General features: G+C 63.3%; 54 protein-coding genes (2 of these 54 cut by a window edge). 25 read left to right on the top strand and 29 right to left on the bottom strand.

Annotated features, from left to right (window positions below):
* On the bottom strand, window positions 1-506 hold the beginning of the coding sequence (locus ACQ4WY_RS00500; RefSeq protein ID WP_436502344.1) for a lipopolysaccharide biosynthesis protein. Its footprint begins 973 nt before the window's first position; the window shows 506 of its 1479 coding nt (coding positions 1-506); its start codon is at window positions 504-506; its stop codon lies off the left edge, out of view.
* Window positions 507-521: 15 nt separating this feature from the next.
* On the bottom strand, window positions 522-2606 hold the full coding sequence (locus tag ACQ4WY_RS00495; RefSeq protein ID WP_436502343.1) for a glycosyltransferase: 2085 nt from the start codon (window positions 2604-2606) through the stop codon (window positions 522-524).
* Window positions 2607-2759: 153 nt separating this feature from the next.
* On the opposite strand from ACQ4WY_RS00495, the gene ACQ4WY_RS00490 reads away from it, so the two are divergent.
* Window positions 2760-4058 carry a putative O-glycosylation ligase, exosortase A system-associated gene (locus ACQ4WY_RS00490; protein ID WP_436502342.1) on the top strand — a complete coding sequence of 433 codons (1299 nt, stop codon included), beginning with the start codon at window positions 2760-2762 and terminating at the stop codon, window positions 4056-4058.
* Complete coding sequence (locus ACQ4WY_RS00485; protein ID WP_436502341.1) at window positions 4055-4990, top strand: polysaccharide deacetylase family protein; 936 nt, start codon at window positions 4055-4057, stop codon at window positions 4988-4990. The genes ACQ4WY_RS00490 and ACQ4WY_RS00485 overlap by 4 nt, the downstream gene beginning before the upstream one ends.
* Here ACQ4WY_RS00485 and ACQ4WY_RS00480 read toward each other — a convergent pair.
* The 3 genes from ACQ4WY_RS00480 to ACQ4WY_RS00470 are packed head-to-tail and all read right to left on the bottom strand — an operon-like array spanning window position 4899 to window position 9717.
* Window positions 4899-6869, bottom strand: a complete 1971-nt coding sequence (locus tag ACQ4WY_RS00480; RefSeq protein ID WP_436502340.1) for an asparagine synthetase B family protein — start codon at window positions 6867-6869, stop codon at window positions 4899-4901. The genes ACQ4WY_RS00485 and ACQ4WY_RS00480 overlap by 92 nt on opposite strands.
* Entirely contained in the window at window positions 6866-8122 is a 1257-nt protein-coding gene (locus ACQ4WY_RS00475; RefSeq protein WP_436502339.1) for a pyridoxal-dependent decarboxylase, exosortase A system-associated, read from the bottom strand. The genes ACQ4WY_RS00480 and ACQ4WY_RS00475 overlap by 4 nt, the downstream gene beginning before the upstream one ends.
* Window positions 8119-9717 carry an acyl-CoA ligase (AMP-forming), exosortase A system-associated gene (locus ACQ4WY_RS00470; RefSeq protein WP_436502338.1) on the bottom strand — a complete coding sequence of 533 codons (1599 nt, stop codon included), beginning with the start codon at window positions 9715-9717 and terminating at the stop codon, window positions 8119-8121. The genes ACQ4WY_RS00475 and ACQ4WY_RS00470 overlap by 4 nt, the downstream gene beginning before the upstream one ends.
* 186 nt (window positions 9718-9903) lie before the next feature.
* Here ACQ4WY_RS00470 and ACQ4WY_RS00465 point away from each other — a divergent pair, with 186 nt between their 5' ends.
* Genes ACQ4WY_RS00465 through ACQ4WY_RS00440 form a run of 6 tightly spaced genes read left to right on the top strand, consistent with a single transcriptional unit; the run spans window position 9904 to window position 14668 of the window.
* The gene (locus ACQ4WY_RS00465; protein ID WP_436502337.1) at window positions 9904-10695 is read left to right on the top strand and encodes a hypothetical protein; all 792 of its coding nucleotides are present in this window, start codon (window positions 9904-9906) and stop codon (window positions 10693-10695) included.
* Window positions 10674-10919, top strand: a complete 246-nt coding sequence (locus tag ACQ4WY_RS00460; RefSeq protein ID WP_436502336.1) for an acyl carrier protein — start codon at window positions 10674-10676, stop codon at window positions 10917-10919. The genes ACQ4WY_RS00465 and ACQ4WY_RS00460 overlap by 22 nt, the downstream gene beginning before the upstream one ends.
* Window positions 10916-11773 carry a hydrolase 2, exosortase A system-associated gene (locus ACQ4WY_RS00455; RefSeq protein ID WP_436502335.1) on the top strand — a complete coding sequence of 286 codons (858 nt, stop codon included), beginning with the start codon at window positions 10916-10918 and terminating at the stop codon, window positions 11771-11773. Before ACQ4WY_RS00460 ends, ACQ4WY_RS00455 begins: the two co-directional genes overlap by 4 nt.
* Window positions 11770-12663, top strand: a complete 894-nt coding sequence (locus ACQ4WY_RS00450; RefSeq protein ID WP_436502334.1) for a hydrolase 1, exosortase A system-associated — start codon at window positions 11770-11772, stop codon at window positions 12661-12663. The genes ACQ4WY_RS00455 and ACQ4WY_RS00450 overlap by 4 nt, the downstream gene beginning before the upstream one ends.
* Window positions 12657-13961: a glycosyltransferase gene (locus tag ACQ4WY_RS00445; protein WP_436502333.1), complete on the top strand. Its 1305-nt coding sequence runs from the start codon at window positions 12657-12659 to the stop codon at window positions 13959-13961. The genes ACQ4WY_RS00450 and ACQ4WY_RS00445 overlap by 7 nt, the downstream gene beginning before the upstream one ends.
* Complete coding sequence (locus ACQ4WY_RS00440) at window positions 13958-14668, top strand: ABC transporter permease (RefSeq protein ID WP_436502332.1); 711 nt, start codon at window positions 13958-13960, stop codon at window positions 14666-14668. The genes ACQ4WY_RS00445 and ACQ4WY_RS00440 overlap by 4 nt, the downstream gene beginning before the upstream one ends.
* Here ACQ4WY_RS00440 and ACQ4WY_RS00435 read toward each other — a convergent pair.
* The 6 genes from ACQ4WY_RS00435 to ACQ4WY_RS00410 form a co-directional block, all read right to left on the bottom strand.
* The gene (locus ACQ4WY_RS00435) at window positions 14655-15392 is read right to left on the bottom strand and encodes a hypothetical protein (RefSeq protein WP_436502331.1); all 738 of its coding nucleotides are present in this window, start codon (window positions 15390-15392) and stop codon (window positions 14655-14657) included. The two genes, ACQ4WY_RS00440 and ACQ4WY_RS00435, sit on opposite strands and share 14 nt — an antisense overlap.
* A 16-nt stretch (window positions 15393-15408) precedes the next feature.
* A complete protein-coding gene (locus ACQ4WY_RS00430; RefSeq protein WP_436502330.1) occupies window positions 15409-15846 on the bottom strand; it encodes a DUF6678 family protein in 438 nt (145 codons plus the stop codon).
* A complete protein-coding gene (purT, locus tag ACQ4WY_RS00425) occupies window positions 15846-17075 on the bottom strand; it encodes a formate-dependent phosphoribosylglycinamide formyltransferase (protein ID WP_436502329.1) in 1230 nt (409 codons plus the stop codon). Before purT ends, ACQ4WY_RS00430 begins: the two co-directional genes overlap by 1 nt.
* Before the next feature lie 112 nt (window positions 17076-17187).
* Entirely contained in the window at window positions 17188-17685 is a 498-nt protein-coding gene (locus tag ACQ4WY_RS00420; RefSeq protein ID WP_436502328.1) for a VOC family protein, read from the bottom strand.
* Between the two features lie 63 nt (window positions 17686-17748).
* Window positions 17749-18384 (bottom strand): DUF6000 family protein, encoded by a 636-nt coding sequence (locus ACQ4WY_RS00415; RefSeq protein WP_436502327.1) that lies wholly within the window; start codon window positions 18382-18384, stop codon window positions 17749-17751.
* Window positions 18381-19274 (bottom strand): LysR family transcriptional regulator, encoded by an 894-nt coding sequence (locus tag ACQ4WY_RS00410; protein WP_436502326.1) that lies wholly within the window; start codon window positions 19272-19274, stop codon window positions 18381-18383. Before ACQ4WY_RS00410 ends, ACQ4WY_RS00415 begins: the two co-directional genes overlap by 4 nt.
* A 109-nt stretch (window positions 19275-19383) precedes the next feature.
* Between ACQ4WY_RS00410 and ACQ4WY_RS00405 the strand changes: the two genes are divergently transcribed.
* Entirely contained in the window at window positions 19384-20883 is a 1500-nt protein-coding gene (locus ACQ4WY_RS00405; RefSeq protein ID WP_436502325.1) for an MFS transporter, read from the top strand.
* Here ACQ4WY_RS00405 and ACQ4WY_RS00400 read toward each other — a convergent pair.
* From ACQ4WY_RS00400 to ACQ4WY_RS00390, 3 genes are all read right to left on the bottom strand, one after another.
* A complete protein-coding gene (locus ACQ4WY_RS00400) occupies window positions 20865-21401 on the bottom strand; it encodes a hypothetical protein (protein ID WP_353657308.1) in 537 nt (178 codons plus the stop codon). The two genes, ACQ4WY_RS00405 and ACQ4WY_RS00400, sit on opposite strands and share 19 nt — an antisense overlap.
* Window positions 21402-21500: 99 nt before the next feature.
* Entirely contained in the window at window positions 21501-23081 is a 1581-nt protein-coding gene (locus tag ACQ4WY_RS00395; RefSeq protein ID WP_436502324.1) for a methyl-accepting chemotaxis protein, read from the bottom strand.
* Between the two features lie 267 nt (window positions 23082-23348).
* Window positions 23349-23783 carry a hotdog fold thioesterase gene (locus ACQ4WY_RS00390; RefSeq protein WP_436502323.1) on the bottom strand — a complete coding sequence of 145 codons (435 nt, stop codon included), beginning with the start codon at window positions 23781-23783 and terminating at the stop codon, window positions 23349-23351.
* A gap of 143 nt (window positions 23784-23926) precedes the next feature.
* On the opposite strand from ACQ4WY_RS00390, the gene lpxO reads away from it, so the two are divergent.
* The 6 genes from lpxO (at window position 23927) to fdx (ending at window position 29587) form a co-directional block, all read left to right on the top strand.
* Window positions 23927-24826: a lipid A hydroxylase LpxO gene (gene lpxO / locus ACQ4WY_RS00385; RefSeq protein WP_219137087.1), complete on the top strand. Its 900-nt coding sequence runs from the start codon at window positions 23927-23929 to the stop codon at window positions 24824-24826.
* Window positions 24827-25000: 174 nt separating this feature from the next.
* Window positions 25001-25420, top strand: coding sequence for a MarR family winged helix-turn-helix transcriptional regulator (locus ACQ4WY_RS00380; protein WP_353657311.1), 420 nt, complete (start codon window positions 25001-25003; stop codon window positions 25418-25420).
* A gap of 186 nt (window positions 25421-25606) precedes the next feature.
* A complete protein-coding gene (locus ACQ4WY_RS00375) occupies window positions 25607-27937 on the top strand; it encodes a glucose/quinate/shikimate family membrane-bound PQQ-dependent dehydrogenase (RefSeq protein WP_436504368.1) in 2331 nt (776 codons plus the stop codon).
* Between the two features lie 138 nt (window positions 27938-28075).
* Window positions 28076-28459, top strand: coding sequence for a DUF6331 family protein (locus tag ACQ4WY_RS00370; RefSeq protein WP_436502322.1), 384 nt, complete (start codon window positions 28076-28078; stop codon window positions 28457-28459).
* A gap of 73 nt (window positions 28460-28532) precedes the next feature.
* Window positions 28533-29165: a carbonic anhydrase gene (locus ACQ4WY_RS00365; RefSeq protein WP_436502321.1), complete on the top strand. Its 633-nt coding sequence runs from the start codon at window positions 28533-28535 to the stop codon at window positions 29163-29165.
* Between the two features lie 89 nt (window positions 29166-29254).
* A complete protein-coding gene (gene fdx, locus ACQ4WY_RS00360; RefSeq protein ID WP_436502320.1) occupies window positions 29255-29587 on the top strand; it encodes an ISC system 2Fe-2S type ferredoxin in 333 nt (110 codons plus the stop codon).
* Between the two features lie 18 nt (window positions 29588-29605).
* Here the strand turns inward: fdx and ACQ4WY_RS00355 are convergent, their stop codons facing one another.
* On the bottom strand, window positions 29606-31654 hold the full coding sequence (locus tag ACQ4WY_RS00355; protein ID WP_436502319.1) for a M13 family metallopeptidase: 2049 nt from the start codon (window positions 31652-31654) through the stop codon (window positions 29606-29608).
* 243 nt (window positions 31655-31897) lie between these two features.
* On the opposite strand from ACQ4WY_RS00355, the gene ACQ4WY_RS00350 reads away from it, so the two are divergent.
* Window positions 31898-32134: a DUF7661 family protein gene (locus ACQ4WY_RS00350; protein ID WP_436502318.1), complete on the top strand. Its 237-nt coding sequence runs from the start codon at window positions 31898-31900 to the stop codon at window positions 32132-32134.
* 1 nt (window position 32135) lies between these two features.
* Here the strand turns inward: ACQ4WY_RS00350 and ACQ4WY_RS00345 are convergent, their stop codons facing one another.
* The 6 genes from ACQ4WY_RS00345 to ACQ4WY_RS00320 all read right to left on the bottom strand — a co-directional run bounded on the left by ACQ4WY_RS00345 (window position 32136) and on the right by ACQ4WY_RS00320 (window position 39213).
* Window positions 32136-32705, bottom strand: coding sequence for a DUF1439 domain-containing protein (locus tag ACQ4WY_RS00345; protein ID WP_436502317.1), 570 nt, complete (start codon window positions 32703-32705; stop codon window positions 32136-32138).
* 207 nt (window positions 32706-32912) lie between these two features.
* Window positions 32913-33827: a hypothetical protein gene (locus ACQ4WY_RS00340; protein ID WP_436502316.1), complete on the bottom strand. Its 915-nt coding sequence runs from the start codon at window positions 33825-33827 to the stop codon at window positions 32913-32915.
* A 35-nt stretch (window positions 33828-33862) separates the two neighbouring features.
* On the bottom strand, window positions 33863-34306 hold the full coding sequence (locus ACQ4WY_RS00335) for a hemerythrin domain-containing protein (RefSeq protein ID WP_436502315.1): 444 nt from the start codon (window positions 34304-34306) through the stop codon (window positions 33863-33865).
* 105 nt (window positions 34307-34411) lie between these two features.
* On the bottom strand, window positions 34412-35764 hold the full coding sequence (gene prsR, locus ACQ4WY_RS00330; RefSeq protein ID WP_436502314.1) for a PEP-CTERM-box response regulator transcription factor: 1353 nt from the start codon (window positions 35762-35764) through the stop codon (window positions 34412-34414).
* Window positions 35765-35776: 12 nt separating this feature from the next.
* Window positions 35777-37828, bottom strand: a complete 2052-nt coding sequence (prsK, locus tag ACQ4WY_RS00325) for an XrtA/PEP-CTERM system histidine kinase PrsK (RefSeq protein WP_436502313.1) — start codon at window positions 37826-37828, stop codon at window positions 35777-35779.
* On the bottom strand, window positions 37825-39213 hold the full coding sequence (locus ACQ4WY_RS00320; RefSeq protein ID WP_436502312.1) for a TIGR03013 family XrtA/PEP-CTERM system glycosyltransferase: 1389 nt from the start codon (window positions 39211-39213) through the stop codon (window positions 37825-37827). The genes prsK and ACQ4WY_RS00320 overlap by 4 nt, the downstream gene beginning before the upstream one ends.
* Window positions 39214-39416: 203 nt before the next feature.
* Between ACQ4WY_RS00320 and nadB the strand changes: the two genes are divergently transcribed.
* The gene (gene nadB / locus ACQ4WY_RS00315; protein ID WP_436502311.1) at window positions 39417-41030 is read left to right on the top strand and encodes an L-aspartate oxidase; all 1614 of its coding nucleotides are present in this window, start codon (window positions 39417-39419) and stop codon (window positions 41028-41030) included.
* A gap of 120 nt (window positions 41031-41150) precedes the next feature.
* On the top strand, window positions 41151-41564 hold the full coding sequence (locus ACQ4WY_RS00310; RefSeq protein WP_436502310.1) for a hypothetical protein: 414 nt from the start codon (window positions 41151-41153) through the stop codon (window positions 41562-41564).
* Window positions 41565-41742: 178 nt separating this feature from the next.
* On the opposite strand, the gene ACQ4WY_RS00305 is transcribed toward ACQ4WY_RS00310, so the two are convergent.
* The 7 genes from ACQ4WY_RS00305 to ACQ4WY_RS00275 form a co-directional block, all read right to left on the bottom strand.
* Window positions 41743-43104, bottom strand: coding sequence for a toxin-antitoxin system YwqK family antitoxin (locus ACQ4WY_RS00305; RefSeq protein ID WP_436502309.1), 1362 nt, complete (start codon window positions 43102-43104; stop codon window positions 41743-41745).
* Window positions 43089-44435: a toxin-antitoxin system YwqK family antitoxin gene (locus tag ACQ4WY_RS00300; RefSeq protein WP_436502308.1), complete on the bottom strand. Its 1347-nt coding sequence runs from the start codon at window positions 44433-44435 to the stop codon at window positions 43089-43091. Before ACQ4WY_RS00300 ends, ACQ4WY_RS00305 begins: the two co-directional genes overlap by 16 nt.
* 9 nt (window positions 44436-44444) lie before the next feature.
* Window positions 44445-46790 carry a hypothetical protein gene (locus ACQ4WY_RS00295; protein ID WP_436502307.1) on the bottom strand — a complete coding sequence of 782 codons (2346 nt, stop codon included), beginning with the start codon at window positions 46788-46790 and terminating at the stop codon, window positions 44445-44447.
* Window positions 46787-47545: a PP2C family serine/threonine-protein phosphatase gene (locus ACQ4WY_RS00290; RefSeq protein ID WP_436502306.1), complete on the bottom strand. Its 759-nt coding sequence runs from the start codon at window positions 47543-47545 to the stop codon at window positions 46787-46789. Before ACQ4WY_RS00290 ends, ACQ4WY_RS00295 begins: the two co-directional genes overlap by 4 nt.
* A gap of 14 nt (window positions 47546-47559) precedes the next feature.
* Window positions 47560-48243, bottom strand: coding sequence for a vWA domain-containing protein (locus tag ACQ4WY_RS00285; RefSeq protein ID WP_436502305.1), 684 nt, complete (start codon window positions 48241-48243; stop codon window positions 47560-47562).
* A gap of 334 nt (window positions 48244-48577) precedes the next feature.
* Window positions 48578-48748 carry a hypothetical protein gene (locus ACQ4WY_RS00280; RefSeq protein ID WP_436502304.1) on the bottom strand — a complete coding sequence of 57 codons (171 nt, stop codon included), beginning with the start codon at window positions 48746-48748 and terminating at the stop codon, window positions 48578-48580.
* Between the two features lie 48 nt (window positions 48749-48796).
* Entirely contained in the window at window positions 48797-49027 is a 231-nt protein-coding gene (locus tag ACQ4WY_RS00275) for a hypothetical protein (RefSeq protein WP_436502303.1), read from the bottom strand.
* A 316-nt stretch (window positions 49028-49343) separates the two neighbouring features.
* Between ACQ4WY_RS00275 and ACQ4WY_RS00270 the strand changes: the two genes are divergently transcribed.
* The 5 genes from ACQ4WY_RS00270 (at window position 49344) to ACQ4WY_RS00250 (ending at window position 52458) form a co-directional block, all read left to right on the top strand.
* Window positions 49344-50069 (top strand): helix-turn-helix transcriptional regulator, encoded by a 726-nt coding sequence (locus ACQ4WY_RS00270; protein WP_436502302.1) that lies wholly within the window; start codon window positions 49344-49346, stop codon window positions 50067-50069.
* Between the two features lie 185 nt (window positions 50070-50254).
* Window positions 50255-50704, top strand: a complete 450-nt coding sequence (locus ACQ4WY_RS00265; protein WP_436502301.1) for a hypothetical protein — start codon at window positions 50255-50257, stop codon at window positions 50702-50704.
* 33 nt (window positions 50705-50737) lie between these two features.
* Window positions 50738-51130: a hypothetical protein gene (locus ACQ4WY_RS00260; RefSeq protein WP_436502300.1), complete on the top strand. Its 393-nt coding sequence runs from the start codon at window positions 50738-50740 to the stop codon at window positions 51128-51130.
* Window positions 51131-51314: 184 nt separating this feature from the next.
* Entirely contained in the window at window positions 51315-51758 is a 444-nt protein-coding gene (locus ACQ4WY_RS00255) for a hypothetical protein (RefSeq protein WP_436502299.1), read from the top strand.
* A 175-nt stretch (window positions 51759-51933) separates the two neighbouring features.
* Window positions 51934-52458 carry a hypothetical protein gene (locus ACQ4WY_RS00250; protein WP_436502298.1) on the top strand — a complete coding sequence of 175 codons (525 nt, stop codon included), beginning with the start codon at window positions 51934-51936 and terminating at the stop codon, window positions 52456-52458.
* 31 nt (window positions 52459-52489) lie between these two features.
* Here the strand turns inward: ACQ4WY_RS00250 and ACQ4WY_RS00245 are convergent, their stop codons facing one another.
* Window positions 52490-52945, bottom strand: coding sequence for a tellurite resistance TerB family protein (locus tag ACQ4WY_RS00245; protein WP_211549426.1), 456 nt, complete (start codon window positions 52943-52945; stop codon window positions 52490-52492).
* Window positions 52946-53212: 267 nt separating this feature from the next.
* Between ACQ4WY_RS00245 and ACQ4WY_RS00240 the strand changes: the two genes are divergently transcribed.
* Together ACQ4WY_RS00240 and ACQ4WY_RS00235 are read left to right on the top strand one after the other, a co-directional pair.
* A complete protein-coding gene (locus ACQ4WY_RS00240) occupies window positions 53213-54019 on the top strand; it encodes a lipid II flippase Amj family protein (RefSeq protein WP_436502297.1) in 807 nt (268 codons plus the stop codon).
* 154 nt (window positions 54020-54173) lie between these two features.
* On the top strand, window positions 54174-55634 hold the 5' portion of the coding sequence (locus ACQ4WY_RS00235) for an AIPR family protein (protein WP_436502296.1). Its footprint extends 255 nt past the window's final position; only the first 1461 of its 1716 coding nucleotides appear in the window; the start codon lies at window positions 54174-54176; its stop codon lies beyond the right edge, outside the window.

Genomic DNA, 55634 nt, shown 5'->3' with positions numbered 1-55634 from the left:
ATGCTCATATAACTGTAGCCATACAGCGCCAGCAGCACTGCCACCAGCAGGTTGACCACGCTATTGGCCGCGTTGATGGCGTAGATGGCGCGAAAGCGCAGCTGCCGGCGCAGCATCGGCAAGGTCAAGGCGCTGAACGGGATCAGAAGGAAATTGATCGCCAGCAAACGCAGCACCAGGGTCAGCCTTGGCTCGCCATAGAAATGCGCGAGCGGCGCGCTGGCCAGCAGCACCAGGCCGGCCAGCAACCAGGCGACGAGCAGGCTGGTAGCCAGCGCGGCGCGCAATTTCACGGCATCGAGCTGCTTTTCCTGGATCAGATATTGCCCCACGCCAAAATCGCGCACCACTTGCGCCAGCGCCACCAGCACGGCGCCCAGCGAATACACGCCTACTTCAGCCGGCGTAAGCAGGCGCGACAGCACCATGGTGGCGATGATGCCCAGCAGCAGCACCGTGTATTTTTCGGCAAACGAAAAGAAAAACGAATGGCGGGTGGCGCTCATGCGGGCCGCCCGCGCCTACACGAGGCCGGCATAGAATTGGCGCAACTGGCGCTCCAGGCGCGGCATCGAATAGCGCTGCACGGTTTCCTCGCGGGCCAGCCGTCCCATGCGCGCGCGCCGGGGCGCATCGGCCAAGAGCTGCGCCACGGCCGCGCAGGCGGCGTGCTCGTCGTCGAGCGGCAGCAGCATGCCGCCTGCGCTATCGTGCAGGATATCGTGGGTGCCCGGCACATCCGTGCCCACGGCCGGCACGCCGCAAGCCATGGCTTCGATGGTGGCGATGCCGAAGCCTTCGTTTTTACTCAGCAGCACATGCAGGTCGAAGGCCGGCATCAGCAGTTCGACGCGCTGCTGGAAGCCGGCAAACACTACGCGATCCTGCAAACCCGATTGTTGCGCCTGCAACCGCAGCGCGGCTTCCAGCGGCCCCGTGCCCACGAGCACTAAATATAAGTTGGGAAACTGCGCGGCCAGGCAGGCAAACAGGGCCAGCAGCGCTTGCGGACGCTTTTGCGCGGAGAGTCGCGCCACGGCCCCCAGTACCAGCGCGTCCGGCGGCAGCCCGAGTTGCCGCCGTGCCTGCACTTTCCGTTCGGGCGAGATGATAAACGTGTCCGTATCGACGCCGTTGGGAATGACGGCCAGCCGCGTTTCCGGCGCCAGCATGTCGCGGTACAGGTCGAGAAAATGCCGCATGGACGAGGCCGACACGGCATACACGCCTTTGACGCTGAGAAACGCTTCCTGCAAGCGGGGCCGCTGCCAGTCGCTGAACGGCTCCAGAGGAAACGCATTGTGCACGCTGATCACGGCCGGCAAACGGCATTGCCGGGCCAGCCACAGGATGGAAGCGCCATAACTGGTCCAGCAAAACGCCACGTGGACGAGGTCAGGCCGCAGCCGCCGCAGCCGCCAAGCGCCCGTCAGCCTGGCGCGCAGCCAATTCCAGCGGCGCCAGGCCCAGTGTTCGAGAAACAAGGGCGGTTCATAGACGCGCACTTGCAGCTGCTGCGCGCGCAAGCCTTGCACCCATAGCCTAAAACCGGGAAAGCGCCGCAGCGCCAGCACGCTGTCATAGCCGTTCGCGCCCAGCATTTTGGCCTCTTGCGCCATGCGCAGCTCCATGCCCCCCAGCTCGCCCGAATAACTGCTGATGACGATGCGCGGCAAGCGTTTGCGCCGTCCCCGCCAGGCTTCATGGAAGAAACCGCGCAGCCAGGCCCGTTCCCACTGGCGCAGGAACAAGTCGGCGTGGTCGCGCCGCAGCCAGGCCCGCACGGCGCCGAGGGAATCGCGCACATATCTGCCCAGCATCCAGCGGGGCACGCCGAGAAACTCCACGCTGGGCGCAAAGGTCGCCAGCCGGCACTGGCCCCGCCCAAACAGCATGGCGCGGCGCAGTATCCAGGCGCGCTGCACTTGCGGGACGCGGATGATGTGCGCCACTCTGGCTTGCGGACAGAACCAGGACGGATTGCCGGCCGCATGCATCTCCAGGTTGAGCCGGGTTTCGCTGCCCATGGCGTAATTGGCCCCCTGCGGGCCGATGCTTTCGTCATAGCGGGCGCCCGCCTCGAAGATGCGTCGGCGAATCGCCATGTTGGCGCCCCACACGAGGCCAGGATAGATGGGGGCTTCGCGCAAATCGGGGCTGGTGATGCCCCACGTCAAGCCAACGGGGGTCAGGCGCAGCAGCCAGTGGGCCGGTTGTTCGCGCCAGGCGGGCACGATGGCGCCGCCGAACAGGGCGTAACCGGGGTGGCTGCGCGCGCTGTCCTGCAAGCGGCACAGCCAGTCGGAAGCCGGCATGGCGTCGTCGTCGCCAAACACGAACAGTTCGCTGCCGTCGCCTCCCTGGCGCAAGGCATGCTCGACGGCCCCGTTCAGAGCGGGGCTGCGGCCGCGCCGCGCCACGTAGACGGAACTCAAGGGCAAGCGGCCGCGGAAGGCGGCGATCACCTGGGCGGTGGCGTCCGTGCTGCCATTGTCGGCGATGAGCAGGCGCCAGCCGCCCACGGGCGCACGCAGTCCCATGTAGGCGCGCAATACCTGGGGCAAAGTGCCGGCGCCATTGTAGGTCGCCATGAGAACGGTCAACAAGGACATGCCTCCTTGGTCTTACCATGACAAAACGATGTAAAGACTCAACAACGTGCTGGACAGTGTTGAACCAGTGTACTGAGCCTGCCCGCCAGCCCGTTGACAGGCATCAAGACCTTGCCAAGCCGGGCAAAAACCAGGAGCGTCCCCTTCATGCGCGACATACTGATTACCATCATCATCCTGGGTTCACTGCCCTTCATCCTGAAGTCGCCAGCCATCGGCGGCCTGATGTGGGTCTGGGTCAGCGTGATGAATCCGCACACGCAAGCCTGGGGCTTTGCCACCCACTTGCCGTTCGCCTTCATCATCGCCATCGCCACCATGCTCAGCCTGCTCATGACGCGCGAGCCGAAAAGCTTGCCGCTCACGCCCGTCAGCTTGCTGCTGCTGCTGTTTGTCGTGTGGATGAATGTCACGGCCCCGTTCGCCCTGCTGCCGGAATCGTCGTGGGTGCAGTGGAACAAGGTCATGAAGATCATGCTGATGAGCTTTGTCATCATGATGGTGATACGCACGCGGCGCGACATCGTGCGCCTCGTGTGGGTGCTGGTGGGCTCGATCGGCTATTACGGCGTGAAAGGCGGCATCTTCACCATCCGCAGCGGCGGCACGGAGCGGGTCTGGGGACCGGAAGATACGTTTATTGGGGATAACAATTCCTTGGCCCTGGCCCTGATCATTACCATCCCCCTCATGTATTATTTGCAGCAAAACACGGACAAGCGCTGGGTGCGCCATGGCTTGTCCGCGGCGATGCTGCTGTCAGCCCTGGCCGCGCTGGGTTCGTATTCGCGCGGCGGGCTGCTGGCCATTGCCGCCATGGGCCTGTTCATGTGGCTGAAAAGCGACCGCAAGCTGGTGCTGGGCGCGCTGCTCGGTGCGGTCGCGCCGCTGCTGCTGGCCTTTATGCCCGAGCGCTGGGCCGAGCGCATGGACACCATCAACACGTATCAGGACGATGTTTCCGCCATGGGCCGCGTGAATGCCTGGCGCATGGCGTGGAACCTGGCGCGCGACCGTTTTCCTGGCGGCGGCTTCGACGTTTCCGACGCCGCCATCTTTGCCCGCTATGCGCCGAACCCGATGGATGTGCATGCGGCGCACAGCATTTATTTCCAGGCGCTGGGCGAACACGGCTTTGTCGGCTTGCTGATTTACCTGGCGCTCGGCATCGCCACCTGGCGCTCGGCGGCCGCCATCATCCGCCGCACGCGGGGCAAGCCGGAACTGCGCTGGGCGCACGGCCTGGCCACCATGAGCCAGGCCAGCTTGATCGGCTTTGCCGTGGGCGGCGCCTTCCTCAGCCTGCTATACTTCGACATGCCGTATTACCTGATGGCCGCCCTGATCGCCACGCGCATCGTTGTCGAGCAGCAGGCGCCCACCCTCACCCCCACCTCTACATCGCGTCAGGCCAGACCCCGGGCCGCCATCGCGGAGCAGCCATGACGGCCACCTTGTCCATCTTGATCTACCACCGCGTGCTGGCGCGGCCAGACCCCCTGTTTCCCGGCGAAGTCGATGCGGCCCTGTTCGAGCGACAGTTGCGCCTTTTGAAACGTTTCTATACGCCGCTGCCGCTGAATGATGCCGTGCAGCGGCTGCAGGATGGCAGCCTGCCGCCGCGCGCCGCCTGCATCACCTTTGACGACGGCTACGCAGACAATGCGCAAGTGGCCCTGCCGCTGCTGCAGCGCCACGGCTTGCACGCCACGTTTTTTATCGCCACGGGCTACCTGGATGGCGGACAGATGTGGAACGACACGGTGATCGACGCCGTGCGCCAGGCGTCCGATCCCGTGCTGGACTTGCGCGAACACGAGCTGGGGACCTTCCCCGTCGCCAGCCTGGCGCAGCGGCAGGCGGCCATCGCCACCTTGCTGGGCCAGCTCAAATACCTGCCGTTCGCCCGGCGCCAGCAGCTGGCCATGCAGATCCGCCGCCATGCGGGCGCCACGGCGGGCCCGCCAGCCATGCTGAGCACGGCGCAACTGCGCCAGTTACATGCGGCCGGCATGGCCCTAGGCGCACACACGGCCAGCCATCCGATTTTGTCCACCTTGCCGGACCACGCCGCGCGGCTGGACATCGCCAATGGCAAGCGCCAGCTGGAAGCGCTGGTACAGACACCCGTCACCCTGTTTGCTTACCCCAACGGCAAGGCCGGACGCGACTATGGCGCGCCGCACGTGGCAATGGTCAACAGCCTGGGATTCAAGGCGGCCGTGGCGACGGACTGGGGCGTGGCGCGCCCCGGCGCGGGACTCGACCTGCTGCAACTGCCCCGCTTTACGCCGTGGGATCGAGGACGCCTGGCGTTTCTGTGGCGCATGCGGCAAAACCGCCGGCAAGCGCACCCAGCGCGCCCGGATGCTGGCTGAGCCACTGTTCCAGCATCAGCAGCAGCCACACCATGGTGCCGTGATAGGCCGGATGTTCCGCCAGCAAGCGCCCTTGCAGATCGTCGATGAAGGCAGGCCGCACGATGCCGCGCCCGCGCAGTTGCGTCAGATTGTCAAACGCAAATTCGCGCAGCGGCGCGTGGCTGTGCAACCACTGGCCGAAGGGCAAGCCGAAGCCATGCTTTTTCTTGCGCACGATGGCCGGTGGCAGGATTTCCGCCAGCGCCCGCTTGAAGAAGGGCCGCAATTGCCTGCCGTCGAGCTTGTCCCGCGGCGCCAGGCGCGCAGCAAACGCCACCATCGCGTCGTGCAGGAAGGGAAACGCCGCTTCCACGCCAGCCAGCTCGCAGGCCTTGCGCACCTTGAACAGGTCGTTGTCGGCCAGGGTAAAGCGCATGTCCAGCGCCAGCAGCTCATTGATCTGGCTCAAGCCCTGGCCTTGCCGTTCCCAATAGGCGCCATTCACGCAGCCGGGCGCCATGCCGGGGGCTATGGTATCGATGAAACCCGCTTCCAGCACCGTGCTGTGGCCATGGCGCAGCAGCAGATTGTAGCTGTCGAGGCGGGCCGGCAGCGGCAAGCTCGCTTGCTCGATGTAGCGGCGCGCCTTGTCGCCCAGCCGCCACGGCTTGCCCCTTTGCTGGCGGAAGAGCAGCGGCTCGATGATGGCCTGGCGCAACATGACGGGCAAGCGCTCGTACTGCGACAGCAAGGCCTGGTGCGCATAGCGCTCATTGCCACCAAATAATTCATCGCCGCCGTCGCCGCCCAGGAGGCGCTTCACGCCATCCTCGCGCGCCATCTGCGCGCAATAAAAGGCGGGAATGGCCGAGGCATTGCCGAAAGGCTGGTCGAAAATGGCCGCCATGGCGGGAATCGCGGCCAGCACGTCATTTGGTGTCACGTAGCGCTCGTGGTGGATGCTGCCCGCATGGCTGGCGGCCAGGCGCGCATACGCCATTTCGTCATAACCAGGCGCATCAAAGCCGATGGAATACGTGCGCGCGGGCCGGCCCGTCACCTGCCCCATGATGGCGGCCAGGGTGGAACTGTCCGTGCCGCCGCTGAGAAACGCGCCCGTGTCCGCGCCATCCGCCCCCAGGCTGCTTTCCACGGCCTGGCGCAGCAAACGCAGGAATTCCTGCTTGTTGCTGGCAAAGCTGGCCCGCGTGCGCGCCGCTGCCGGCTCCTGGAAGGTCAGCTGCCAGTAGCGGCCCTTGCATTGCTTGCCGCCCCGCACATGCAGGTATTCGCCGGGCAGCAAGCGCTGCTGGCCCAGGTAAGCCGTGGCCGGGCCAGGCACCATGTGGAAGAACAGGTAGTGATACAGTGCTTGCGGATCGAGCGCGCCCCGCACGGACGGATGGGCCAGCATGGCATCCATCGAGGAGGCAAAGAACAGGCCTTGCGCATTGCTCGCATAGCTGAGCGGATGCATGCCGGTGCGGTCCACGGCCAGCAGGGCCGAGCCGGAAAAGGCGTCGAGGATGGCCAAAGAGAATGGCCCGGACAGGCTGGCGCAGGCGGCCACGCCCCGGCTCAGCCACAGGGAAGCGAGGCGGCACGCCACATCGTCGGCCGAACCGTCGAGCATGGGCCGGCCCCAGATGGCCACTTGCAAGCCATCCTGCTGATACACATGGCGGCTGCCGTCGATGGCGGCCACAGCCACGCCGCCCACGTCGCTCAAGCTGGCGGCCAGGGGCGCGCTATCGAAACGCGACAAGGGCGCGGCCATGCTTGCCAGCGCGGTCTGCGCGGCGCTATCGGCTGCAGGGCCACTGTGCGCGGCGGCAAGGCCGGAAGCCCCGCCCGCCGCCCCGCCAGGCGCCGCCAGCCAACCGCACAGGCCGCTCATACGAGCACCTCGGCCGGCAGCGGATGGCCAAGAAAGGCCGTCGGGCTGGCCGTCAAGCCATACGCGCCCGACTGGAACACCGCCACCAGGTCGCCCTCCTCGGCGCGCGCCATTTCCATCTGGTCGGCCAACAAGTCCAGCGGCGTGCACAACGGCCCCACGACGGACGCCACTTCGCGCGCCCCGCCGTTCAGCCGGTTGCCGATGGCGACCGGGTAATTCTTGCGGATCAGCTGGCCGAAATTGCCCGAGGCCGCCAAGTGATGGTGCAAGCCCCCGTCCGTCACCAGAAAGACCTGTCCATGCGAGACCTTACGTTCGAGCACCTTGCATACATACACGCCCGCCTCGGCCACCAGATAGCGGCCCAGCTCCAGGTTCAGGCGCGTGCCGGGCGCCGCCTGTGCCAGGATGGCGAGCTGCCGCTGCAAGCCTGCCGCCACGGGCGCCAGGTCGAGTGCCTGGTCGCCAGGAAAATACGGCACGCCAAAGCCGCCGCCGATATTCAAGGTGCGCATGGGCGACGGCGCGCTGTCGGCCAATTGCAGGGCCAGCTGCACGCTGAGCGCCTGCGCTTCGGCCAGGGCCGTCGCCGACAGGCTTTGCGAGCCTGCATACAGGTGAAAGCCGTGAAAATCCAGCCCCAGCTGGCCGATGCGGCCCAGCAACGCCGGCACCAGGGCCGCATCGACGCCAAACGGCTGCGCGCCGCCGCCCATGCGCATGCCCGTGCGGCGCAAGGCGAAGTCGGGATTGACGCGCACGGCCACCCTGGCCATCACGCCCAGCCGTTCACTGGCCAGCGCCAACCGTTCCAGCTGGGCGCCGGATTCCACGTTGACCAGCACACCAGCGGCCACGGCCCGCGCCAGTTCGCCATCGCTCTTGCCCGGCCCCGCGAAACTGATGCGTTCCGGCGCCATGGGCGTATCGAGTGCGGTGGCCAGTTCGCCGCCCGACGCCACGTCGATGCCATCGACCAGGCCCGCCAGCCACTGCACCACGGCCGGCATCGGGTTGGCCTTCATGGCGTAATGCACGTGCACGCCAGCGGGCAAGGCGGCGCGCAGTTCGGCCATGCGGCGCGTGATGTGCGCCCGTTCATACGCATAAAACGGCGTGCTGCCCACCCTCTGCGCCAGCTGGCGCAAGGGCACGCCGCCGACCTGCAGCATGTCGTTTTCCACGACGAACTGGCGTAGAGGTGGGTGCGACGGCAATTCCGTGCTGTTCGAGCGGATCAAGTCCTTCATGCCGCATCTCCTGATTTGACCGCATACGCGCGCGCCAGTTCCCTGGCCAGCAAGGGGCGATCGATCTTGCCGTTCGGATTGCGCGGCAGCACGCCGTCGCGGATCTCCACCCACTGCGGCACCATATAGCTGGGCAGGCGCGCGCGGCAGACGGCCAGCACGCTGTCGCGCACTAATTCCACCCCAGGCGCAGGCGTGACGAGCAAGGCGATGGCCTGGCCCAGCACGGCATGGGGCAGGCCCAGCGCCGCAGCCTCGCCCACCAGCCCGCTCGCATACGCGACTTCCTCCACCTCGGCAGGGCTGACCCGGTAACCGGACGTCTTGATCATGTCATCGCTGCGCCCCACGAAATACAGATAGCCGTCCGCATCGCGGCGCACCGTGTCGCCCGACCAGACGGCCAGTTCCGGCAGCACCAGGCCGCTTGCCTGCGGCGGCAGTGGCTTGAAGCGCTCGGCCGTGCGCGCCGCATCGTTCCAGTAACCGAGCGCCACCAGCGCGCCACGGTGCACCAGCTCGCCCGGCTCGTCGGCGTCACACATGCTGCCGTCCGGACGCAGCACCAGCACTTCCGCGTTGGGGATCGCCTGCCCGATGGAATCCGGGCGCCGTTCCAGCTGTTCTGGCGCCAGATAGGTGGAGCGGAACGCTTCCGTCAAGCCATACATCAGATAAACCTGCGTGCGCGGCAGCAACTGGCGCAGCCGGTCGAGGGTGGCTCGCTGCATCACGCCGCCCGAATTGGTGATGTAGCGCAAAGGCGTGGACAAGGGCCAGCTCAGCTGCGAAAGCTGCACCCACAGGGGTGGCACGGCGGCCAGGCCCGTGATGGCTTCCTGCTCGACGGCTTCGACGATATCGCGCAGCAGCAGATAATTCATCAGCACGGCGCAGGCGCCACTGGCAAACGCCGTCGTCAGCTGGCTCAAGCCATAATCAAAGCTGAGCGGCAAGACGCACAGAATCCGGTCTTGCGGCGTGTTGCGCAGGTAGCCCGACACGCTGAGCGCGCCCGCCAGCATGTTCCTGTGCGACAGCACCACGCCTTTCGGCCGCCCCGTGCTGCCCGAGGTATACAAGATGGCAGCCATGTCCGTGTCGATCGCCGCGTGCCATAGGGGTGCGGGCGCGCCAGCGGCGGGCATGGCGTTCCACGGCAACAAACGCACCTTGCCCAGGCTCGCGTCCGCATCCCCCTCGCCCGTCAGCAGCACCGTCTGCAAGTCCGGGCAGGCGGCCAGCGCGGGGCCCAGCTGCGCCAGGCGCTCGCGCGACGTGACGAGGATGGCCACGTTGCAATCGGCCAGGATGTACGCCACCTGGTCCGGCCTGAGCAGCGGATTGACGGGCACGAACACGCCGCCAGCGGCGGCCGCACCAAACATGGCGCTGACGTTTTCCGGGCGTTTTTCCAGGTACACGGCCACGCGCGCGCCACGCTGCAAGCCCAGGGTCAGCAAGGTGCTGGCTGCCTCGCGCACGGACTGCGCCAGCGCGCAATAGCTCAATTGCTCGCCCTGCCATGACAAGGCAGGCGCCTGGGGCGCGCGCTGCGCCGATTCAAAGATCAGATCGTGTATCAGTGTCGCCATCGTTTCGTCCCCGGGTTGCCATGATTGCCATGCATTCCCCTATGATTCAGACAAACGGCCACAGCGGTCTTGATTTTGATCAATTAACAGTTTCAGCAACACAGCTTGAGCCGGCGCAAGACCGACGCTGGCCGCTGCGCTCTAATGGACAGCGTTGGCTGCAAAGCCGCCCCATCCTTGACCGCCATGGCCAGCTTCGCCCATTTCATCCATTTCCCCCGCTTGCACCGGCTTGCCGCCAGCCTTCGCCAACTGGGCTGGCGCGACAGCGCCTGGCTGGCCCTGGCGCGGCTGCTGGCGATGGTGCCGGGCGGACGCTGCGCGCTATACCGTTATCAATTCGTGGCGCAAGCCGTGGCGCCCGGTTCGCTGTGCCGCGGGCGCGGCCAGTCGATTGCCGTCACCCCCTGCCTGGCGGAGGCGGACTTGCCGCCCGGTCCCGAGCGCCGGCCCGGCGCGCTGCACGAACGCTACCGGCAGGGCGCGCAATGCCTGGTGGCCCGCAGCGCGCATGACGCGGGCAAAGACACGGCCAAGGCCAGCATGGCTGGCTGGATCTGGCTGCTGCGCCATGGCTGCCAGGAAGACGAGGTGCGCGCCCGCTATGCGCTGGCGTCGAAGCAGTCGTCGTGGGACCTGGACGTGTGGGTGCATCCCGACCAGCGCGGCGGCCTGGTCTTCGCCCGCCTGTGGGAAGAAGCCAACGCTGTACTCTATGCGCAGGGCGTGCGCTGGTCGTGCAGCCGCATCTCGCGCTTCAACCGCGCCTCGCTGGGCGCCCATGCGCGCCTGGGCACGCACGCGCTGGGCACGGCCACCTTTATTCGCTGCGGGCGCTGGCAATGGATGGCCGCCAGCCTGCCGCCCTATCTGCACCTGTCGCGCCGCCCGGACGATATCGCCTGCCTGGCCTTCGATACCAGCCGCCTGCCCCACTACCCTTCCCTGGAGCTGACATGCCGCATCTTGAAGCAGTAAAACACATCCTCGACACCACGCTGGGCTTGAACGGCCGCGTGCTGGAAGCCCACACGCCGCTGCTGGGCAGCGTGCCGGAACTCGACTCGATGGCCGTGATCGGCGTGATCGCCGCGCTGGAAGACCATTTCGGCATCTTTGTCGCCGACGACGACATCCATGCGCGCCACTTCGCCACCGTGGGCACCCTGCACGATTTCGTGTTTGCAAAGCTGCGACCATGAGCTGCGCCTCCCTCGACGCCTTGCCGCTGCTGCCCTTCTTCCTGCCAGCCAGCGGCGGCCAGCGCTACTGCCTGCTGCACCTGCCGCCGCCGGGCCGCAGCGCGCGCGGCGGCATCCTCTACGTGCATCCGTTTGCGGAAGAACTGAATAAAAGCCGCCACGTGGCCGCCGCACAGGCGCGCGCCTTTGCCGCAGCCGGCTACAGCGTGCTGCAGATCGACCTGTTTGGCTGCGGCGACAGCAGCGGCGACTTCAGCGAGGCGCGCTGGGACATCTGGCACAACGACCTGCACCTGGCTTGCGCGTGGCTGGCGCAGCGGGTCGATGGCCCGCTAACCATGTGGGGCTTGCGCCTGGGCGCCCTGCTGGCCCTGGATTTCGCCAACCGCGCGCCGCTGCCCCTGGCACGTTTGCTGCTGTGGCAGCCGGAACTCGATGGACGGCGCAGCATCGACCGCTTCCTGCGCCTGCGCCTGGCAACAAGCATGCTGGCCGGCGGCACGCAGGAAGCCCCCGGCCAGGCGCGCGCCGCACTAGCGCAGGGTGCAGCTGTGGAGGTGGCCGGCTACCGGCTGGCGCCCGAGCTGGCGCAGGCCATCGAAGGCGTCAGCGGCTCCGCGCTGCTGCCGGCGGTGCCCGTCTACTGGCTCGATTACCAGGGGCCGGAACAGGCAGCCGCACCCTTGCCGCCCCTTGCGCGGCAATGGCGTGAACACGGCGCCCCTGTGCACGTGGCCAGCTTTGGCGATGGCCCGTTCTGGCATAGCGGCGAGCTGCTCGAGTGTCCGCAACTGCTGGACGCCACGCGTGCCCTGTGTCGCGACTGGCTCGATGAGGAAAGGACGTCGCCATGAAGCGCGACAACAGTCAGCAGCACCTCGCGGCGCCCGCCGTGCGCGAACTGGCCCTGCGCTTTCGCAGTGCAGCTGAAGACGATGAGTCGCAGGCGCGCATGGTCGGCATCCTCAGCCTGCCCGACGCACCAAGCCCGCGCGGCGTCTTGATCATCACGGGCGGGCCGCAGTACAGGGTGGGCAGCCACCGGCAGTTCGTCCTGCTGGCTCGCGCCCTGGCCGCGCGCGGCTTGCCCGTGCTGCGTTTCGACTTGCGCGGCATGGGTGACAGCGAGGGTAGCGCGCGCGATTACCGCGCCGCCGGTCCCGACATCGCCGGCGCGCTGGCGCAATTCTTCGACGCCGTGCCATCGCTGCGCGAAGTGGCGCTGTGGGGCTTGTGCGACGGCGCCACGGCGGCCGCCTGCCATGCGCCAAACGACGCGCGCATCGTCGCGCTGGTCCTGCTCAACCCGTGGGTGCGCAGCAGCGCCGGCCTGGCGCGCGCCACCTTGCGCCATTATTATCTGCCACGCCTGCTGCAAGGTGGTTTCTGGCGCAAGCTGGCCAGCGGCGGACTGCAGCTGGGCGCCAGCCTGGCCTCGCTGCGGCAGGTGGCGGCCGCCACGCAGGTGCAGGCGCAGGCAACGCAGGACGGCGACGCGCCCGCGCCGGCCCTGCTGCGGGCGCTGACGCAATTCCAGGGCAAGGTCTTGCTGGTCCTCAGCGGCGACGACCTGGGCGCGCGCGAGTGGCAAGCCCTGCTCGATGGGGATCCTGCCTGGCGCACCGTGACCGCCCGCGCGCAATGGACGCAGGCGCAGGTCAACGGCGCCAACCACACCTTCGCCAGCGCCGCCTGGCGCGCCGAAGTCGAACAGCTGTGTGCACGGTGGCTGCAGTCATGGTAGCGATCACGCCGAACGCGGCCCGACCGAACGTGGCCCGACCAAAACGGGTGTTGATGATCGCCTACCATTTTCCGCCGCTGCAGGGGGGCAGCGGCATCCTGCGCACCCTGGGCTTTGCGCGCCATTTGCCCGAATGCGGCTGGCAACCGCTCGTGCTCAGCCCCAGCGCCCTCGCGTATGCGCAGCGGGGCGAGTCGCAGCTGGCGCAGATCGGCGCGCAAGCCACCGTGCGGCGCACGCTGGCGCTGGACGCGGCGCGCCACCTGGCCATCGCCGGGCGCTATCCGCGCTGCCTGGCGCTGCCCGACCGCTGGAGTTCCTGGTGGCTGAGCGCCGTGCCGGCCGGCCTGCGCATGATCCGCGAGTATCGCCCCGACGCCCTCTGGTCGACGTACCCGATCGCCACGGCGCACCTGATCGCGATGACCTTGCAAAAACTCAGCGGCCTGCCGTGGATCGCCGACCAGCGCGACCCCATGCTGGACGATAGCGATCCGCTGGCGCCGTATCCGCCCGAAGCGCGTTTGCACCGCATGCATGCCTGGATCGAACAGCGCATCGCGGCGCGCAGCGCGGCCATCGTCTGCACCACACCGGGCGCCATCGCGGCGCACCAGCGGCGCCTGGCGCAGCTGCCGCGCGAGCATTTCCGCCTGATCGAGAATGGCCATGACGATGATGGGGGCGCCGCGCCGCTGGACGGATTGCGCGGCCACCGCAGCCGTTTTCTGCTGTTGCACAGCGGCGTGATCTACCCGTCCGAGCGCGATCCGCAGCCGCTGTTCGAAGCTCTGGCCCGGCTGCGCCACGACGGCGTGCTGCATGCGCGTAATTTCCAGCTGGTGCTGCGCGCCACTGGCCACGATGCGTGGCTGGCGGGATTGCTGGCGAAATACGGCATTCTGGACCTGGTCAGCCTGGAGCCTTTGCAGCCGCACGGCGCGGCGCTGCAGGAAATGCTGGCCGCCGATGGCTTGCTGCTGCTGCAGGCGGCCAACTGCAACGCGCAGATTCCCGCCAAGCTGTATGAATACCTGCGCTGCCGCCGGCCCATCCTCGCGCTGACCGACCTGGCGGGCGACAGCGCGGCCAAGCTGCGCCACTGCGGCATCGACACCATCGGCCAGCTGGCCTCGAGCGGCGACTGCGCGCGCGCGCTGCTGCGCTTCCTGGAACTGGCGCGCCAGGGCCGCGCACCGCTGGCCAGCCCCGCCGTCATCGCCCTGCAATCGCGGCAAGCCCGCAGCAACGCCCTGGCCGATTTGCTGGACCAGGTCAGCCACAGGAGCCCACCATGAAGCATCCCTTGTTTGCCTGCGCCCTCGCCGCCTGCTGCGCCAGCGCCGGCGCCGCCGAGTGCCCGCCCTACGTCAAGCACACGCCGGGCGGCGACTACACGAGCGCGGAAGACCGCTCCGGCCTGTCCGTGGTCGAGAAATTCCATTTTTCGCGCGCCGTGGAAACGCTCACGCAAGGCATGACGGGCAGCCTGGGCGGCGACATCAGCTACACGCTCGAACACTTTCCGAATCACCACCGGGCGCTGGCCTCGATGGCCAAGCTGGGCTTGCGCCTGAAAGGCGCGCAGCCGGCAGGCGCCCGCTACACGGTCAGCTGCTACTTCGAACGGGCGATCGCCTTCGCGCCGCACGACGTGACGGCACGCATGGTGTATGGCAATTATCTGCTGGCCACGGGCCAGGATGCGATGGCGCTGGAACAACTGGATGCGGCCGGCCGCCTGGCGCCCGACCAGGCCACCATCCAGTACAACCTGGGCCTGATGTATGCAAAGAAAAAAGAATACGAGAAGGCCAGCGCGCACGCGCAAAAAGCCTATGCGCTGGGCTTTCCCCTGCCGGGGCTGAAGAACAAGCTGAAAGCAGCGGGCAAGTGGCGCGAGCCGCCGCCGGCGCCCGTCGCCGATGCTGTTACTGTTGAAGCGGCGGCCGCCACAGCGGAAGCACCGGCCGTGCCGCCAGTGGAAAAGCCTAGCGGGGAATGACGGCCGGCCGCCTGGGCACACTCAAATGCCCGGTCGGCGAAGCAGCCAGCGCGGCGGCCAGGTCGCGCCGCGATTGCGCCTTGTCTTCGGCCTCGCTGATGTACGCCAGTTCGGCCAGCTGCAGCACAGTGGCGGTGAGCAGCATCACTTCGCCATACGGCGTGGCGAAGGATGGCGGAATCGTGGCCGCGCCCTGGGCCAGCAGCACGCCCACCTGTTCGTTTTCGTCTTCCAGACCCTCCGGCGCATGCTGCACATCCAGCACCATCGAAACGCTGCCGTGGCGCTGCATCAGCAAATCGATGGAGCCATGATCGGCCACGTTCTGGCTGACCTGGTAGACCAGGTCAAAGAGCCAGGAACGCGCCACTTCCTGGCCGTCGAAGGCGGATAGCGGCGCCTCGATGCACACTTCCAGCAGGTGGCCGCGCGGGACAAAAACGTCGTCGTCATCCTCGAACGGATCGCTCAAACCATCGCTGGCGATCAGCATGGAGTCGGCACGGCGGATCACGCGCCAGGCCTGGCGCAACGATGGCCAGCGGGGGCCGCCCATGAAGGCAGGATTGACCAGCGGCGCCAGCACGTCGGCGTCCATGACGCCCAGGGTGGCATAAAAAGCGTCGCGCGCGTCGCAGGCCGTGGCCAGCATCTGCGCGCCCGCTTCCTTGCCGACGACGGCGTCGTCAGGTTGCGGTACTTGAGGGATAGCGTTTTCAGGCATGAGAATACTCTTTGAATTAATCGGCGGGTGGAAAATCGTGATAGTTGCGGGGCAGATAGCCCCAGATGCGCACCACCCGGTCCCGCACTTCGAAATCGAAGCCCATGCGTTCCAGTTCGGGCACGATCCACACGCCATGGTCGATGATTTTTTTAGACAGCAGCATGCCCACGTGTTCTTCCGAGGTCAGGCTGATGTCGAACCATTCCACGCCCAGGAAGGGAAACGGCGGGTGGTAATCCCATTCCGTATCCCAGCGCGAGACATAGCCGGTGACGGAACCGTAACGGTACGATGGCGCCCAGTCGGGCTGCCCGCGCATGAAGGCCAGCAGTTCGTTCCACTTGCAGTCGTTGGCGGCGCCGGCCAGGTTGCGCCGCGCGATGTGGCCGCGCAGCTTGCGCTTGATCTCGTCGCCGCCGGCGTCGGCCAGCGGCAGGCTGGCATCCACCATTATTTAGCCACCGGCTTGACTTTGGACGCGGCCAGCACGGCGCGCGCGCGGGCCGTGTCGATATCGTCGGCCGTGGCCAGCGCCACGCCCATGCGGCGGCGGGCGAACGATTCCGGCTTGCCGAACAGGCGCAAGTCCGCACCCGGCACGCTCAAGGCGTCGGCCACGCCTTCGAAGGCGATGCCTTTCGCTTCCAGCTGGCCGTAGATGACGGCCGAGGCGCCGGGCGAACGCAGCGCCACGTTGACGGGCAAACCGAGGATGGCTTTCGCGTGCAGCTCGAATTCGCTCTGCACCTGGCTGGCCATGGTGACCATGCCCGTGTCGTGCGGACGGGGGCTCACTTCCGAGAACCACACCATATCGTCCTTGACGAACAGCTCCACGCCAAACAGGCCCAGGCCGCCCAGGTTGTCCGTCACCTTGCGGGCGATCTCGCGCGAACGCTCGAGGGCCAGCGGCGCCATGCGGGCCGGCTGCCACGATTCCACGTAGTCGCCATGCACCTGCAAGTGGCCGATCGGCTCGCAGAACTGCGTTTCGATCTGCCCCGAAGCGCCGACGGCACGCACCGTCAGCAAGGTGATTTCGTAATCGAAGTCAATAAAGCCTTCGACGATGACCCTGCCCGTATCGACACGGCTGCCGCTGGCCGCATACGCCCACGCCGTTTCCACGTCAGCGGCGCTATCCAATTTGGACTGGCCCTTGCCCGACGACGACATCACGGGTTTCACTACGCACGGAAAACCGATCTCCTGGCAAGCGGCCTGCAACTCCTGCAGGCTGCTGGCGAAGCGGTACGGTGACGTCGCCACGCCCAAGGTTTCGGCCGCCAGGGTGCGGATGCCTTCGCGGTTCATCGTCAGCACGGCCGCGCGCGCGTTCGGGATGCACGTGATTTGCCCGGCCGCTTCCAGCGCCGCCAGAGTGTCGGTGGCGATGGCTTCGATTTCCGGCACGATCAAGTCCGGCTTTTCCAGGGCTATCAGGGCGGCCAGCGCCACGCCGTCGCTCATGTCGATCACGTGCGAGCGGTGCGCCACCGGATGGCCCGGCGCGTTTGGATAGCGGTCGACGGCAATCACTTCCACGCCTAGGCGCTGCAGCGAAATGATCACTTCCTTGCCCAGTTCACCGGAACCCAGCAGCATGACTTTGATGGCGGTGGAAGACAGGGGCGTGCCGAAGGTGCGGGGCGCGATGGTGCTGCTGGTGCTTGAGGTCATGGCAGGGTCTGTAGGCGGATGGAAAGATGGCTGGGACTATAACAAATGCCGGCCCTCTTGGACAGGGCGGCCCGCTGGCGTGCGGCCGCCCTTCCCCGCCCGGCGGGCCGCACTAACCGGCGTACGCCCGCTTGATCTCTTCGATGTCGATCTTTTTCATGCCCATCATGGCTTTCATCACGCGCTGGGCCTTGACGGGATCGGGGTCGGTCAGCAGCTTGATCATGAGGGTGGGCACGATTTGCCAGGACACGCCGAACTGGTCCTTGAGCCAGCTGCATTGCTGCGCTTCCGGCGGCCCGCCTTCGGACAGCAAATTCCAGTAATGGTCAACCTCGTCCTGGGTTTCGCAGTTGACCTGGAACGAAATCGCTTCGGAAAACTGGAACAGGGGGCCGCCGTTCAAGCCCGTGAACGTCTGGCCATCGAGTTCGAACGCTACCGTCAAGACGCTGCCCGGCTCCTGGCCGTGGATTTCCTTGCCCTCCTCGCCATAGCGCAGGATCTGGCCAATCTTCGAATTGGGAAATATTTCCGTATAAAAACGGGCCGCCGCCTCCGCCTTGCCGTTGAACCATAAACATGGGGTAATCTTTTGTACGCTATGCATGATGTCTCCCTAGTCCGAAACAGGAACGCCTTCCCTGTGCGGGAAGGACAACCACCAATATAGTCATCTTTGCACAACCATGGCGCGCAATGCGGCCATGTCATTGACAAACACAGCGCAGGCATCGTCCAGCGTCAGGCCCGGCCGGCTGGCCGCAAAATCGGCCCACGCTGGCGCGAGGCGGGTGGCCTCGGCAGTACCGTTCTTGTCATCCAGATACAGTATGGCCGCCATCGCCTGTGCCTGCTCAAAATGCAGCTGCGGCTGGCGCAAATAGTGTTCGAGATAACGGTGCAGATAATCGCGGCTGGCGGGCGTGTCGAAGGCGACCAGCGCCAGGCAATAGGCGCTGCCCGCGTAGCAGACCTCGCTGGCCAGCAGCAAGCCGCCCAGCTGGTCCGTGAAGGCGGGCCGCTCAGTCAATGCGGCCAGATAGGCGCCCGCCGTGCGGCTGCGCCAGTCGAATTGCCCCAGCAGGCGCGCGATGACGGTGTCGTCGGCCAGCGCCAGCCGGGCCACGCATGCGCGCGCCTGAGGCTGGTGCAAGCCCATGTACAGAGGCCGCACCCAGTCGTCGCGCAGGGACGCCGTCAGCGGCTCTTGCGGCGGCAGCGGCGGCACGGGAAACGGATGCTCGTGACTGACGGTGACGCCGGCCACGTGGCGCTGCAGGCCGGCAACGGTATGGTCATCGCTCAAGGCAAGCCTCCAAAAGTACGCTCCTGCAATTGCGCCACCATGAAATCGATAAACACACGCAGGCGCGGCGGCAGGTGGCGGCTGGCCGGCCACAGCAGCCAGAATGCCGTGTGCGCCTGCGTATGCTCATCCAGCAACGAAACCAGTTGCCCCGCCGCCAGCTCGCGCTGCACGGCAAAGGCAGGCAGGTAGGCGATGCCCTGCCCTTGCACGGCCAGGAAGACGCGCATTTCCACGCTGTTGCAGATCATGCCGGACGCCGGCCGGGCAGTCTCGTCCAACAGCGGCCACTGTTCCATTCGGCCCGTGGCGGGAAAGCGGTAGTCCAGGCGCGCGTGCCGCAGCAGCCCGGCCCCATCGGCAGGCCGGCCATGGCGCGCCAGGTAGGCTGGCGACGCTACCAGCAGGCGGCGGAACGTGCATAGTTTGCGCCGCATCAAGCCCGAGTCGGCCAGCTCGCCCGTGCGCACGGCGGCGTCAAAGCCGTCGCTGACGATATTGACCATGGCGTCAGAGAAATCGAGATCGAGTTCGATGGCGGGATAAGCTTGCATGAAGGCGCCGATGGCAGGCTCGAACAGGCCGCTGTAGCGTGGCAGGCTGAGGCGCAGGCGGCCGCTGGGTCCGCTGCTGGCCTCGCTCAATTCCCGCTCGGCCGCTTCCACCTCGGCCAGGATGCGCTTGCAGCGCTGCAAGAACTTTTCCCCTTCCGCCGTCAGCGCCAGATGCCGCGTGCTGCGCTGGAACAGGCGCGCGCCAAGCCGCGTCTCCATGCGCGCCACGCTCTTGCCCACAGCCGATGATGACAGACCCAGCAGCCTGCCCGTAGCCGAAAAACTGCCGCTGTCGGCCACCTGCACGAACATGGCGATGCCACCCAAGCTATCCATTTGCACTCCATTCAAGACATTGGTGTCCGATATGTTGATCAGTTTAGCCCATTTTTCTTCAATGACTGGCGCGCCATACTCTCCCCTCTTTCTTTCAGACCTGACACCCATGCCTACCACTTCACGTCTTTCACTCCCCCTGCAAGTGCTGGCCGCCTGCCTCTCGGGTTTGCTGATACCCCTGTGTTTCACGGGCCCGGCCGTGGCGCTGCCCGCCCTCGGCGCCGAATTGCACGGCAGCGCCGCCGCGCTGAACTGGGTCATCAATGCGTATATCCTCAGCTATGGCAGCGCCATGATGGTGGCCGGCAGCCTGACGGACGTGCTGGGACGGCGCCGGGTCTGGCTGGCGGGGCTGGCGCTGTTTTGCATGGCGACCCTGGCCATTGCCGTCGCGCCATCGGTGGCATGGATCGCTGCGCTGCGCTTTGTGCAGGGCCTCGGTGGCGCGGCCGCGTTCGCCGCCGCCATGTCCTCGCTGGCGCCCCTGTTCCACGGCGCGGCGCGCAGCCGGGTGATGAGCGTGCTGGGCACGACGTTCGGCCTGGGCCTGGCCTTCGGCCCGCTGGCGGCCGGCGCCATGCTGGCACTGGCCCGCTGGCCCGCCATCTTTTACACCACGGCCGCGCTGGGTGTCATCGGCATGCTGCTGGTATGGCTCAGCGTGCCGGCCGATCCGCCGCGCGGCAAAGGGCGGCTGGACTGGACCGGCGCCCTCAGCTTCAGCACCGCGCTGGGCCTGTTGACCCTGGGCATGCTGCTGGCACCCGAACACGGATGGCGCAGCGGGGCCGTGCTGCTGTCCATCGTCTCGTCCTTGCTGCTGTTCCTCGCCTTTGGCGCGATCGAGCGCAGGACGGCGCAGCCCCTGCTGGATTTATCGCTGTTCCGCCAGCGCCGCTTTATCGCCGTACAAGTGCTGGCCGCCTCGCCCGCCTTCCTGTTCATCGTGCTCATCGTCATGCTGCCGGGGCGCTTCATCGGCATCGACAACATGTCCGCGCTGGCGGCGGGCCGCCTGATGGTGGCCCTGGCCGCGCCGCTGTTGCTCGTGCCCATGCTGGCGGCGCTGCTGTCGCGCCGGGTCAACGTGGGCGCCCTGTGCGCGGCGGGATTGCTGCTGGCCGCGGCGGGCCTGGCCTGGCTGGCGCAGGTGCTGGGCCATGGTACCGCCGCGACGCTGGCCGGCCCCCTGCTGCTGATCGGCGCCGGCATCGGCTTGCCGTGGGGCTTGATGGATGGCATGGCCTTGAGCGTGGTGGAGACTGAGCGGGCCGGCATGGCGACGGGCATCTTCAATACCGTGCGCATCAGCGCCGATGGGGTGGCGCTGGCCCTGGCGGGCGCCGTATTGGCCGGCCTGATCGGCACAGGGCTGGCGCGGCAGCTGCCCGCCGATCTGCCCGTGCTGGCGGCCGCCAGCCGCGCCGCGCTCGGTGATATCCAACAGGCAACACAGCTGCTGGGCGGCCAGGAAGCGCTGCTGCGCGCCAGCTATGACGCCGCCTTCCGCCAGCTACTGAACGGCTTGGCGGGGCTGGCCGTGGCGCTGGCGGCGCTGGTGCCGTATTTGCTCAGAAAGGAAGGGACTCAGGCGTCGAGGCCGTAAAAAACGGCAATGAGGATGGCGATGTTATTGCAAGCGCGGGAAAAGGTCGTTGTCGCGTAGGCAACCGCTACGCCGGGCGCGCGGTAGCGCAGGTAGACAAAGCTGAACATGGCGCCCGAACCGAGCGCGACGATGGCGTGCAGCAAGCCGCCGCTGATGAAATGCACGATGGCCCACAGGATGGCGCCGATGAAGATGCTCAGCTGGCGGCTGGCGCCCAGGCGCCTGAGGATTTCCAGCGGCAGCAGCTGTCCCAGGAAGGTTTCAAGAATGGGAGAATAGATGACGACCCAGAACACCAGCAGGGGCAGCGACATTTCGCGCTTGAACTTGGTCAAGCCTGTATGTGCGCCCCAGTATTCGGGCGGCAACAACCATTTGGTGAGGAACAGGATGGCGAAGCACAGCATGCAGGTGAGTAAACCCCAGCCGAGGCCGGCAAGGGCCAGCTGCAGCACGGGCGGCGCCGGTTTGTCGTCGTCCGGGCTGGATAGATCATGGCTGCTGCGCACTTGCATGAGTAGTCCTGGCGGTGATCCAACTTTCATTGTAGCGCGTAATAGGACTATTGGCGCATGGCTGGTGACGCACCGCGCTGCGCTGCGGCGCATCCGGCGTCAGGCCGCCAGGCGCAAGGGAGCGTTGGCCGGCGGAGCCAGCTTGAAGATACCCACTTCCTGTTCCAGCTGCGCCGCCTGCTGCTGCAGTTCGTGCGCGGCCGCCGCAGCCTGCTCGACCAGGGCCGCGTTTTGCTGGGTGACGCGGTCCATGTCGACGATGGCACGGTTGACTTGCTCGATGCCGGCGCCCTGCTCCTGCGTGGCGTGGCTGATCTCGGCCATGATGCCCGTCACCCTGCCGATGCCGGCCACCACGTCGTGCATGGTGGCGCCCGCCTGTTCGACGAGCACCGTGCCCGTGCCCACCTTGCTGACGGAATCGTCGATCAAGGCCTTGATTTCGCGCGCGGCGGCCGCGGAGCGCTGCGCCAGGCTGCGCACCTCGGTGGCGACGACGGCGAAACCGCGTCCCTGTTCGCCCGCGCGCGCCGCTTCCACTGCCGCATTCAAGGCCAGGATATTCGTCTGGAAGGCGATGCTGTCGATGACGCCGATGATGTCGACGATCTTGTTCGACGAGGCATTGATGAGGCCCATGGTGTGCACCACTTCGGCCACCGCCTTGCCGCCCTGCTCCGACACCTCGGACGCTTCACGCGCCAGGCGGTTCGCCTGCTGGGCGTTGTCCGCATTCTGACGCACGGTGGAAATGAGTTCTTCCATCGATGAGGCGACCTCTTCTAGCGAGCCGGCCTGCTGCTCCGTGCGCTGCGACAGGTCGCGGTTGCCGGAAGCGATCTCGGTCGAGGCCGTGGCGATGCTTTCCGTTCCGTGACGCACCTTGCCGACGATGGCGGCCAGGTTGTCGCGCATGGTCTTGATCGCAAACAGCAAACTGCTGTCGTCTCCGTGGCGTGTGTGCACGTCGATGGCAAGTTCGCCCAGCGCGATGCGCCCGGCAATCGTGGCCGCATACGCCGGTTCGCCACCCAGCTGGCGCAGCAGGCCGCGCGTGATGACGGTGGCCACCGCAATGCAAATGAGCACGCTGAGCGCGGCCAGCACGCCGATCCAGCGCAGCGACTGGCCGTAAATGGCGCGCGCGGCCACGCTGGCCTGCTCCGATTCGCGCTGCACGTTTTTCAGGACGGCATCGATATCGGCGACGATCTGGCGCCGCAGGGGGCTGCACTCTTCGACGAGGAAGGTGCCGTACTGCTCCATCTGCCCCGTGGCGCGGAACTGGCGCGGACGCTGCAATTCCTGCGCCATGGTTTTCAAGCCCCTGCTGACTTTCTCGAATTGCGCATCGCCGGCGAACTTTGGCGCCAGCCGGTCTAGCGCTTCCAGGTACAGCGCTTTCTGGCTGTCGAGGATGGCCAGCTCCTTTTCGGCGGCGGCCTGGTCATGGAAGATATACGCGTTGCGGGCGGCCAGGCCCGTCTGGTCGAGCGCTTCGCGCGCCACGTACAGCGGTTCGAGTTTTTCCAGTTGAACTTTTTCTTGCGCGTCCATGGCGCCGGAGATGGCGCCGATGCGCAGCAGTGCGAAAGCCGCCAGCACCAGCATGAGTAAAACCAGCAGCCCGAAGCCTGCGCTCAGGCGCGCGCCTATCGTCAAACGATTGAATGACATCATTGTTGTTATTGCCCTGTCTAAAGTTGATTGTTGCTGGTTACTTGGAACCAGCGATCTGCTCGCCGTCGTGTTGCCTTTCCTGCATGGCGCAGGATGGGTCTCTAACTGGCGTTTTTTGGGCAGTCAGCTTCTAATTTCGGGCAATATAATCGCGCGGGAAGAAACCTCGCGCGATTACAACAGCACACTGGATTATAAGCGAACAGCGTTATTTATGATTTCACGCGCTCGCTTTTAATGCTTTGATGCAAGTCAAGGGGCGCCGTATCAGCCCGCGCCCGGGGCGTCGATGACGGCCATGGTAATGCGCGAAATGCAGCATAACTTGCCGTCGTCGCCGCTGATGCGGATTTCCCAGACCTGGCTGGTACGGCCCCGGTGGATGGGCGTCGCACGCCCCGTCACATGGCCGCCGCGCACGCCGCGCAGGTGGTTGGCATTGATTTCCTGGCCCACGCTCACATGACGGCTGGAATCGAGGCAGGCATTCGCGGCCATGCTGCCCAGGGTTTCGGCCAGCAGCACGGACGCGCCGCCATGCAGCAGCTTGAACGGTTGCATGGTGCGGTGGTCGACGGGCATGGTCGCCTCGATCCAGTCGGGGCCGAAGGCCGTGAATTCGATGCCCAGGTGGCGCATGGCCGTGCCCTCGCTGGCGGCGTTGAGGGTGGCCAGGTCGAGCGGTGCGTGCCAGATTTCCATTGTTACCTCGGATAAGTGTGGAGTAGCACTATTGTAGGACAGAGCGCCCGCGCGCGCCGCTTCATCTTTCCTTCACCGTGGCACGGGGTGGCGGTGGCATTAACTGGTTATAATTGCCCCATTCTTAAAAAACGAGGTTGTATATGAAGTGGGCCTTGCTGGGCATATTTGTGTTTTCTGTTTTACATATTCATTTTCGTGGCAAGGTGCGCCTGCCGTTTCGCCGCCAGATCTTCGATCACTCCTCGTTCATGGCGCCGCTGAACCTGTTCATGCACACCTTTTCCAAGGTGCCGGCCACGCCCTATCTTTCCGTCGATCAATTTCCGGAACTGGCGCCGCTGCAGCAGAACTGGCAAATCATTCGCGATGAAGCGCTGCGCATGCAGGAAATGAAAAAGATCAAGGCGGCTGAAAAGAACAATGACGTGGGCTTCAATTCCTTCTTCAAGTATGGCTGGAAGCGTTTCTACCTGAAATGGTATGACGCGAATCACCCGTCGGCGCAGCAGATGTGCCCGCAAACCTATGCCTTGCTGCAATCGATTCCCTCGATCAAGGCAGCCATGTTCGCGGAATTGCCACAAGGCGGCAAGCTCAACCCGCACCGCGACCCGTTCGCTGGCTCCCTGCGCTACCACCTGGGCTTGCAGACGCCGAACGACGACCGCTGCTTCATCGACGTCGATGGCGAACGCCACAGCTGGCGCGACGGCCAGGCCGTGATGTTCGATGAGACGTATATCCACTGGGCGCGCAACGATGCCGACAGCGACCGCATCATCCTGTTCTGCGACATCGAACGCCCGATGCGCTACCGTTGGGCGCAAGGCTTGAACCGCTGGCTGGGCCGCACCCTGATGACGGCCGCCGCCTCGCCCAACGAACTGGGCGACCAGGTGGGCGGCGTGAGCAAACTGTTCCAGATTTCCTGGACCATGGGCCAGTACCGCCGCCGCTTCAAGGCGTGGAACAAGACGGCGTACCAGCTCACCCGCGTGGCGCTGGTCGTGGGCGTGATCGCGCTGATCTACTTTATCTAGACGCCTGCAGCGTTCGTTGCCACATAAAAAACCGCCTTCGGGCGGTTTTTGCGTTTCCGGACACCTGGAAAAATACATAGCCAGCTATGATCATCAAAATCATGATAGCATGCTATATTGTTTTCACCGGGGATGTTCGTGATCAACTTCCAGAAAGAGCAGTCCGCAGGCCACATGACCAGCCGGGCTGCACGCCTGTTTGCCAGGATCATCGAGCGCAAGCTCAAGCTGATCGCCATGGCGCCGGGCCAGTTACCCGTGTTTTACGAACTGGCAAATGGCGCGCAGCAGACGCAGAAAGCACTGACCGTCGCCGCTGCCGTCGAGCAGCCGACCATGGCGGCTACCCTGGCGCGCATGGAACGTGACGGTCTGGTCAGCCGCCAACCCGATCCCAGCGATGGACGCAGCAGCCTGTTCGGCCTTACCCCGGCCGCATTACAGCAGTCGCCCCTGATCAAGGAAGCGATTCATGCCAGCAACCGGGAAGCCCTCGCCGGTTTCAGCGCCGAGGAAGAGCACGCCTTGCTGGACATGCTCAGCCGCATCATCGCCAATCTCGACAGCAAGTCCACCACGCCAAACTCGGGCTGAGCATCCCGCCAGCGGGCGTGCGTTTGCCCTCGCCCGAACGGGGGAACCGAGTCTTGGTCATTCAGCATCACCGGGCGGCGCCTGGCCGCCCGGTCAACAATAAAAGGAATCATCGTGAACCCTTCCAGTTCATCTACATCCGCAACGCGGAGTCAAACAGCCTCGCCGCTGCGCTACCTGCCAGCCGTGCTGCTCATCTTGTCCGGCCTATTCCTCGCCATCGGCGGAGCGTACCTGGCGTACCTGGGCGGCAGCTGGTTTTACCTGCCGATGGGCATCGCCACGTTCGTCTCTGGCATACTCGTCTGGCGCAGCAAGCCGGCCGGCGCCCTGCTGTTCGGTGCCGCCTTTATCGTTGCCCTGATCTGGGCACCCATAGACGCGGGCTGGAACTTCTGGCCGCTGGTGTCGCGCCTGTTCGTCTTTGGCGTGCTGGCCCTGCTCGTCGCCCTCGCCTATCCCGGCCTGCGCCGCGCAACCGGTGTGCCGGCGGGCAAGAGCGCCTTCGCGCTGGCGGGCCTGATCGCCATCTGCCTGGCCATCACGGGCGTCAATTTCTTCTTGCCCAAGTCCGTCATCGAAGCCGATGTCGTGGCGGGCGTGACGCCGGTCGCCCCTGGCGCGCAGCAGAAAAACTGGCTGCACTGGGGTAACACCACGGCCGGCAACCGCTTCGCTGCCCTGGACCAGATCAACAAGGGCAACGTCGGCCAGCTGAAGCTGGCCTGGACGGCGCACACGGGCGACATCCCGCAAAGCAATGGTTCCGGAGCGGAAGACCAGAACACGCCGCTGCAAGTGGGCGACACCCTGTACGTCTGCACGGCCTACGGCAAGGTCGTGGCGCTGGACGTCGATACGGGCGCCCAGCGCTGGAAATATGACCCGAAAGGCGCCGCGCCAAACTGGCAGCGCTGCCGCGGCCTGGGCTACCATGAAGCGCCCGCCGCGCAGCCGCTGCCGGCCAGCGCCGCCAACGTTGCCGCCCCGGCCGCCTGCCGCAAGCGCATCTTGCTGCCGACCATCGATGCGCGCCTGATCGCGCTCGACGCGGCAACGGGTGAGCCTTGCGCCGATTTTGGCGAGCGTGGCATTGTCGACTTGAAGGTGGGCATGGGCGAAGTCAAGCCCGGCTACTACCAGCAAACGTCGACGCCGCTGATCGCGGGCGATCTGGTCGTCGTCGGCGGCCGTGTGGCCGACAATTTCTCCACCGGCGAGCCGCCGGGCGTGGTGCGCGCGTTTGACGTGCGCAGCGGCGAACTGGCGTGGGCCTGGGATCCGGGCAACCCTGCCATCACGAAATTGCCGCCGGAAGGCCAGACCTACACGCGCGGCACGCCGAACGTCTGGTCGGCCATGTCGTACGACGCCCAACTGGACACCATCTACCTGCCGACCGGCAATGCCACGCCCGACTTTTTCGGCGGCACGCGCACGGCTCTGGACGACAAGTACAGCTCGTCCATCGTTGCCGTCAACGCGAAAACGGGCAAGGTACGCTGGACTTTCCAGACCACCCACCACGACCTGTGGGACTTCGACTTGCCGGCCCAGCCGCTGCTGTATGACATTCCCGACGGCAAGGGCGGCACCCTGCCCGCGCTGGCGCAAGTGACGAAACAAGGCGAAATCTTCCTCATCAACCGCGTGACTGGCCAGCCCATCGCGGCCGTAGAAGAGCGTGCGGTACCGCAAGGCAACGTGCCTGGCGAGCGCTATTCACCGACGCAGCCGTTCTCCGTCGGCATGCCGTCGATCGGCAACGCCACCTTGCACGAGTCCGACATGTGGGGCGGCACCGTGTTTGACCAGTTACTGTGCCGCATCGAATTCAAGGGCATACGCCACGAAGGCGTCTACACGCCGCCAGGCCTCGACCGTTCGCTGCAATTTCCCGGCTCGCTGGGCGGCATGAACTGGGGCAGCGTTTCCGTCGACCCGACCACCAACTACATGTTTGTCAACGACATGCGTTTGGGCCTGGCCAACTACATGATCCCGCGCGCCGCCATTCCGAAGGGTGCCAGCGGCATCGAGATGGGCGTCGTGCCGCAGGAAGGCACGCCGTTCGGCGCCATGCGCGAACGTTTCCTGTCGAAAGCGGGCATTCCCTGCCAGAAGCCGCCGTTCGGCACCATGTCGGCCATCGACCTGAAAACCCGCAAGCTCGTGTGGCAGGTACCGGTCGGCACCGTGCAGGATACGGGTCCAATGGGCATCCGCATGAAAATGCCGATTCCCATCGGCATGCCTACCCTGGGCGCGTCGATGTCGACGCAGTCCGGCTTGCTGTTCTTTGCCGGCACCCAGGATTTCTACCTGCGCGCCTTTGACAGCGCCACCGGCAAGGAAATCTGGAAACAGCGCCTGCCCGTGGGCAGCCAGTCCGGCCCGATGACGTATGTCTCGCCGAAAACGGGCAAGCAATACATCGTCGTCAGCGCCGGCGGCGCGCGCCAGTCGCCGGACCGTGGCGACTACGTGCTGGCATACGCCTTGCCTGACAAGAAGTAAGCGGCAACGCAGTGCACACAGAAAACCGCCTTCGGGCGGTTTTTTTCATGCTTTGCCGGATGGTGTGCCAACTGCCGTGGCGCTTGCGGTACGATGGCGCCTCTATCAGACAGTCACTGCGCATGGGGGAAAGGAAAAATGACGGAACGCGACCATCAATACGATATCCAGATCGCCGAAGGCGTATGGATCGAGTACATCGATATCGGGGAGCGCTATGCGCAAGCCGTCGGCATCGACGAGCACCTGGACGGGCTATGGCCGCTGCTCTGCCGCCTGGAAACCCATTGCGCCGCCGGCTGTTGCGGCATGGATGCCTTCGATTTCACGCACGAAGCCATCGATACGGCCCTGCTTGAGCTTGACCGCGCGCAACTGCATGCCGCCTGTACGCAGGCCCGCAGTGCCGTGGCGGCTGCCGCCAGCGATGTCTTTACGAGCGACACGATGAATCACGTGGCGGATAAACGCGTGTTCCTGCAATTGCTCAAGCATATCGAGCGTTGCATTGCGGTCCCCTAAACCGGCCAGCCGGCAAGCCAGCCGCGCCAAGATCGGCGATAATACCGGCTCACACCACTCTTTTCTTTTATTTATGCGCGACATCATTGCCGGATTTCTACGTTTCCAAAAAGAAGTCTTCCCTGAACGCCGAGAGTTGTTCAAGACACTGGCCACGGGACAGACGCCCAAGGCCTTGTTCATTTCCTGCTCCGACAGCCGGATGGTGCCGGAACTGGTGACGCAGCGCGAACCTGGCGAACTGTTCGTGATCCGCAACGCGGGCAACATCGTGCCTTCGTTTGGCCCGGAACCCGGGGGCGTGAGCGCGTCCGTCGAATTTGCCGTCGCGGCCTTGAATGTGACGGACATCGTCATTTGCGGCCATTCCGATTGCGGGGCGATGAAAGCCATCGCCACCTGCACCTGTCTCGAACACATGCCGGCGGTCAAGAACTGGCTGCGGCATGCGGATGCGGCGCGCATGATCAATGAATCCATCGAGCACGCCACGGAACAGGAGCGCATCGACGGCATGGTACGCGCCAATGTCGTGGCCCAACTCAACAACATCCGCACTCACCCCTCGGTGGCCCTGGCCATCACGCAAAAACGCCTGACCCTGCATGGCTGGGTATATGACATCGAAAATGGCTCGCTCGATGCGCTCGACGAGTCTACCGGCCAGTTTGTCCCGCTCGCGGAACATCCGGCATCGAAGATGTAAGGGCAGGAAATCCCCGTCAGGCGCAACATTGCGCTTGACCTTATCCAGGCGGGAAGGTTCAAGGTAGCGATACTCAAGGAGATTATCGTATGCCAACAATCACTGTGTTACCCCATCCCGAGCTGGCCCCCGAAGGCGCTGTGTTTGACGCGCCGGAAAACACGAGCATTTGCGACGCATTGCTGCTCAATCAGATAGACATGGAACACGCCTGCGGCCAGGTCGGCGCCTGTTCCACCTGCCACGTGGTCGTGGTGCAGGGTTTCGATACGCTCAATGCACTGGGCGACAATGAAGAAGACATGCTCGACCAGGCCTGGGGCTTGCAGCCCCACTCGCGCCTGTCCTGCCAGGCAAGAGTGAGCCACCAAGACCTGACGCTCGAACTGCCCAGGTACACGCTCAACCACGCCAAGGAATAGTCCCCGGCGTGGTTGCCCTTACCACATGATCACGCGCTGTTCGGGCGGCAGATACATCGGGTCGCCCGGCTTGATGCCGAACGCTTCGTAGAAACCGGGCTGGTTCTTCACCGTACCTTTGGCGCGGAATTCGCCCGGCGAATGCGGGTCGCTCTTGATCTGCGCGATCGCCGCTTCGGGACGCAATTTTGCGCGCCATTTCTGCGCAAAGCCGATGTACAGGCGCTGTTCGCCCGTCAGGCCGTCGAGCACGGGCGACGGCTTGCCGTTCAAGGAACGCTGGTAAGCCTTGTAGGTGATAGACAGGCCGGAATTGTCGCCGATGTTTTCACCCAGGGTCAGCTCGCCATTGATGTGGTAGCCAGGCACGGGACTGTAGGCGCCGTATTGCTTGACGAGACCGGCGGCCAGCGCCTTGAAGGCCGTGCGGTCTTCTGCCGTCCACCAGTTGCGCAAGCGGCCCTTGGCATCATATTGACTGCCGGAATCGTCGAAGGCATGGCTGATTTCATGGCCAAAAGTGATGCCCAGCAAGCCGTAATTGACGGCATCTTCCGCTTTCACGTTGAAGAATGGCGGCTGCAGGATGGCGGCCGGAATCGTGATCGCGTTGAGGGCCGGGCTGTAACTGGCGTTGACGGTTTGCGGCGTCATCGACCATTCGTCGCGGTCGACAGGTTTGCCCAGCTTGGCCAGGTTTTGCTGGCGGCTCCACACGCGCGAGGCGCGCACGTTGGCGATCAAGTCGTTCGGCCGCGTCTGCATGCTGCTGTAGTCGCGCCAGGTATCGGGATACGCGATCTTCGGCTTCAAGGCTGCCAGCTTGAGCTGGGCTTCCTTCTTGGTTTCCGGACCCATCCAGTCGAGCTGCTCGATGCCATCTTTGAACGAGGCGACGAAATTGTCGAACATGGCCATCACGCGGGGCCGGGTTTCCGGCGGCAGATACATTTCCACGTAGCGCTTGCCGATGGCATCGCTGATGGCGCCATCCGTGAAGCGCAGCGCCAGCTGCCACTGCGGTTCGCTTTGCGGCACGCCGCGCAGCACCGTGCCGTCGAAGGCGAAACGCTCCTTGACGCTGGCGCTGTCCAGGTAAGAGGCATAGCTTTCGATGATGCGCCAGTTCAGATAGCTCTTCCAGGATTCCAGCGGCACGGCAGCCAAGGTTTCGGAAAAACCTGTGATGAAGCTGGGCTGGCGCACCACGGCCGACGCTGCCTTCGGCGCCAGGCCGGCGGCGGTAAAGTAGGCGTTCCAGTCGAAGGCCGGCGCCAGTGCCGCGAATTTGTCGAAATCGACGCGGTTGTAGGACTTGACAGGGTCGCGCATCTGCACGCGCGTCCACTGCACGACCGCCAAGCGCGTTTCGACATCGAGAATTTGCGCCGCGTGTGCGGCAGCGGCCTGGTCGCCGCTCATGGCCAGCATGGTTTCGATATGCTTGAGGTATTTGGCGCGCACGGCTTGCAGCTTGGCGTCGTCCTCCTTCAGGTAGTAATCGCGGTCAGGCAAGCCCAGGCCGGACTGGCTGATGTTGACCGTGTAGCGCTCGGGGTCTTGCGCATCGGGCGCCACATAGGCGGAAAACGGCGTGACGATGCCATTGCCTTGCAGGTAGGCTAACAGCACCGGCAAGTCTTTCTTGTCTTTGACGGCGGCGACGCGGGCCAGTTCGGCGCGCAGAGGCTTGAAGCCGGCCGCATTGCGCGCCTTGTCGTTCATGAAGCTCGTGTACAGGTCGGCGATCTTGTGCGCTTCGCTGCCAGGCTTGCCAGGATTCTTGACGGTGGCATCGATCAGGCCGCGCAACTGGCCCTGCGCGATTTCACGCAATTCGATATAGGTGCCCCAGACAGATTTGTCGGCCGGAATTTCCGTATTGCGGGTCCAGACGCCGTTGACGTAGCCGTAGAAATCATCCTTTGGGCTGATGGCCGGGTCCAGGGTTTTCAGGTCGATGCCGGAGACGGGAGCGGCGGCGGTAGCGCCTTGCTGAGCGTACAGCGATGATGAGGATAAGGCGAACAAGGCGCAGCAGGCGGCGCTGATAAGTGAACGTTTCACGAAGATTCCTTTAATTGTTTTAACTTCATGTTGGTGAACATGCTGTGTCCAGGCATGAGAGGCTGGATTATAGTCGGCCAGCCTGCGGGGCAACAATGACGGTTGAACAACTCCGGTGATCCGATATGTTCGCTGAAGCACGCCTCAAGCCCGCGCCGATGATCAGCAAATGTTACCATCTAGCAATAGCCATACCTATCGCTCGCCACATATTTTTGCCTGGCTCTTGACTGGAGAAGTTTGATGCAGGAATTCAGATTCAATATTTTCGGCACGCTGATTGGCGTCCGGGAGAGTCAGGGCGCCTGGCGCGCCTTCTATCTCGGTGCGGAAGGCAAGCGCAGGCCCGCCGATTTCATTATTCCGGACGATATTCAAGCAGACGCGCTGTGCGAGTACCTGGCTGACCTGTTCCATGAAGAGGCGACGCCGCGCAATAACACGGCAACGCAATTCGGCGCGCCCGCGTTCGAGGCCTAGCCTACTTCACCGGCTCAAACGTCACCGTCAGCCCATTGCCGGTAGTCCTGATCTGCGTCGGCACGAATTGCACGCCCGCATAGCGCAGTTCGTCGGGCTTGAAGGTGTAGATCGGCGTTTCATGCATGAGCTGGTCGGCCACCAGGCTGGCGACCTTGGCGAACTGGCGCTGCTGGGCTTCATCCATGCCGTCGATGGTCACCTTGTCCACGCTCGCTTCGCTCAGGTAGACGGCGTTGCGCTGGGCGTCCAGCACCAGGCGGCCCGACATGGCCAGGCTGCCGCGCCAGGTCTGGCGGATGAAGGGCGGCAGAACGCTGGCGTCCACGCTGAGGGCGACTCTTTCGCGCTCGGGCTGCAGCGACAGCTGCGGATGGGTCAGCTTGACGTCCAGCACGGACAATACGCGCTTGTCGATGGGAAAGCGGCGCTCCAGGCCTTGCTGCATCTTGCTTAGCGACACATTCACGTCGCGCGGGCCGATCAGGGTGGAACACGAGGCCAGCACCGTGCAGGCAAAGGCAGCGATGGCGGCGGTTTTCAGCAAGGGACGGAAAGCGGTCACATTCATGGATAGTCTCGGTGGAAAGATGGCGCCATCTTACACATGCGGCCGCTTTCACGCAAAAACCGGCGCCCAACTTGTAGCGGGCGCCGGTTCTCATGTTTGCCTTGTTAATGTACGAACAGGGCGATCAGTATGACGATGGGCAATGGAATGCCCAGCAGCAGCAAGAGGATGGAACGCATGGCACTCTCCTAGATTGAAATGGATGATTTAAATGGTCACGTGGCGCAGCACGCGCTCGTGGTCGCGCTGGCGGCCGCCAAATGTTGCCGCCAGGCTGGCCACGAAAGCGCCCAGCAGCAAGGCGACGAACATCCACAGCGCAGTGTGGGCACCAGCCTTGCGGGCCGCTTCGGCCGCTTGCTGGGCATGAGCCTTGGCATCGGCGGCGGCCTTGGCGGCGCGAGCGTAGACGGCGTCGACTCGCGCTTCCGCTTCAGCCTGCGTCAAGCCCGTGCGGCTGGCCACGACCTGGCCCAGGTAGGCCCGGTCATCGGCGGCCAGGCTGCCCGTGGAAATGCCCGTGGCGAAGATCTTGCCGATTTCCACGCGCTGGTCGGCGACGCTGACATTGGCCGAGGGCGCTGCCGGAGCCGGCGCGGCGCGCAGCAGCATGTCCGAGAAATAGTCGAGCGGATTGGCACTGCTGCCGCCCTCGCCCGCCTTGGCGCCGGCAGCCCCGGCACCTGCCGCTGCAGCCGGGCCAACTACCGCCGCCACGCCGCTGCCCGCATCGATGGCGCCGCTCAGCACGGCGCGCGTGCCGCCGGCCAGTACGGCCACGGTGATCAGGGTCGCTACGGCCCAGGCCAGCAAGCCGTGCGCCGTATCGCGGAAGTGCACTTCATCCGTGTGGATGGCACTCCATTTCACGCGCAGACGGCCTGCCATGTAGCCGCCGATGCCGGAGGCGGCCAGTTGCATGAAAGCCAGCCAGGCGATCGTCGACACACCGATGGCCGCGGCGTTGAACGACCACGGCGACACGGACGACAGGCCCAGGCCCACGCCGAGGATCAGCAGGATGAAGGACAAGGCGGCCGCAGCGGCGGCGCCCGCCAGCACAGCGCCCCAGGACACGCCCGGATTGTTCAGGTCCGATACGGACAATTGTGTAGCTTGCATGGAATACTCCCTTGGTTGTTGATTTTTTAAACCGGTCAGGCGGCCACACCCGTCAGCTGTTCCTTGCGCGCGGCCATTTCCCGGCCCAGCGCGTCGAGATCGACGGCCGTATGGCGCACTTTGGGAAACATGTCGCCCTCTTCTTCCTTGACGTGGTGTTCGATCTGCTCGGACAGCACCTTGACCTTGGCGTCGAACAGGTCGTCGGCGGGATCCATCGCTTCGAGCTGCGCGATGAGTTCCTTGGCGCTCGCGTGCTCAACGAGGGCTTCATCCATCAAGTCGCCATCGTGGATGGGCCGGCGCACGGCCGGGTAGAAGATTTCCTCTTCCAGCTGCGTGTGCACGGTCAATTCCTGGCATATCTGGTCGGCCAGTTTTTTCTTGGTGGCGAATGAGCGGTCGCTCAAGCCTTCATATTGGGCAAACAAGGCTTTGACGGCCTTGTGGTCCTGCATTAATAAACTGATCGCATTCATGGCGCCTCCTTGTTGTAGATGAAACAAGGATGCGCCATAGCGGCGCCAGCGTATGTGCGACGCCTTACACAAACTTGATATTCAATTCATATCAGTATCTCGCGGTTACTTGATGCCGTGATGTCCCATCAGGTCGTACAAGGTGGGCCGGCTCACGCCCAGCAGCTCGGCCGCCTTGGCGATATTGCCGTCGGCCCGCGCCAGCGAGCGCACCATGACCTTGTATTCGGCCCCTTCGCGGGCCTGGCGCAGGTTCAGCGGTTCATCCTGGGGCGCCTGGGCGCTGGCGGGCAAGCCCAGGTCGTCGGCGGCGATCTGCGGCCCGTCGCACATGATCACGGCCCGCCTGATGCAGTTTTCCACCTCCCGCACATTGCCGGGCCAGCCATAGCTTTCGATCAGTTGCAGCGCATCGGCGCTGAAATGCAGGTGGCTCCGGCCTTCGCTGGCGCAGAACTTGTTCTTGAAATGCTGCGCCAGCAAGGTGCAATCGCCGGCCCGCTCGCGCAGCGGGGGGATGCGCAAGACGATCTCGCTGAGGCGGTAAAACAGGTCTTCGCGGAAACGTCCCTGCTCCGCCAGCACTTTTAAATCCTGATGCGTGGCGCAGACGATGCGCACGTCGACGGCGATCTCGGTGCGACCACCGACCCTTTCGATAACTCGCTCCTGCAGGAAGCGCAGCAATTTCGCCTGCAGCGCCATCGGCATGTCGCCGATTTCATCGAGAAAGAAGGTGCCGCCGTGGGCCAGTTCAATCTTGCCCAGAGTTTGCCGCGCCGCGCCCGTAAACGCCCCCCGCTCATAGCCGAACAACTCGCTTTCCAGCAAGTTGTCGGGGATGGCCGCGCAATTGATGGCAACGAAACGCTGGGCGTGGCGACTGGACAGCGCATGCAAGCCCCGCGCAATCAGTTCCTTGCCGCTCCCCGAATCGCCAAGCAGCATCACGCTGGCCGACGAGGGCGCCACTTTTTCCACGCTGCGGCACAGTTTGAGCATGCCCGGGTCGCGGCTGATGATACCCGCCAGGGGCGAGTCCGCCTGCGTCTGCAGCATGCGGCGGTTTTCCTGCTGCATCGCGTGCAAATAGAACGCGCGGGCGATGACCAGGCCCAGCATGTCGGCGTCGAATGGTTTCTGATGGAAATCGTAGGCGCCCAGCGCAATGGCTTTCAGGGCATGTGCCCGCTCCTGGTTACCCGAGAGGATGATGACTTTCGTGTCTGGCGCCAGCGCGAGGATTTGCTGCAGGGTGGCCAGGCCTTCCGTGGCGCCGTCCGGATCGGGTGGCAAGCCCAGGTCCATCGTCACGACGGCCGGCTGGTGGCGCCGCACCAGCGCCAGCGCCGCCTCGCGCTCGCCCGCCAGCAAGACTTCGTAGCCGTCAAAACTCCAGTGCAACTGCTTTTGCAGGCCGGGATCGTCTTCGATGACCAGCAGTTTTTGTTTGCCCATGGCACTCCTTTGCTATGCCGCGTGCAGCGGCAGGATCACGCGAAACGTCGTGCCCACTTGCGGCTCGCTGTGCACTTCCAGGCTGCCGCCCACTTCGCGCAGATATTCGCGGCTTTCAAACACGCCAATGCCCATGCCCGCCGTCTTGGTCGTGTCGAACGGTTTGAACAAGCGCTCGCGGATGAACTGTTCGCTCATGCCCTGCCCTGTATCGTCGAGCTCAACGATGGCCGTGTGCTGTACACGCCGCAGCCGCACGGCCACCTTGCCATCGCTGGCCGTCGCCTCGATGGCGTTCTGGATCAAGTGGCCCAGCACGCGCTCCAGGCGCGCGCGGTTGGCCAGCACCGTCAACTCGCCATCGACGATTTCCAGGCACGGCGCCGGCGCCAGGCTGGCCTTGGCCGCCACGGCCTGGCGCAGCAAGCCATCGAGCAGCAGCGGCGCCAACGCTTCCGGTGCCTCGCCGCGCGCCAGCTTTTGTAGCAAGGTCTTCATTTTCTGCACGGAATGGTCCAGCGTGCCCAGCATGTCTTCCTGGAAGGCGGGATTGGCGCGGTGCTTTTGCGCATTGCTCAATAGCAGGGACAGCTGGAACACGAGGTTTTTCAAGTCGTGCACGATGAAAGTGGACATGCGGTTGAACGAGTCGAACTGACGCGCCACCGTCAGGGTATCGAGCGATTCGCGGTGCGCCAGATAGCTGGCGGCCTGGCTGCCGGCAATTTTCAGCACGTCGAGGATTTCCCAGTTCAGGCCGATACGCGTGCGGGGCCGCGCCAGCGCGACAAAAGCGAACAGCTGGCCATGCAGCATTAAAGGCACCAGCAGCCACACATCGGGCAGGGCCAGCAGCGCCGGGGGCAAGCGCAAGCCGCCGTATTGGTGCGGGTTTTGCTGGCAGTCCGGAACGTCGATCACCCATAGTCTTGCCTCCAGGAACTGGCACAGGGGACCAGACGCCGGCTCGCTCCACGTGCTCGGCGGCCAGTTCCAGCTGGCGGCCGGGGCAAACTGCCCCTGTTCGCGCAAGATCCACAACGCGCCGGCGCGGCTTTCCACCAGTTGCGCCATGGCCTGTATCGTGCGTTCGCCCAGCGCCGGCCCGTCTTCCGACAAGGCCCGCGTAAAACGCAGCCATTCTTCGCGGTAATCGAAGATGGCATTGTAAAAATGTTTATTGATCGTCACCTTGAGCTTGGCCCGCAAGCTGCCGGAAAACAGCACGCCCGCCAGCAGCAAGGCTGCGCCGCCCAGGTAAGCCATCTGCATCAAGGAACCCCAGGTACCGCCGAAATAGCGCAAATAGTAGGCGCTGGCCGCCATGGCCAGCAGGTAGATGGCCGAACCCAGCAAGGCGGCCGAGCGGTACAGCATCTGGCGCGAGACGGACAGGCCCAGCGCCCAACCCGGATTGCGCGCGGCCGAGACGGCCAACAGCGGCGCGCACAGCGCGTCGACGATGCCGCGCGCGGCCCAGATGTCATCGTTAATCGTGCGAAACAGCAAGGCGTCGCTGTACAGGTAAAAATCGTAGGCGAACAGGCCACCCACGCCCAGGCACGCAAACTTGATGCCCCAGCGCTTCAGGGGCGGCGTGTTGCGGTACCACTGTTCCACCAGCAACATGCCCAGCACGGCCAGCAGCAAACGGCAGACACTGGCGATGAAACGCGCCGGCAAAGGCAGCGCCAGCCAGGATGAGGCCATCGAGAACAGCCATGGTGCCAGCGCCGTGAGGGCGATGCCGGCCAGCACGAGGCGCAAGCGGGGCCGCGACGGTTCGATCAGCAGCAGCAGGAACACCAGCCAGGCCAGGGTGCGCAGCAACTCGAGCGCATCGCCGGCCAGCGCGATGCGCTGGCCCAGCAGCACCAGCACCACCGTGCCCGTGGCCCAGCCGCCCGTCGCCAGGCAAGCGACCAGCAAGGCGCGCACGTTTTGCCGCGCGCGCCAGTTGCTGATGAGTAGCAGCGCCAGCACGAAGAAGGCCAGCGACGCCAGGCCGTGGCTGAGGGCCGCCGCGTCGGCCGCCGCCAGCCAGTCCGACTGCGCCCGTATCATCGGCTGCCCTTGCCAAACAGCACCACCTGCACCGTGTCGAGCAAGATCAGCAAGTCGAGAAACAAGCTATTGTTTTTCACATAATACAAATCGTACTGCAGTTTTTTCATGGCATCGTCGACGGAGGCGCCATATTGATAGCGCACCTGCGCCAGGCCCGTGATGCCTGGCTTGATGCTGTGACGAATGTTGTAGTACGGCACCTGCTGTTTCAATTGCTCGACAAAATACGCGCGCTCCGGGCGTGGTCCCACGAAACTCATCTCGCCGCGAAATACATTGAGCATCTGCGGCAACTCGTCAATGCGCAGCTTGCGGATCAGCTTACCCACGCGCGTGATGCGCGCATCGTTGTCCAGCGCCCAAATGGGCTTGCCATCGCGCTCGGCGTCGCAACGCATGCTGCGAAATTTCAGCACATTGAAGGGCAAGCCGTCGCGCCCCACCCGCTCTTGCTGGTAAAACACGGGGCCGCCGTCTTCCAGGCGGATGCACAGGGCCGTCACCAGCATCACGGGCAATGCGGCCAGGCAAATGACGCCGCTGGCGGCCAGGTCGAACAGGCGCTTCGAGGCGGCGCGGAAAAAACTCTGGTCGAAGCCGCCGCCATAGATCAGATAGCTGGGCTGCAAGGAATCGATGCGGATCTGGCACGCTTCGCGTTCGAAAAACGTGGCCGCATCGATGACCCTCACGCCACCCAGCGCGCATTCCAGCAGTTGCTTGGCGGGAAACGCGCTATTGCGCCGGTCGCTGACGGACACGACGATCTCATGCGCGGCATGGCGCTGGGCCATGGCCAGCAGCGACGGTTCGGCCGGCAGCAAGGCAGAGGCCGGCACGCAGCATTGCTCGCCAGCCACATCGATGCAGCCGACCACCGTAAACTGGTGGAAACCGATCTTGCTGGCCGCCAGGTCCATGCATTCGCGCGCCAGCGCCCCGCCGCCCACCAGGATCAGCCGGCCTTCCATCAGCGCCGATTGCGAGGATTTGAACACCACGAGGCGCGCCAGCAACACGCCAATGGCGCTCAGGCTGAAGATCAGCACGCTGCCGCGCCCGAAATGCAAGGAAGGGACAAAACGAATCAGCACGCTCAGCACGGCAAAGCCCAGTGCGAACGACGGCAAGATGCGCAACAGGGTGTTGCGGATGTCTTCGCGCGAGCGGTGCTGGTACATGCCCAGCGCGCTCATGCTGAAAACGATGACCAGGGCAAAGATCGAGGAAGACAGGTAGACCTCGCTCACTCGCACCAGACGGCTGCCATCTGCCAGCCACAGCAAGGATGTCAGGGTAGCCGACAGCAGCAGGATCATAATTTCCAGCAACAGCAGGATAAACGCTGTTTTCGAGACGTAATGGCTGAAGATGCGGATCATGGGGCCTCCTGCGGCAAAGGCAGCAAGTCGCACACAAGGCGGCTTGCTGCCGGTCTTGCCATCATGGCGAACTGTTCCAGCAGGATATTGATGCGCCACAAGCTACGGCCCCAGCTATCTTTCGCTGGCAGAATTTATCTCAACACATTACCGAATGAGGGGAAATGACATATAGTATGCTTCCCCTAAAAGAGATAAATGTCATGAAATTTGATGTAGCGATTGTCGGCAGTGGCCTGGCGGGTTTATCGGTTGCACTGCATTTAGCTGAGACGCGCACTGTCGCGATCATTTCCAAACGCGCGCTGCTCGATGGCGCCAGCAACTGGGCGCAAGGCGGGATCGCGGCCGTGCTGGACTCGGGCGACAGCCACCAGCAGCACATCGAAGACACCTTGATCGCGGGCGGCGGCCTGTGCGACGAGAGCGCCACGCGCTACATCGTCGAGCACGGCCGCGAAGCCATCGAATGGCTGATCGAGCAAGGCGTGCCGTTTACACGCGACGCCACGGCCGAGCTGGGTTTCCACCTGACCCGCGAAGGCGGACACAGCCAGCGCCGCATCATCCACGCTGCCGACGCCACCGGGCACGCCGTGCAAGTGACGCTGGAGGAAAAGGTGCGCGCCCACCCGAACATCAGCCTGTTCGAGCACCATTGCGCGATCGACCTGATCACCTCCGACAAGCTGGGCATGAAGCCCGCGCAGCGCAACGCCCAGCCCCATTGCCACGGCCTGTACGTGCAGGATGAGCAAACGGGCAAGGTGCACACCTTTGCCGCCGAGCACACCGTGCTGGCCACGGGCGGCGCCGGCAAGGTGTATTTATATACCACCAACCCGGACACGGCCAGCGGCGACGGCATCGCCATGGCCTGGCGCGCCGGCTGCCGCGTGTCGAACATGGAATTCATCCAGTTCCACCCGACATGCCTGTACCACCCTTACGCGAAATCGTTTTTGATCACCGAAGCCATCCGTGGCGAAGGCGGCTTGCTGAAACTGCCACCTGAAGCGGGCGCGGCAGCTGGCACGCGCTTCATGCTGGCCCACGACGAGCGGGCCGAACTGGCGCCGCGCGACGTGGTGGCGCGCGCGATCGACTTCGAGATCAAGAAACGCGGCCTCGACTACGTGCATCTGGACATCAGCCACAAGCCGGCCGCATTCCTCATCGAACACTTCCCGACCATCTACGCGCGCTGTCTGGAACTGGGCATCGACATCACCAAGCAACCTATCCCCATCGTGCCCGCCGCCCACTACACGTGTGGCGGCGTCGTCACGGACTTGTCCGGCCGCGCCGACTTGCCGGGCCTGTATGCGGTCGGCGAGACGGCGTGTACGGGTCTGCATGGCGCCAACCGCCTGGCGTCGAACTCCTTGCTCGAATGCATCGTCATCGGCCGCGCCTGCGCGCAGGATATCGAAAGCAAGGAAAAGCTGGGTACGCCGTATCTGCCCGACTGGGATGAAAGCCGCGTCACCGATGCGGATGAGGAAGTGGTGATTTCCCACAATTGGGACGAGCTGCGCCGCTTCATGTGGAATTACGTGGGCATCGTGCGCACGACGAAACGCCTGGAACGGGCCCAGCACCGCATCGCCCTGCTGAAGGAAGAGATCGACGAGTACTACCGCAACTTCCGCATCACGCACGACTTATTGGAATTGCGCAATCTGGTCGACGTGGCCTCGATGATCGTCAACAGCGCCCTGTCCCGCCGCGAAAGCCGCGGCTTGCACTTCAGCCGCGATTATCCGGAAACGTTACCCAAGGCAATCGCCAGCGTGCTGACGCCGCCGCATAGGTAGACGACAAACCAACCGCCTCCAGATTCTGAAAGCAGGCAATTTGTGCGATGAGTCATTACGGTATTCCGCTATCAGCCAGAAGCGGCCCCGATATAGGCATCGAGCAATCACCGAAACTGAATGCAAATGTTGAATAGTAGACTTTTTGATGCCATTGCATCTGCGGTGGACTTGGATGACCCTGCAGAACAATTTTTAGCTCAGCAATTCATGATTGAGGCTATTGGAAGTGTGACTTCACAATTGCCTGAGGTTGCCAAGTCAGCAGCAGCTGTGGCGAATCGATTCATCACTGGTGAGGCCACGGCTGAGGAAGTTATTGGGGAGCGTGTACGCCTATGGCGAGCAATTGAAGGGCGAGACCAATCGGACGAGCCAGACGTTTTAAAAATAAGAACTGCCATATGCGTCTTGCATCCTATGGATATTGGCGCCCCTGCAGAAACATTAGAGTATTTTTTCTATTTTTGGCAGCAAGGAGGCTTGTCGCAGGCTGAGCTTGAGGCCGCTGTTCAGAACAAGTATGGAATTTGAGGTGGCTTCAAGTATTTGCATACAAAGCAAATAATCGGCAGCAATGAAGATGCCTATACTCGTCCTGCTGGGACTGGATGAACTCTGGACACCATCCAGTGTCATCGCCAGTACCTGTACATGCCCCGCAAAACGGCTGGCTGCGCATCAATAATCGCACGGCAACGACTTCCCCGGATCACGGTTCCGGCAGCTCGACTTCGATGCCATCCTCCGTGTACGACATCTTGGCAGACGCCCCCGTACACGCCCCCTGCGGCGCGTCCGCCACATAGCGGCACTCGCTTTCCAGGCTGCCATCTTCACGCCAATGGCGCGTCCAGCCCTGGCGCTCTCCATCCATATAGTCGATCAGTTGCCTCGGCTTGCCATTGGCATACCACGAACGCAATGCGCCCTCCTCGCGCCCGCCCGCGTTCCACAGTTTGTGCACGATCAATACGCCGGTCCGGCTGAAGCGCTGTTCGCTGCGCAAGACAAAGTGGCCGCTGTGCGTGCGCTTGCTGGCGACTTTACCGTCCGGATAATATTCGACGCTTTCACCGACAGGCTTGCCGTCAACGTAGTTGGCAGTGCGCTGCACCTTGCCATCCGGGAAATATCCGGTGCTCGGTCCCGTCATGATGCCGTTGTCATGCTGGCTGCGGCTTTCCACGCTGCCGTCCGGGTAGAACAGCAGCAGCTCGCCCTCCGTCTGGCCCTTGACCTGGGTCGTGCGCGTTTTCAGCTTGCCATCCTGGTCGAACGTTTCCACCACACCATCGGCGCGTGCGCCCTTGCGGTAGGTGCGCGACTCGATCAGCTTGCCATTCTGGTGATAGGACTGTTCCTCCCCCTCCTGCATGCCATTGCGCCAGGTGGCGCGCATGGCCAGCTCGCCACCCGGGTGATACCGCGTCTGCACGCCTTCCTGTAGGCCGCGCCCATCTTGCTCCACCTGCATTTCCAGCTGTCCATGCGGGTAATACATGCTGTAGTTGCCCACAAGCTTGCCGCGCAGGTAATCGGGAGCGTTGACTTGGCCCGTCAGCCGCCTCGGTTCGCCTTCCCGCACATGATAGATCTCGACTTGCCAGGTGCCAGGCATCTTGCCGGGCGGCAGCGGCAGGAGCAGCGCATAGCGCGCCTGTTCCATCACCTCGCCGCGCGACAGGTTGTGGTTCAGGTAAAGACGGGCCTTGCCGTCGGCACAGTGCTCATCGCAGCCGCGCAGCATGTGGATGACGGGAATGGCATCGGCCCCAGTCTGGTCGGGCGCCGGGCAGGCACGCAGGCGTACCAGCAGCGGGTTCCTGTCGCGTATCATGTTGGCCAGCTCGGCCTTCATGACACCATACTGTTCCTCGCTCAGCCCGACCGACGCGGCATCCATGCGCAACTGCCGGCCGCCGCAGCCGGTATCCTCGTTCACGGTCAACACATCGCCGCTACCGGGCGCGGCCGTAATCGCAGTAATCACTTGCCGCTGCACGATCTCGGCATGGGCCAGCGCCGGCAACAGCAGCATGGCGCCAAACAAATGTTTCAAAGTGCGCGCCATGCCTGCTCCTTGCGCAACAATTCCGGCGCTGGCGGCGCTTCGCCGCAATCGCCCTGCGCCTTGCCGGCCACATACCGGCATTCATTTTTCAGGCTGCCATCCTCGCGCCAGACGCGGCTCCAGCCGTCGCGCCTGTCGTTCACGTAGTCGATCGATTGCTCGGGCTTGCCGCTTTCGTACCACGAGCGCGACGTGCCCTGCTCGCGCAACTGCGCATCCCACCGTCTTTCCAGCACCAGCACGCCCTGCGGGCTGTAGCGCTGGATGCTGAGCAGCCCGCCTTTGTCGGCATACTGCTGGCGGCTTTGCACCTTACCGTCCGGATAGAATTCCAGCGCCTCGCCCGTGGGCAAGTCATTGCGCAAGGTCATGGTGCCGCGCACGGCGCCATCAGGGTAATAGTTTGTCGTCAAACCATTGTATTTCCCCTCTTTCATTGCGGAGCGGCCGGAAATGCTTCCATCAGGGAAATACGTGAGCATCTCGCCTTCGATCTTGCCGCCGCGCAGTACATAACTCGTGCTCGGCTTGCCATTTTCAGCCGATATCTGCTTGGGGCCGTCCAGCTGCTTGCCATCGCGGTAGCTGCTCGTTTCGCGCAGCTTGCCCGTGGCGTGATACAACTGGTGTTCGCCTTCAGGCAAGCCGTGGCGCCAGTTGCCGCGCTTTTCCAGGGTGCCATCCGCAAAATACTGGCTGGTAACACCGTCCTGGCGCCCCTGTCCATCCTGCGCCACCTGTTTCTCGATCTTGCCATTCGGGTAATACGTGACGTAGCCGCCCACCAGCTCGCCGGACGCATAATCGGCGCGGTTGGCCTGGCCGGACAGGCGCAGCTTGTGGCCGGCGACGCTATAAATATCCACCTTCCACGTGCCCGGCGATTTACCTTTCGGCAAGGGCAACAGCAGCACGTTGGGCGCATTCTCCTGCTCGATGGGGTAGAAAACTTCGTGCAGGTACAGCCGCGCCCGGCCATCGGCACAGGCGGCTGGCGTGCAGGCGGCGATCTGGCGCACGATGGGCACGCTTGCATCCTCGGGGCATTTTTTCAGGGTGACGAGCATGGGCGTCTTGCTGCGGATGTGCCGGGCCAGATCGGCTTTCAGCGCGTCGTACGGCGCCTCGTCCAGATTGACCGAGCGGGCATCCATGCGTATCTGCTTGCCGCCGCAGGCCGTCGTGCCGGCAATAGTGAACACATCGCCGCCTTCGCTGTCGGGTTCGCTGGCCATGCTTGTCAGCACCTGGCGTTGCACGATGTCGGCCTGCGCCATGCCCGGGGTCAGCAAGCAGGCGCCCAGCACGGCGCATAGGGTCTTGATTTTCATGCTATTCCTTTAATTTTCCGTCGTGGCGGCCACACCGGCCGGCACAAAGCTGACCCGGCCGTTGCGGTAGCGCACCAGCACCACCACCTTGGCATCCCGCAATTGACCGTGCTGCACGGCCGGCAAGTAGGTCCAGCGCTTCACGCTGTCGAGCAGCACCTTGTTGAGCATCGGCTCCATCGGCAACTCGGCCGCCGCATAGCTCAGCGTGCCGTCGGCGGCAATGGTCAGGGTCAGGCGGTTTTCACCCGTTGCATGCTTTTCGTCCAGCACGCCATAAGCAACCGTCGTCATCGTCTCGCGCTGCACGCCGCCGACCTGGTCCCGCAAGGGCGGCATGGCCTTGAGCCTGGCCGCCAGCAGCGCGCCATCGGCCAGCGCCTTGTCCCAGCGCTTCTGGTAAGCCCCCCCCTGGGCCAGGCGCAGCACCTTGGCGGCCCGGTCCATGCGCTGCGCCGTGGCGGCGACGCCATTGTCGGCCGGCTCGCCCGGGTCCGTCGGCATGGCGTTCTCCACCGCGTAACGATAAGACGTCAGCTGTGCCAGCGCCACCATGTTGACGGCATCTTGCTCGTCGCCGCCGCGCAGCAGCGCCGTGGCCGCGATGCCCAGCCAGGCCACGCCATCGGTCGGGCGTGCCCAAACGGCTTGCTCGAAATACTGGCGCGCCGCCTGCGGTTCATTCAAACTCAGGTGCATGCGGCCCATGGCCGCCGCTGCCAGGTGGTCGCGCGGGTTGGCTTGCAACTGGTCAAGATAGGTTTTCGCCAATTCGGGGGCGTAGCCGGGCATCGCGCCCAGGCCTTCCATCAAGGTGGTACGCAGCCGGGCGCGCACCTTGTCACCCTCGTAGCGCGACGACTTGTCCTCTCCCGCCCGGTATAGCAATTGCAAGCCGCGCGTGACGGCGTCGTCGTCGCCCTTGCTGACCGCTCGCGACAGGCTGTGCACGGCCTCGCGCGCGTCCGACTGCTGGAAACCGGCCGTCTTGCGCTGGCGCCAGCTAAATACTTCCAGGCCAGCCGCCTGGTCGGCTTGCGCCTGCAGGCTGGCCTTGTTATTGACTTCGTCTGGCGACGAAGTCCAGGCCGTAAAGCCGATCAGGAACAGCACGATCAGCACTACCACCACGGCCCAGCCCTTGCCGGTGATACCACCGCCCGTGTTGCCCGCCATTGGGATGGTGACCGGCGCCGGCGCCTGCCCCGGGGCCGTGCGGCGAACACTGCGCTGCTGCGGCAGCGATTGCTGTTGCGGTTGCATCTGCTGCGCCTGCACGGATGCCTGCGCGGCCGCGCTGATGACCTTGTCGCGTGCGCAAGCCGCGCAACCCTGGCCCACAAAATGCTGGTGCTCAGGATTCACGGCGCAAATGAGCAACTTGCCGCCGCTGCGCTGGGCATAGCCGCGCAGCAACAGCGCCCAGTCGGCCGCCGATGGCCGCTGGGGCTTCGGTGAAGGCGAAAAGGCGCGGTCGAACATGGCGCGCAGTTCGGGCGGCATCAGCGCATGGCCGCTGGTGGCGTTCGGCGCCAACTGCTTGTGGCGTTTGACACCATACGCATAGCAGCCGTCGCGGATGCGCCCGGGAATGTCGGTTGCCACTTGCGCATTGCCGGGCCGCCCGCTGTACGGGTGGATACCAAAGTTGAGCAATTGAAAGATGACGACGGCCAGGGCGAAGCGGTCTTGCGCCATTTCCGTGCCCGCCGGCATGCCCTTGCGCTGGAATTCCGGCGCCAGGTAGTCGGCCGTGAATTGCTCGGCAGGAAAACGCTCCGCATGGCCCTGGATGCTGAAACCGTCGCAATCGAGCATGGCGATGTACAGCGAGTCGCGGTAAAAGCGCAGATTCACGGGTTTTAAGTCGACCACGTAATGCTGCTGCTGGTGCAGCGCATCGATGACGGCGGCCAGGTTGGCGGCCAGCGTCAGCTTGGGACCGAGTCCCGTGGGCAGGCCGGCCGCGCGTGCCTGGCGCTCCTGCATGATCTGTTCCAGCTCGGCCGTTTGCGCCATGTCCAGCAAGGGCATGACGAAACCGGCAAAGCCGCCCTGGCCGTCGAACACGGCCGCTTGCGGCCAGGCGATCTGGACGTAGCGCTTGCCGTTTTCCAATTGGTCGGGCAGCTCGGGCGACAGTTCCAGCATCGCTTCGAGCTTGCGCCGGTTGGCGGCCCGGTCCAGGTGCGGATGGTACAGCTTGGCGACCTGCGCGGGCGCACCGGGCAACAGGTACACGCTGCCCGCGCCGCCGCTCTTGACGAGTTTTCCCAGTACCAGACTTCTGACTTTATCCAGCCAAATTTTTCCACCCGGACTCAGCCCGGGTGTCACACCTTGCTTCTTGCTCATGCGCGCAAAGCCAGCAGCAGGGTCTTGTCATCGCCCGTGATCTGGTGCGTGCGCGGGTCGGCCAGGGTGGACGCCAGCGCCGCATTACCCAGTTCCACGCTCCCGACCGTGCGCAGATAGCCTTGCACGGCATCCATGAATGGCGCGTAAAGGGCCCCATTGTTCTTGCTCATGGCAAAGGGCATGCAACCATCGGACATCAGCACGACGCCGCGCACAACTTGCGGAATCGCAAGCAGGCGCAGCTGTTCGCGCCAGCGCTCGCCGCTGATGAAATAGGTTTCGTTGGCGTATTCGCCGTTGGCAGGCAGCGAGATGAGCTCGCCTCCATCGCCCAGTTGCGCCACGCCCAAGCCATCGCCCAGGTGGAAAAAGAAACCGCTGTCGCTGCCCATGACCACGCCCACCACGGTGCTGGCATAGTCGTCCAGGGTGGCGTTGGCGGCGCGGGCGATGTCGTCCAGCGCGGCGCGAATCTGCGCCAGGGTGCCCGCCAGCGCGCCGTCCACTAAATCCTGCACGGTGGCGCCCTGCTTCAACCGCCCGGCCAGCGCCTGCACGGTTTGCGCGGCAACAAACTGCGCGCCCTGTTCGCTGAGACGGGCCGAACCGGCACCATCGCAGACGATGGCCACCAGGACGTCGCCCACGACGGCGTGCGCGTGCGCATCCTGGCAAGGGATATCCTTATCCAGGTGCGCCTTGCCCGTGACGGACGCGCCGAACACGCGCCAATGCTTGTTTACTATCGCCATGGATCAGCGGGCTTTCACGTATTCACGACAGACCAGCCGTCCGTCGAGGCCAGCTGGGCCTGCGCACCGGGACGCGATTGCGACACTACTTGCATGCTGGCGCTCAGCCACAGGAACAGTTCGCGGAACTGCAAGCCTTTCAGTTGCTTCACACCACGCTCGCCACGGCTGGAAAACTGTCCCAGGGTATCGATATTCGCATGATCACCCACGGCGATGGGGAAGATCGCCACTTTATTGGCCTGCTCGGCCACGCGCGCCTGTTCGGCACCCTGCTGCCAGCGGTCTGTCGGCTCGCCGTCCGACATCAGGAACAGCCACGGCCGCGTATATGCCACGCCCGCCTGGCGGAAACGCTGCTTTTCCTGCTCGATTTCGGCCAAGGCCAGCTCGACGGCCGCGCCAGTCGGCGTGGTGCCGTTCGCTTCCAGACGGGGCGCCGTGAAATCCATGGCATCGCACCAGTTGCTGGCCACCACGGCTTCATCGTGGGCGCCATATTGAATCACGAGGATGCGCACGCGCTTGGCGGCGATCACATCGGACTTGAGTTCCTGTTCCAGCAAGGCCAGGCCTTCGTTCAGCAGCGAGACGGGTTCGCCATCCATGCTGCCGGAGCAGTCGAGCACGAGCACCAGCGGCGTGCGTTGTTCGGTATTGTCGACCAGGGCGACGTCGGGAATCATTATGGAGGTCATGTAATTTTGATAGAGTTGCGAAATAGCTTAGGCCCGAAGCTTACCCTATGGATATGTTTTCCATGCGTCCGATTGCTTGGGACCCCACCATGCGCTATCAAAGCGATAACTTTTTGGGATTTTTTCGTCCCTCACCCATCGCTCGTCCGACAGACCTGCTCTGAAAGCAACAACCTCGTACACTGCGCCAGCATGTGACACGGCCATGAAAAGCCACAGGAAACCAATCAGCAGCGGTTTCATCGAAAGAAGATTCTTTACCATAGGATGCCCTCAGCAATCGCGTATGAATGGCAGCCTCAATTCTGCACTTTTGTCAGGCCTCAACGGCTTCCTATTTCGCCGCATGCGCATCCCACAACGGCGGCCCCGCCTCCCAGACGGTATTCGGCAAGGCGTGCAAGGCGTCGTAAAAGGCATCCAGCGAGGCGCGCGGATTTTTCATCAGGGCCACGAACTGCGGCTGTTCCATCGCCTTGCCCGACATGTAGAGCGCCAGCAGCACATATTGCGTCTGTCGGTCCAGGTCATCGATTCCCGCGTCGAGCGCGCGCTACTGGTATTTAGCAACGAACGCATTGAGTATGCGCGGCGGCGTGTCATTCGTTTCATCGGTGATCACGCGCCTCAGATGGCTGACCAGCTTGGCGGTATCGGCGGGTTTGACTTTGACATGCCGCGCTCCGCTGGAGGCTTGTGGCGCCGCCTTGTCGGCAGCCTGCGCCATGGCGTTGCTGCCAATAAACGCCAGCGCCACGCACAGGGCCAGCGCCGGGAGAGCCATCGAATAATGCTTGCATGGTGGCATAAAGACTTTCGCTCAGTGAATGACCTGCGACTCCTGTCCCATGCCTAAGGTTTATATTTTTGACAATTTTTTATTGTATCGGGGAATTTTTAATCCAGGAGCACGATTGCATCGGCAGTACCGCATTGCGGTGGTCCCGTGTTTGTACTATCTTGAAAGATGCTCAGGCCAGATGGCAGCGACCATCCCTTCCTCACAAAGGTGGGGCGGATCGCTGCGCCACCCTGCCCTTATCCAGTTCCGCACCTGTAAGCCCGCGGCACACTGATGTGTGGAGGAAATGGGGGCAAGCATGAGTACCACAACGGATGTTGGCAAACTGATAGGCGCCATGTACGACTCGGCCTGCGGCGCAGGCGACTGGCCGCAGCTCGACAGCGCTGGCTTGAGCGGCCAGCAATGGCAGCAACTTTTGCCGCATCTGCAACGCGCGCTGTGCCTGCAGCAGCGCCTGCGCGAGGCGCAGCTAGCCAGCCACTGCGCGCTGGCGGCGCTCGACGCCATGGGCGCTGCCGTGCTGGTGCTCGACGCCAACCTCGGACTGCGCTTCGCCACCCCCGCCGGCCACGCCCTGCATGCGGCACAGCTGGAACACGCCGCCCCGCCCGCCCTGATGCGCGCCGTGCGCCTGGTGATCGCCAGCGCCGACGGCGCAGCACAATGCCAGTCGCTGCGCCTGGCGCGCAAGCAACAGGGGCCGCTGGCCGTGACCGTCACACCGCTTGCCGATTGCCAGCCTCCATGCGCGCTGCTGATCGCGCGCGACCCCACACAAGCGAGCACGTCCGTCCCTGCCCTGCGCCAATTGTTTGACTTGACGCAAGCCGAAGCGCAAGTGGGCAAGGCGCTGGCCCAAGGGGCCACCATCGAAGAAATCGCCGCGCGCGGCGGCATCAGCGTCAACACCGTCAAGACGCATCTGCACCACACCTATTTAAAGACGGATACGCGTCGCCAGGGCGAGCTGATCGCGCTGATCCACGGCGCAACGGCGCACCTGGCCGTACTTGATGCCTGAGGCGTGTCATCCGATCGGATGATGCACGGTGCATATTGATTGCCTACACTGGCAACACCGGTTGTCCACGCCTTGCCAGTGTCATTCACAACGCACGCGGACAAGCCGGTTCGATTTCCCTGGCACCCACATCAACATCGCCGCCCCGGCAGCGGACGGCGCCACATTCAAGGATGGGCTGGAAAATGAAAACATGGATCTTGGCCGGCACCCTGGGCGTCTGCGCCCTGCTGGCAAATGCGCAAACGCTCCCCGACAGCCAGACCGTCGTCATTCCAGGCGGGCGCCTGCAGACGATCGAACTGCCGGCACACAAACATTTCATGAGTGCAGAAACGTTTTCCCCGTTCCGCGGTGGCTATGAACTGTCGAACGGGCAAGTACTCTACCTGCGCAATGCGGGCAGCATCGGCGCCATGATGTATGCGCGCATCGATAACCAGGAAGAGCACCGCATCATCGCCACCGGTAGCGACAGCTTCGTGGCGCTCGACCAGCAGCTGGCGATGCGCATCGACTTGCGCGATGATGGCAGCGTGGGCGGCGAAGTGCTGATGCGCGTACCAGCCGAAAAACTGGCCAGCGGCGAGATCGTGCCGGCCCACGTACAAAGCATGAGCCTGGCATCGCGCTAAGGCGGCAAGCCACATTCGACATGGGTGACAGCCATGAGCAAACAGTACTCGGTCCAACAGCAAAATGCGCTGACCCAGGCCGCCATCAAGCAGACGGCGGCCTGGTGGCGCGCCCGCCCCTTACCCGATGCCTTGCGCCAGTGCGCAGCCAGCCATGGCGTGGCGCTGGGTGCGGCCCTCATGCTCGAGCTGCAACTGGCCTACCCCGGCAAGCCCGCCGTGTATGGCAAACTGCTGAGCGTAGACGGTCACTTCATTCATTTCGAGATGGATCTAGACGACGCCTTGCGCCCCTTGCCTGGCAGCGTGGCGTGGGACGACATCAGCGCCGGCTACGACCTGGCCGCGCACAAACGGGGCACGGGCGTGGGGTACGGCGAGCTGTGCAAGAAGGTGCTTCAGGAAATGAATCACTGTGCGCGGTAGCATGGTCCCGCTGGCAGTCAGCGCTGCATAAACCACAGCCATGCAATGGCGCGCCACGCAAAATATCAAGGCCTTTCTCCATCGAATGAAGGATGCGCATCGCCAAATCCGCACCTAGACTGATTGCTGCCCAACGCCCGCCCGCATCATGTGCCAGAGGCTATCAACCAACGAGGACAACAACATGAAAACCATCATCTTGAGCACGCTCGTGTGCCTCGCTGCCGCCAATACGGCAGCCACCGCGCAAACCCTGCCGCCGGAGCACACTGTCACCGTGCCGGGCAACTCGCTGCGTATCGATGTGCCGGAACACCCGCGCTACATGATGCGCCAGGATTTCAAGAAATTCGTCGGCACCTATGATCTGTCGAATGGCGACACCCTGGAACTGCGCCTCGCTGGCGCTGTCAAGTATGCGCGTATCGGCAAGCAGGAAGAGCACCGCATCGTCGCCACCGACCACAACGCCTTCGTCGCGCTGGACCGCCAGTTGAAGGTACGTATCGACCACAATGATGACGGCAGCGTGGATGGCGAACTGGTGATGGTGGTGCCGTCGCAGAAACTGTCGGGTGGCGACATCGTGCCCTCTCGCGTGCAAAACATCGGCCTGGCTTCGCGTTGAGGCGGCTGGCTGGCGCGGCAGGCCCGGCGCGGGGCACGACCTGCCGTGTAAAAAAGTCCTGCAAGAAATGAATAGCGCTACACCGTAGCGCGGTTCCAGAGTGTTTCGCGCTGCCATTGCGTGCTATTATCGCCGCCAAATTCCTTGAACGAATGGCAACGGCCCATGGAGCGCAATGCAGACACCAGACAGTAATCCGATATTCACCGTGCTGCGGCGCGGCTTGCGCCTGCTGGCCTGGCCCTTGCTGGCCCTGGTCAGCGCCGCCTGCACCAGCACCACGCGCCATCCTGCCAGCGAACCCACGCAAGTCGTCCTGCGCTTTACTTATGACGACGGCAAGCCGATGCGGCATGACAATTACCTGGCCCAGGCGCGCCAGGAAACGTATATCAAGTACTGCAGCAAGATAGGCAGCACCCGTGTCTGCGACATCGGCTCGGATCCACTCTTCATGGGCGGCGACGCCCCGCTGGACGCCAACGGCGAAGTGCGCGTCACCCTGCACTCGACCGGCCCCATCGGCAACTATCCGACCGACCTTTGCATCAAGGGCAAAGGCTACGTCTTTGATTCCGGCAACTGGAGACGCGGTCCGTTTCACCATGGCCAAGTGATCGAGATACGCTACAGGATTAACGAAGTGAAAATGACGTGCCCCTGGTCGTCGGCCACGCCGCCGTGGTGGGACAAGGATTAAGCTAGCCAGCCGGGGGCGGCTGGCTAGGCAGTTACTGCAGCTCGAACTCCGCAGGAGTCAAGCCCAGCTCGCGCGCGATCTTGCTGGCCACGCGCTGCTCGTTGGCATCGAAATTGCCGTCCGACGAAGCGACGGCGATGATCATGCGTACCAGCAAGCGCGACGCCTCCACATTCGACTTCATCTTGCCCAGCGCCTGGTAGGCCTTGGCTTCGCCGATATCCTTGTCGAACTCCAGCTGGCCGACATATTCCTGGAAAGCCTTGATCACGTCCGTGGTGGTAAACACGGATAGCGCATCATTGCTTTCAATAAATTTCACCATCTTCTGCTTCTCTTCCGCACTGACACTGCCGTCCGCCATGGCGATCAGGGCCGAGCCCGCCATCGCGGCGTTCAGGAAATCCTTGTTCTTGTACTTCAAGGCCTCGGTTTTCAACTCGCTTGCCTTGGACTTCAGCTTGGACAAAAAAGAATCGAAACTCATGGTGTACCTCCGGTTTGGTCATTGATCAGTGCGGCAAGACACGCCGCCATGTGCGGTAGTTGAGGGTGCAAGCTTAAAATACAAGCAAGGGACGAGCAACAAGCACGCAACTGAGCGCGCCGCCTTCGCCCATCGCCATGCTTTGCTCTCAAAAACGACTGCAACGCCACGCCAATTGAGCAAGGCGCAACGTTAAATAATTTGCAGTTGAAAAATAAGTAACTCCATGGCAGCATGGAATGACTTTTTCTTTACTGCAAGGTTGTGATGGACAAGCAATTGCTGTTGATTTGCGCACTGACGTTCATCATCCACATCATCGGCACCCTCGCCTACTCCGTGCGCATCGCCGGCATCCGCACGCGGCGCATCGCCGTATCGCTGGCCCTGTTCAGCATTTTGATGCTGCTGTCGCGCACCTCGAATTCCTTTCTCGGGCCATTCCTCGCCAAGCGTGTGGAAACGGGCATCGACCAGCATGTTGCCGCCAGCACGCTATTGCTAGACTTCCGCTGGCTGCTATTCTCCGCCAGCCTGGCGACCATCCTCGGCGCGATACTGATCCCCACCTTCCAGCGCGCCTTCTGCCGCGCCGTCGAACACTTCCAGGTGCACCGCTCCGTGCCCAAACTGCTGTTGCACGCCGTCTTCAAGGGCGGCTTGTCCTACCTGAAGACCTCCGCCAGCCTGCCCAAGCCCGCCAACGTCACTGGCCTGCGCCAGAAATCGGGCGTTTCCGTCTCCATGACCGCCATGAACGTCATCGCCACAGCCCTGTGGACGGTGGGCGTCTTCGCCGCCCTCTACGCAGGCGTGCTCGATCCCAGCGTGCGCGTCACCTCCAGCACGCTTTCATCGATCATCAACGGCGGCGCCACCATCATGATGGCCGTCTTCATCGACCCGCACATGTCAGGCATGACGGATGACGTCATCGAAGGCAAGATCGAAGAATCGCAGTTTCGGCGCGCGGTGGTGTGGCTGGTGGGGAGCCGGTTGGCGGGAACGCTGATTGCGCAGTTTTTGCTGGTGCCGTCGGCGGTGGTGATTGTGGGGGTGGCGAATGGGTTGTAATATCATTTACTCTGAACCTGTTAGCGTGAAGTTTTTTAAACCACCCATAGATAAAATGAAATTCTCACCGTCTACAATTCGCCATTATCACTCCTTCAGCTCTCAACCTCCAAAATTCATGCAATAATATTTTTTCACCAAAAAACAGATAGCTATGACAACCAGAATTATACAAAAATCTGAAAAGACAAAAGATCCTCGAAAAGAATTGATTGAAGCGATTGACGCTGTCGCAAAGCGCGGAGGAATTTCACGTGACCGAGCCATTGCTGCATGGTATGCAACAACCTTACTTGGCATAGATGAGGATGAGGCAATCGATGCAGCCTCAGTAGATGGTCCAGAGGATGGTGGCTGCGATTTTATATATGTGGATACTGATCAAGAGACGGTGTATGTCCTACAAGGTTATGTGGCTGAACGAGCTGATAGGAGTGCACCTTTAAAAAAATGGAATGCACTAGTTGCAGCGGTTTCAAGCATAAAAGATCCAATATCTTTCCAGCATGCAGGTAGATCTGACATTCAAGCAAGACTACAAGAACTTGATATTCAAAATCTAAATTTAGTATTTGGCTTGGTAACATTAGCAGCCAAGTCTGATCAAATTGCACGGCAAAGGGAATCAACAATACGATCGAAGACATATGGTTCCGAAATGTCTTTCTTCTACGAACATCAGGATACGCTATATGACAAATATGTCATTGCAAAAACCTCCGATCGGACTGTACCCGAGGACACTTTAACTTTTGGAACTCCCCTTTCCGAAATCCGTGGTGATTTTGGCCATGCAATTATTGGATCTGTCGCAGCGAGCGAATTAGCCCGGTGGTATGAGAAATATCCAAACCAACTTTTCGAGGGGAATGTACGTTTATTTATTGGTCAAAGAAAAGGCGGAATAAACGAAAAAATAATAGAAACAGCAGTTAATAGACCTGGCGATTTCTGGGCATTAAATAATGGAATAACAATTGTTGCCGATAGTATTGAAGAAATCACAAAAAAGAAATTTACTCTAAGACACTTCTCAATTGTGAATGGTTGCCAAACAACGGTTAGCTTAGCAAAAGCAATTGCAAGTTCAACCACTGCGGCAAAGGCACAGGTATTGGTAAGAGTTGTAGGGGCAAAGAAGACTATCTTGACTGACATTGTCAGGTACAACAATACTCAAAACCCTGTTAAATTATCAGCAGTTAGGTTACTTGATCCAATCCAAGAAGGTTTAAGAAATTCTTTTCTCTCCATAGACTATTCATATGCTCCAAAACAAGAAGGCGCACGGGCTATTAAAAATCCAAAACGAATAGAACTAGATAAAATTGCACAGTACTTAGCAGCAATGTCAGAAGAAACCATACTTGATGCAGTCCGTCGCAAGACAGAACTTTTTGATAAGGTTTATAAGACAATTTTTCCAAGAGGGTTACAAGCAGAACGTGTTTATCTCGCTTGGCTATTGGCCCAACAAGTAGAAGCCGAACGCATGACATTGCTTAAAGCAAATGATTCCCCAGATACCGTCATAAAAACAATACTTGGGATTCATGGAACCCCATGGGGAATATTTGTTGCAAGCACGCTTATTGATCAATCAGGATCAGATTTA

This window comes from Janthinobacterium salmonicoloratum, from assembly GCF_051380845.1.
GTDB classification, from domain to species: Bacteria; Pseudomonadota; Gammaproteobacteria; order Burkholderiales; family Burkholderiaceae_D; genus Janthinobacterium; species Janthinobacterium lividum_F.
The sequence above is the reverse complement of the archived record's forward strand: the minus strand, read 5'-3'. Positions and strand labels throughout refer to the sequence as shown.

What these genes read in the sequence shown, in the direction of transcription:
- ACQ4WY_RS00240 (WP_436502297.1), top strand. Translation starts at nt 53,213, where the DNA reads ATGGACAAGCAATTGCTGTTGATTTGCGCACTGACGTTCATCATCCAC.
- ACQ4WY_RS00435 (WP_436502331.1), bottom strand. Translation starts at nt 15,392, where the DNA reads ATGCCTGAAAACGCTATCCCTCAAGTACCGCAACCTGACGACGCCGTC.
- ACQ4WY_RS00450 (WP_436502334.1), top strand. Translation starts at nt 11,770, where the DNA reads ATGAAGCGCGACAACAGTCAGCAGCACCTCGCGGCGCCCGCCGTGCGC.
- prsK (WP_436502313.1), bottom strand. Translation starts at nt 37,828, where the DNA reads ATGATACGGGCGCAGTCGGACTGGCTGGCGGCGGCCGACGCGGCGGCC.
- ACQ4WY_RS00440 (WP_436502332.1), top strand. Translation starts at nt 13,958, where the DNA reads ATGAAGCATCCCTTGTTTGCCTGCGCCCTCGCCGCCTGCTGCGCCAGC.
- ACQ4WY_RS00335 (WP_436502315.1), bottom strand. Translation starts at nt 34,306, where the DNA reads ATGAATGCGATCAGTTTATTAATGCAGGACCACAAGGCCGTCAAAGCC.
- nadB (WP_436502311.1), top strand. Translation starts at nt 39,417, where the DNA reads ATGAAATTTGATGTAGCGATTGTCGGCAGTGGCCTGGCGGGTTTATCG.
- ACQ4WY_RS00400 (WP_353657308.1), bottom strand. Translation starts at nt 21,401, where the DNA reads ATGCAAGTGCGCAGCAGCCATGATCTATCCAGCCCGGACGACGACAAA.
- ACQ4WY_RS00430 (WP_436502330.1), bottom strand. Translation starts at nt 15,846, where the DNA reads ATGGTGGATGCCAGCCTGCCGCTGGCCGACGCCGGCGGCGACGAGATC.
- ACQ4WY_RS00455 (WP_436502335.1), top strand. Translation starts at nt 10,916, where the DNA reads ATGAGCTGCGCCTCCCTCGACGCCTTGCCGCTGCTGCCCTTCTTCCTG.
- ACQ4WY_RS00245 (WP_211549426.1), bottom strand. Translation starts at nt 52,945, where the DNA reads ATGAGTTTCGATTCTTTTTTGTCCAAGCTGAAGTCCAAGGCAAGCGAG.
- ACQ4WY_RS00395 (WP_436502324.1), bottom strand. Translation starts at nt 23,081, where the DNA reads ATGATGTCATTCAATCGTTTGACGATAGGCGCGCGCCTGAGCGCAGGC.
- ACQ4WY_RS00255 (WP_436502299.1), top strand. Translation starts at nt 51,315, where the DNA reads ATGAAAACCATCATCTTGAGCACGCTCGTGTGCCTCGCTGCCGCCAAT.
- ACQ4WY_RS00410 (WP_436502326.1), bottom strand. Translation starts at nt 19,274, where the DNA reads ATGGATAGCTTGGGTGGCATCGCCATGTTCGTGCAGGTGGCCGACAGC.
- ACQ4WY_RS00370 (WP_436502322.1), top strand. Translation starts at nt 28,076, where the DNA reads ATGACGGAACGCGACCATCAATACGATATCCAGATCGCCGAAGGCGTA.
- ACQ4WY_RS00290 (WP_436502306.1), bottom strand. Translation starts at nt 47,545, where the DNA reads ATGGCGATAGTAAACAAGCATTGGCGCGTGTTCGGCGCGTCCGTCACG.
- ACQ4WY_RS00250 (WP_436502298.1), top strand. Translation starts at nt 51,934, where the DNA reads ATGCAGACACCAGACAGTAATCCGATATTCACCGTGCTGCGGCGCGGC.
- ACQ4WY_RS00310 (WP_436502310.1), top strand. Translation starts at nt 41,151, where the DNA reads ATGCAAATGTTGAATAGTAGACTTTTTGATGCCATTGCATCTGCGGTG.
- ACQ4WY_RS00445 (WP_436502333.1), top strand. Translation starts at nt 12,657, where the DNA reads ATGGTAGCGATCACGCCGAACGCGGCCCGACCGAACGTGGCCCGACCA.
- ACQ4WY_RS00470 (WP_436502338.1), bottom strand. Translation starts at nt 9,717, where the DNA reads ATGGCGACACTGATACACGATCTGATCTTTGAATCGGCGCAGCGCGCG.
- fdx (WP_436502320.1), top strand. Translation starts at nt 29,255, where the DNA reads ATGCCAACAATCACTGTGTTACCCCATCCCGAGCTGGCCCCCGAAGGC.
- ACQ4WY_RS00405 (WP_436502325.1), top strand. Translation starts at nt 19,384, where the DNA reads ATGCCTACCACTTCACGTCTTTCACTCCCCCTGCAAGTGCTGGCCGCC.
- ACQ4WY_RS00270 (WP_436502302.1), top strand. Translation starts at nt 49,344, where the DNA reads ATGAGTACCACAACGGATGTTGGCAAACTGATAGGCGCCATGTACGAC.
- ACQ4WY_RS00260 (WP_436502300.1), top strand. Translation starts at nt 50,738, where the DNA reads ATGAGCAAACAGTACTCGGTCCAACAGCAAAATGCGCTGACCCAGGCC.
- ACQ4WY_RS00390 (WP_436502323.1), bottom strand. Translation starts at nt 23,783, where the DNA reads ATGGAAATCTGGCACGCACCGCTCGACCTGGCCACCCTCAACGCCGCC.
- ACQ4WY_RS00275 (WP_436502303.1), bottom strand. Translation starts at nt 49,027, where the DNA reads ATGGCTCTCCCGGCGCTGGCCCTGTGCGTGGCGCTGGCGTTTATTGGC.
- ACQ4WY_RS00420 (WP_436502328.1), bottom strand. Translation starts at nt 17,685, where the DNA reads ATGCATAGCGTACAAAAGATTACCCCATGTTTATGGTTCAACGGCAAG.
- ACQ4WY_RS00285 (WP_436502305.1), bottom strand. Translation starts at nt 48,243, where the DNA reads ATGACCTCCATAATGATTCCCGACGTCGCCCTGGTCGACAATACCGAA.
- purT (WP_436502329.1), bottom strand. Translation starts at nt 17,075, where the DNA reads ATGACCTCAAGCACCAGCAGCACCATCGCGCCCCGCACCTTCGGCACG.
- prsR (WP_436502314.1), bottom strand. Translation starts at nt 35,764, where the DNA reads ATGGGCAAACAAAAACTGCTGGTCATCGAAGACGATCCCGGCCTGCAA.
- ACQ4WY_RS00350 (WP_436502318.1), top strand. Translation starts at nt 31,898, where the DNA reads ATGCAGGAATTCAGATTCAATATTTTCGGCACGCTGATTGGCGTCCGG.
- ACQ4WY_RS00465 (WP_436502337.1), top strand. Translation starts at nt 9,904, where the DNA reads ATGGCCAGCTTCGCCCATTTCATCCATTTCCCCCGCTTGCACCGGCTT.
- ACQ4WY_RS00265 (WP_436502301.1), top strand. Translation starts at nt 50,255, where the DNA reads ATGAAAACATGGATCTTGGCCGGCACCCTGGGCGTCTGCGCCCTGCTG.
- ACQ4WY_RS00490 (WP_436502342.1), top strand. Translation starts at nt 2,760, where the DNA reads ATGCGCGACATACTGATTACCATCATCATCCTGGGTTCACTGCCCTTC.
- lpxO (WP_219137087.1), top strand. Translation starts at nt 23,927, where the DNA reads ATGAAGTGGGCCTTGCTGGGCATATTTGTGTTTTCTGTTTTACATATT.
- ACQ4WY_RS00475 (WP_436502339.1), bottom strand. Translation starts at nt 8,122, where the DNA reads ATGAAGGACTTGATCCGCTCGAACAGCACGGAATTGCCGTCGCACCCA.
- ACQ4WY_RS00480 (WP_436502340.1), bottom strand. Translation starts at nt 6,869, where the DNA reads ATGAGCGGCCTGTGCGGTTGGCTGGCGGCGCCTGGCGGGGCGGCGGGC.
- ACQ4WY_RS00305 (WP_436502309.1), bottom strand. Translation starts at nt 43,104, where the DNA reads ATGGCGCGCACTTTGAAACATTTGTTTGGCGCCATGCTGCTGTTGCCG.
- ACQ4WY_RS00460 (WP_436502336.1), top strand. Translation starts at nt 10,674, where the DNA reads ATGCCGCATCTTGAAGCAGTAAAACACATCCTCGACACCACGCTGGGC.
- ACQ4WY_RS00345 (WP_436502317.1), bottom strand. Translation starts at nt 32,705, where the DNA reads ATGAATGTGACCGCTTTCCGTCCCTTGCTGAAAACCGCCGCCATCGCT.
- ACQ4WY_RS00320 (WP_436502312.1), bottom strand. Translation starts at nt 39,213, where the DNA reads ATGATCCGCATCTTCAGCCATTACGTCTCGAAAACAGCGTTTATCCTG.
- ACQ4WY_RS00300 (WP_436502308.1), bottom strand. Translation starts at nt 44,435, where the DNA reads ATGAAAATCAAGACCCTATGCGCCGTGCTGGGCGCCTGCTTGCTGACC.
- ACQ4WY_RS00485 (WP_436502341.1), top strand. Translation starts at nt 4,055, where the DNA reads ATGACGGCCACCTTGTCCATCTTGATCTACCACCGCGTGCTGGCGCGG.
- ACQ4WY_RS00365 (WP_436502321.1), top strand. Translation starts at nt 28,533, where the DNA reads ATGCGCGACATCATTGCCGGATTTCTACGTTTCCAAAAAGAAGTCTTC.
- ACQ4WY_RS00340 (WP_436502316.1), bottom strand. Translation starts at nt 33,827, where the DNA reads ATGCAAGCTACACAATTGTCCGTATCGGACCTGAACAATCCGGGCGTG.
- ACQ4WY_RS00380 (WP_353657311.1), top strand. Translation starts at nt 25,001, where the DNA reads ATGACCAGCCGGGCTGCACGCCTGTTTGCCAGGATCATCGAGCGCAAG.
- ACQ4WY_RS00295 (WP_436502307.1), bottom strand. Translation starts at nt 46,790, where the DNA reads ATGAGCAAGAAGCAAGGTGTGACACCCGGGCTGAGTCCGGGTGGAAAA.